A 56,198-nucleotide genomic window follows, 5' to 3' on the forward strand; every position below is an offset into this window, starting at 1 on the left:
TCATCCAGTCCTTCGCCAGCCTCAGCGAAAAGAAGCGGGCGCTGCGCGTCGTCTATGACGTCGAACGCGAAATCTCGCACTATCTGCTCACTGTCACCATCATCAATGCCGGCCTCGGCACGGTCATCGCTCTCGGTCTTTGGGCGCTCGGCGTGCCCAATCCGCTGGTCTGGGGCGTTGCTGCCGCCCTGCTCAATTTCCTGCCCTATGTCGGAGCACTGATCACCATCGTGCTTGTCACGGTCATGGCGTTGATCAGCTTCGATACCATCTTCTACGCGCTTCTGGCGCCCGCCTTCGTGATCTTGTGCGACATCGTCGAAGGCCAGTTCGTGACGCCGATGGTGGTCGGCAGGCGCCTCGAGATCAACGCCGTGGCGATCTTCATCGCCATCGCCTTCTGGTCATGGCTGTGGGGTTTCGTCGGCGCCCTGATGGCGGTGCCGCTGCTGGTCGTCATCAAGGTGTTCTGCGATCATTTCGATGGGCTCAGCCATGTCGGCAATTTTCTCGCCGCGCAGCACGCGGTTGTCGTCGAGGAGGACGACATCGCCGACCCCGAAGCTGTCAAGGGCTGATCAATATTTTTGAATTTGCGGCGCCGCCGGATGCTTCCTACATGCGGTCCTGACACAGGATCCCACCTATGACCGCTCTTTCCGTTCTCGACCTGTCGCCGATCGTCGAAGACAGCGATGCCTCGCAGTCGCTGGCCAACTCGCTCGATCTTGCCCGCCATGCCGAGCGCCTGGGCTACAAGCGTTTCTGGCTGGCCGAGCATCACAACATGCCGGGTATTGCCAGTGCCGCCACAGCCGTCGTCATTGCCCATGTCGCGGGCGGCACCAAGACCATTCGTGTCGGCGCCGGCGGCATCATGCTGCCCAACCATTCGCCGCTGGTGATTGCCGAGCAGTTCGGCACGCTGGCCGCATTGCATCCGGGCCGCATCGATCTCGGCATCGGCCGGGCGCCCGGCACCGACATGGGTACCGCCCGCGCCTTGCGCCGCAATCTCGAGGCCGGGGTCGACAATTTCCCGCAGGATGTCGTCGAGCTGATGGGCTATTTCCAGCCGGCCGAGGAAGGCCAGCGCATCCGTGCCGTGCCCGGCGAAGGCCAGGGCGTGCCGGTCTGGATCCTCGGCTCCAGCCTCTACGGCGCGCAGCTTGCCGCCATGCTCGGCCTGCCCTATGCCTTCGCCTCGCATTTCGCGCCGGCGGATCTGGATCACGCGCTGGATGTCTACCGCTCGCGCTTCCAACCCTCCGAGCAGCTCGACAAGCCGCATGTCATGCTTGGCCTCAACGTCTTTGCCGCGCCCACAGATGCCGAGGCTCGTTTGCTGTTCACCTCGCTGCAACAGGCTTTCGTCAATCTGCGCACCGGCCGGGCCGGACGGCTGCCGCCACCTGTCGAGAACTATGACCGCGATCTCGATCCGATGGCAAAGACCATGCTGGGCCAGGCATTGTCCTGCGCCGTCGTAGGCTCCCCGGAAACGGTGCGGCAAGGCATCGATGCCTTCGTGCGCCGCACCGGCGCCGACGAGCTGATGGTCACCGCGCAGATTTTTGATCATGCGGCGCGGGTACGGTCGTTCGAGATCCTGGCCGAGGCGCACAAATCGCTGTCGCAGGCGGCCTGACAAGTCCTGATAGGACTATACGGGCGAAAGACTACGCGCTCACGCTCTGCGCCTTCACCCCCAGCGGGCGACAGGAATTGCGGATCATCAGCCGGCCCTTGAGCAAAAGCTTGCGCGGCGGCGCGTCCCTGTTGCCGGCGAGACGGTCGAGAAGCAGATTGGCCGCCTGTTCGCCGATCGCCTGCACCGGCTGCGCCACCGTGGTCAGCTGCGGCTGAAACACGTCGGACCATGGAAAGTCGTCGAAGCAGGCAACTGAAATGTCTTCCGGGCAGGACAGGCCGATGTCGCGGATCGCCTTCATGGTGCCGATCACCATCGGGTTGTTGGCCGAGAAGATCGCGCTTGGCCGATCGTGCGAGGACAGCATCTGCATGGTCGCGTTGTAGCCGTCGATCTCGTGGAAATTGCCGAAGCGGATCAGCTCCTCCGCGATCGGCAGGCCGGCGGCGTGAAGCGCCTCGCGATATCCCGCCATGCGGTCATGCATCGGCGAAATGTCCGACGTGCCGGTGATGTAACCGATGCGCCGGTGGCCGAGATTGATCAGATAGGTGATGGCGTCGAACACCGCGCGCTGGTTGTCCAGCACCACGGCATCGGTGTCGACGCCTTTGCAGATACGATCGAGCAGCACCACCGGCACGTTGGCGTCGTCGACGATCCGCTTGAGGATCGCGCCGTCGCCGACGCGCGCCACGATCAGCCCGTCGACCATGCGGTCGAGCAGCAGCTTGATCTGATCGTCCTGGGTGTTCAAATCCTCGTCCGTGCAGCACAGCATGACAGCATAGCCGGCCCGGTCGAAGGCCTGCTGGATGACCGAGACGACATCGGTGAAGAATGGGTTGGTGATGTGCGGCACGGTCAATCCGATCGTGCGGGTCGTGCCCATCTTCAGGCTGCGGGCGATCGCGTTGCGCTTGTAGCCGATATCGCGGATCGCCTGTTCGATGCGCTGGCTAAGCTCCGGACTGACCGTCGCCGTGCCATTGATCAGCGCCGAAACGGTGGCGACAGACACACGTGCCGCTTCAGCCACATGAAGCATGGTGGGCGCGGTGGATTTCCGGTGTTTTTTTTGCCCTGATGCTGTCATTTTCGAAACGTTTCGCCACCCTTGCCGGCCAATACGTACGGAATCCTGTCCTTTTTAGCAAGAATCGAAATGCAGTAAACATGCGGCACCTCATATCAGCTTGACATGATCGAAACGTTTAGATTAGCGTTTGCGGGAAGTTGACGAGGACGGAAGGGAGGCCGCCATTGTCATGCGAGAGAGCAGTTCCCTTTCCCCGCAGCACGGCGCTGCCGATCGGTCGGACACCGTTCTGAGCGCCGAGCATATTTCCAAGAGCTTCGGCGGCATCGCCGCCCTGGTCGATGTCGGCTTCGAGCTGCGGCGCGGCGAGGTTCATGCCTTGATGGGCGAAAACGGCGCCGGCAAGTCGACGCTGATGAAGATCCTCTCCGGCGTCTACACCGGCTATGAAGGCACGGTCAGCGTCGATGGCCACCCTGTCAATTTCGCTGGCGTACGCGACGCCGAGGATGCCGGCATTGCCATCATTCATCAGGAGCTCAACCTGGTGCCCGAACTCAGCGTCGCCGACAACATCTTCCTTGGCCGCGAGAAGCTGATCGCCGGGCTGATTGTCGACCGCAAGGCAAGCAGCCGCGCGGCGGGCGCTTTGTTGCAGCGGCTCGGCATCGAGCTCGATCCGCAAGCCCGCGTCGGTGCCCTGCGTGTCGGCGAGCAGCAGCTGGTCGAGATCGCCAAGGCGCTGTCGATGTCGGCACGCATCCTGATCATGGACGAGCCGACCTCGGCGCTGTCGCCGGCCGAATGCCAGCGGCTGTTCCGCATCATCCGCCAGCTTGCCGAGAGCGGTGTCGCCATCGTCTACATCTCGCACCGCATCGACGAGGTCATGCATCTGGCCAGCCGCGTCACCGTGTTTCGCGACGGCCGCCATGTACTGACCGAGCCGATGGCCAGGCTGGACGAAGATGCGATCATTTCGGCGATGGTCGGACGCAACCTGCTCGCTTCCTCCCAGGAAGAGCGCCACTCCGGCGGCAACATTGTGCTTTCGGTCGAAAACCTGTCGCTCTCGAAGCCTGATGCGCATGGCTGGCGCACGGTGATCGACGGCGTTGGCTTCGATCTTGCCGCCGGAGAGGTCCTCGGCATTGGCGGGCTGCTGGGTTCGGGCCGAACCGAGATCCTGGAAGCGATCTTCGGCTCGAGCGATGGCCGCACCGGTGGCGAAATCCAGGTCGACGGCCGGCCTGTGGATATCCGTTCGCCCCGCGACGCAAGGCGGCTGGGCATTGCACTGGTCACCGAGGACCGCAAGACGCAAGGCCTGCATCTGCAGGCTTCGATCGCAGACAATGTCGCGCTGCCGCTGGTCGGGTCGCTGTCCCGCTTCGGCATCCGCTCGCTGGCCGCCGAGCAGGGGCTGGCGCGGCAGGCGGTCAAGGCGCTCGGCATCCGCTGCCGGGACATCGACCAGCCTGCCGGCACGCTGTCCGGCGGCAACCAGCAGAAGGTCGTCATCGGCAAGTGGCTGGCGACCAGGCCAAGGGTGCTGTTGCTGGACGAGCCGACGCGCGGCATCGATGTCGGCGCCAAACGCGAGATCTACGACCTGATCTTCAAGCTGGCGCGCGATGGACTGGCCATCGCCGTCATCAGCTCCGAACTCCCGGAGCTTTTGCATCTCTCCGACCGCATCCTGGTGATGGCCGATGGCCGCCAGACAGGCATTCTTTCCCGCGATGCGGCCAGCGAGGAGGCCATCATGCGTCTCGCCGCCCCGCGCAGGACCATATCGAGACCAGCCGCATGACTGCCCTGAAACTCCTGTCCCGTACCAAGCTCTATTGGGGCCTGATCGCCATCTTCCTGATCGGCGTGCTGGGCTCGCCGATGAGTTCCAAGGGCAACAACATCTTCCTCTCCTACGGCAACCTGCTCGACGTGCTGCGCCAGGTCTCGACCACCGGGCTGATCGCCACCGGCATGACGGCTGTCATCATCACCGGCGGCATCGATCTCTCCGTCGGCTCGCTGATGGCCATCTGCTCGGTGGTCTGTGCCATGCTGCTGACGGTCCCAGGCGTGACGCCGGGCGTCGTGCTGGGCGTGCCGACCGTCGCGCTGGTGGCGCTTTGCCTCGGTTTCGTCGTCACCCGCTTCATCTTCCAGAACCTGGCAAAGTCCCGTGCCGGCGCCGATCTCGTCCGCGAGATCAGGCTGGACGGGATTCGCGGCCTGATCACGCCCGCCGTCGTCGGCGTGGTCTTGTGCTGCCTGTCGCTGTGGTTTCTGCTGCCGCAGATCGAGCCGAAATTCGGCGTGCTCGGCGTGCTGCTGGTGGCGCCGTGCGTTGGTTTGCTGTTCGGCGCGCTCAACGGCTTCATCATCGTTGCCGGACGGCTGCAGCCCTTCATCGTCACCCTGGCGATGATGGTGACGGCGCTCGGCATCGCACGGCTGACCGCCGGCCAGAACAATGCGGTGCTGCCGGTCTATACCGGCTCCAACGCCACCGCCGATTTCGAGATCCTGCGCTCGCTGGTGTTCGGCATCATCCCGATGCCGGGCCTGTTCTTCCTCGGCGCCATCGTGATCTACGGCGCGGTGCTGCGCTTCACGCCGTTCGGCCGCTATGTCTATGCCATCGGCGGCAACGAGGAGGCGGCGCGCCTCTCCGGCATCGCCGCCGGCCGCGTCAAGATCGCCACCTATGCCGTCTCCGGGCTGCTCGCCGGCATTGCCGCCGTGCTCTATGTCGCGCAGTACCGGCAAGGCAAGCCGGATGCCGGCGCCGGGCTGGAGCTCGACGCCATTGCCGCTGTGGTCATAGGCGGCACCAGCCTGATGGGCGGGCGCGGCAGCCTCATCGGCACGTTCTGCGGCGTGCTGATCTTCGGTCTGCTCTCCAACATCCTGCAGCTCCACAACATCAATTCGAACCTTCAGCTGGTGCTGAAGGGGATGATCATCATCGGCACCGTGCTCGTGCAGGAGCGCAATGCCGGTGATCTCCTGGCCTATCTGCGCCTGCCCGGCGGGCAATCGGCGCACAAGGAAACGGCCGCGGCAAAGCGGCCGTCGCAAGAGACACCGTCTCTCAATCTCGGAGGAAACAAAAAATGAAACGACGTGACATGCTGAAGCTTGCCGCCGTGACCGCGGCACTGCTGACCACCACCGCGCTGCTGACCACTGGCAACGCTTACGCTCAGGACAAGAAGTGGAAGATCGGCTTCTCCCAAGTGACGACCATCGAGCCCTGGCGCGCGCAGTTCAACAAGGACATCCTGGCCGAAGCCGCCAAGCACCCCGAGGTCGAGCTGATCATCACCGACGGCGAGGACAAGACCGAAAAGCAGGTCGCCGATGTCGAGAACCTGATCCGCCAGGAGGTCGATGCGCTGTTGGTGTCACCGAAGGAATCGGCCGGCCTGACCGGCGTCGTGCAGCAGGCGATCGACGCCAAGATCCCGGTCTTCGTGCTCGACCGCAATGTCGACACCAAGGACTACACGCAGTTCGTCGGCGGCGACAACGCGCTGATCGGCCGCGCGGCCGGCGAATATGCCGTCGAACTGCTGGGCGGCAAGGGCAAGGCTGCAGGCAATGTCGTCGAGATCTGGGGCGGCATGGGCACCCAGCCGGCGCATGACCGCCATGACGGCTTTCACGAATTCACCGACAAGGAGCCGGGCATCAAATATCTGCTTGACCAGCAATCGGGCGACTGGAAGCAGGACCAGGCCTACAATCTGATGGCCAACGCGCTGAAGAGCAACGAGAAGATCGATCTCGTCTACGGGCACAACGACCCGATGGCCTATGGCGCCTATCTCGCCGCCAAGGATGTCGGCCGCGAGAAGGACATCAAGTTCATTGGTATCGACGGCCTGCCCAATGAAGGCGTGCAGATGGTGAACAAGGGCGAGCTGACGGCGACCTTCACCTATGTCACTCCCGGTGCCGAAGGCCTGCGCCAGGCGATCAAGTTCCTCAACGGCGAGAAAGTCGAAAAGACCATTACCCTACCAACCGAGAAGATCACCAAGGAAAACGCCGCCCAGGTGCTGAAGGACAACGGCCTCTGAGGCAAACTTCCTGCCGGGTGCTCCTTTGGCGCCCGGCGGGTCTAAGCCAGCTTCACCAGCAGCTTCATGAAGGTGGCGATCTCCTTGGCCGAGAGCGGCGCCAGCGTCTCCTTTGTGATCTCGCGCGCCAGCGGGATCAGGCGCTCGATGGCATCGCGGCCTGCCGCGGTCAGATTGACCAGCAGCCGTCTTTTGTCGACCTCGTGCCTGGAAAGCTCGACCAGGCCGCGCGCCTTCAGCCGGTCGATGACGCCCTTCACCGTCGCCGCATCCATCGCGATCAGCGTGCCGAGCTGGTTCTGCGAGGTCTCGCCGACGTCACGCAGCTTGGCCAACGCCGCGAATTGCGGCGGCGTCAGATCGCCGATATGCGCGGCAAAGATCGCGACATGGCGCTGATGCGCCTTGCGCAGGATGAAGCCGACCTGCTCCTGCAGGAGGTAATCCTGGTCGTCCGGCGCCTCGACCTCGACCAGCTTGAGCAGATTGTCCTCGCCGCTCACCGCAGCCCATCCCAGGCTTTGATGTCATCGGCCGCGAGACCACCCATGCGATCGTGGATGCGCGGGCCACAAGTCATGGCGAGGCAGAACAGAATCTCGTCGGGGCGCGGACCATCGGACATGCCGACTTCCATGGCGTCGAAATGGCTGCGCACATAGGCGGCGTTGATGTGGCCGAGCGGCACGTCGAGCTTCGAACCGAAAGCGCCGACCTTCTTGGCCGACGGCACGATCGCCTTGGCGTCGCCGAGCCGCTCGCGCATGGCGTAGCCGCCGGGCACATGCCAGAGGGCGCCGTGTTCCAGCTCACCTGCGGTGCCGACAATGGCGCCTTTGCCGTAGCCGTCGATCTGCTTGACGTCGCCGCCGAGCGCCGCGATCAGCCGGTCGGCGAGCAGCAGGCCGAGCGGCTTGAGATCGTCCATGGCGCTCTGCAGCTCCTCGACATAGCGCCCGGCGAACGGGTTCTTTACCAGCGCCATGGCGGCGGCACGGCGGCGCGGCACCTTGGCCACCGGCCCGCCCTCGTGAAAGATCTCTTCGGTCAGAACCGCGATCTTGCGGATCGGAAACTCAGGCATGGGCAACTTCCTCCCTCGAAGTTTCGTTGGGCGCGGCAAGCGCAACCGAGCCACTGATGCGGATCTCGCCGCCGAGAAACAGCGCCGACCCGGCAATAAGCCCCCGGCGGCGAAAATCTTCGGCGACGGCAAGGCCATTGTCCAGCGCGCGCGCCACTTCGCCAAGGGCAAGCGTGCCGACGCCTTGCGTCACCAGCCGCGAGCCGAGATCGCTGTCGGGCGACAGTTCGTGTGCGGAAATGCGCTTGATGGCGGGATTGCCGGGCAGGTCCACCGCGTTGGCGATGAGCGTCGCCGCCGCATCGGCTTCGGCGCCGGTCCGCGCCAGAACGGTGACGGCGTCGGCAATGCCAAGCGAGAAGGAGCGGCCACGCCAACCGCTGGTGGCGACGCCGCGAACGCCATCTTCCGCGCGGATCGTGATCCGGTCGGCCATGCCGTTGCCGGTACCGGCTACCGCCAGACCCATCGACTGGCCCTTGCCGATATGGAGCGCGCAGTCGCCGCCATTGTTGACATAGGCGCGCTCGATCTTGCGACCGGCAAGCAATGCGGCGAGCATTTCGTCGGCTACCGATCCCGCGACGGCCGCCATCGGAGTTATAAAGCATTCCGCCAGGGGCATGACGGCTGCCTCCATGCGGCGCGCCGTCGGGCCGGCGAAGGTGCGCGGCGCCAGGAAAAACGCCGGCAGCCGCAATTCGGGGAGTTCCTCGACCAGCTCCACCAGGATTGTCTGGAACCGCGCTATGGCCTGTTCATAGGCTCGGCGGCATTCATCCGCCTCACCAAAAACCTCGACGATCAGGTCGATCGGCCCGTGGTTGAGATGCAGCCGCTTGCCGTCCTGCAGCCAATGCGCTTGCGGGCCTTGCATCACCCGGTCCCGTTCGAGCCGGCACGACGTAGCTGCGCGAGTGGCGGCCATGGATTGTTGGTTTCGGCGCCTGTGCCGCGTCGCGGATTCAGGTACTCACCGCCTTTTGCGACAATATCCTCGACGCTGCGGATCTCCGCCTCGTACCCGCCGAGCCTGACATAGTCGTCGCGGCGCAGCGTGAATTCGATCGGCGCCACCAGCGCCGGTGTAGGCACATAGCCGAAGGCGCCTTCCGGCACCCGTGTGACATCGACCATCAGCGTGATGCCGCCGCCCGGCCAGACATAGACCGGCGCGCCGCCGACTGTGACATAGGTGGTCAGGCCCTGAACCGAGCGGGTGAGATTGACCGGGTTTTCGGTGACACCGGCGCGCAACGAACCGCCGGCGCCGCCGATGAACAGCACCGTGCACAAAGCCGGCTCGCAATTGTCCTCGATCAGGCCGACCGACTTTTGCAGCCGTTCCGGAAACGGTTTTTGCACCGGCTTCAACTCGTCGTCGAGCTCGTAATAGGCGAATTGCTCGCCGGTGGTCGAAACCATCAGCAGCGACAGGCCCGGCCGCGCACCCTTTTTGGCGTTCCACTCGCCAAGGATCGACAGCGGGTCTGAAATGCTGGTGCCGCCCCAGCCGAGGCCTGGCTCGGACACCTTGAAATAGCGGCCTGGCGTCGAACGGCGGCCGATGATCTTTATCCCTGTGTCCTGCCAGCCCAGCACCTTGCCGGCCTGATGCTCGGAAACGACGCCGGTGATGTGGTCGTCGACCACCACCACCTCGTCGACAAGGCCGCGCCATTGCGTGGCGAACATGCCGATGGTCGCCGAGCCGCAGCCGACGCGCATGCGATGTTCCTGCTTGCCGTCGATGACAGGCGCTTTGCCGGCTTCGACTGTTATGGCGGCGCCGCCGTCGATGGCGAGTTCCACCGGCTTGCGGTTGCACAGATTGAGCAGCGCGTCACAGGTGGCGCGGCCCTCCGCCTTGGAGCCGCCGGTCAGATGATGCACGCCGCCCAGCGACAGCATCTGCGAGCCATACTCGCCCGTCGTGACATGGCCGATTGCCTCGCCTTGCGATCGCACAATAGCCGTCTCGGGTCCGATATGCCGGTCGGTGTCGATCTTCACCTTGACGCCGCAGTACGAAAAAATGCCTTCCGTTACGACGGTGACGAGATCGACGCCTTCGACTTCCTGGCTGACGATGAACGGCGCCGGCTTGTAGTCGGGATAGGTGGTGCCGGCGCCGATTGCGGTAACGAAGCGGCGGCCGGTGTTGACCAGTTCGCCGTCCCATTGTTCGCCCTCGGCGACGAACGGCACGATTGCCGCGCCGGTCTCGGCCGCATGGTCGAGGATGGTCAGCGGGTCCATCCGCACGATCCTGCCGCCGACATTGCCGTAGCGGTCGCAGGCGCCGGTGCGCCCATCTGATATGTAGCACATCACCGGGCAGGCATCGCAGCGGATCTTCTCCGCAACCAGCTTCTCGCCGGGATCATGGGTCTCGAAGCGTTCGGCAAGCTCGCTCATCGGCGTGCCTCCTTTTCGCGGATGCCATCTTTTTCGCGGATGCCAGCGCGGATACGCGTCGGCGTCGCCGGAACCTTGGTGATCAGAACGCCGGTGGCGTGGCGGATGGCGTTGAGGATTGCCGGCGCCGTCGGGATCAGCACATGCTCGCCCAAACCCTTGGCCCCAAAGGGTCCTTCCGGATCCGGAACTTCTATCAGGATGGTCTCGATCGGCGGCACGTCGCCAATGGTCGGGATGAGATAATCGTGCAGATTCTCGGTGCGGCCGGGGATGTACTCTTCCATCAGCGCCATGCCGATGCCTTGCGCGATACCGCCTTCGATCTGGCCTTCGGCCAGCAGCGGGTTGATCGCCTTGCCCACATCATGCGCGGCGGTGATCTTGATGAGCTTCACCGTGCCGAGCTTGAGATCGACCTCCAGTTCGGCGATCTGCGCGCCATAGCCGTAAACGGCGTAGGGTTTGCCCTGGCCCTTGGCATCGAGGGGCAGCGTCGGCGGGTCGTAGCTCTCCTCGGCACGGAAGACGAAGCCCTGGGCATCCAGGTCCAACGTCGTGAGGTCGATGCGGCGGGTGGCTTCTCCCTCGCGGATGACGATCGCCGGGCCGTCGAGTTGGAGAGCGGCTTTTTCCGAAACATTGGCGAAACGCAGAATCTTTTCACGCAAGGCGCGGCCGGCCTTTTCGGCCGCCTTGCCGGTGACGAAGGTCTGGCGCGAGGCCGATGTCTTGCCGGCATCGGGAGTAATTGATGTATCGGCGCTCTTCAGCTGGAATCTCTCCAGCGGCAGGCCGAGCGCGTCGGCGCAGATCTGGGCGATGACCGTGTTCGAACCCTGGCCGATATCGACCGCGCCCTGGTGCAGGATGACCGTGCCGTCGGCCGCGATGCCGACCCGAATGGTCGACGGATTGGGCAGCGAGGTGTTGCCGCAGCCATACCAGCACGATGCGACGCCGACGCCGCGCTTCCTATCTGTGTTGGCACTGTTGAATGCCTCCGCATCGGCCGCTGCGCGCGCCCAGTGCGGCCGCAGCGATTCGAGGCATTCGGCAATGCCGACGCCGCAGTCCAGAAGCTGTCTTGTGACCGTTTCGGAGCCGTTCCGAAGGCAGTTCTTCAAGCGAAAATCGAGCCTGTCCATGCCGAGCTTGCCGGCCAGCTCATCATAGAGGGTCTCCTGCATGATCGTCGCTTGCGGCACGCCGAAGCCGCGGAAGGCGCCGGAGATCGGCCCATGCGTATGGATGGCGCGGCCTTCGGCGCGGTAGTTCGGCGTCGCATAAGGTCCGGAGGCGTGCACCGGCACGCGGTTGGCCACGGTAGGGCCCCAGCTTGCATAGGCGCCGGTGTTGAAATCGCCTTCGAAGATCATGCCGGTGACAAGGCCGTCGGCATCGGCGCCGATGGTTGCCTTCATCTCGGCCGGATGGCGCTTGGTGGTCGACATCATCGATTCGGTGCGGGTGTAGGCAAGTGCCGCCGGCCGCCCTGTCTTCATCGCCACAAGGCCGATCAGCGGCTGCAGCGAGACGTCGAGCTTCGAGCCGAAACCGCCGCCGGTCGCGGTCGGCACGATGCGCACCTTGTCGACGGCAAGGCCGAGCACCTTCGCCGTCTCGTCGCGGTCCATATAGGGCGCCTGGGTGCAGGCGACGACGACCAGCGTGTCGCCGTCCACATAGGCATAGCCGGCTTCCGGTTCGATATAGGCGTGCTCGACATAGGAGGTGTCGATGACGCCGGAAACCGTGAACGCTGCACCGGCAAGGGCCCCTTCCGGATCGCCGCGTTCGACGAAGCCGGAGGTCAGCAGGTTTGCCGGTCTGTTCTCATGGATGAGCTTGGCACCGCCGGCGCGCGCTTCGCAGGATTGGAGAACATGCGGCAATTCGGTCCAGCGGATCGGAAAATCCGAGAGGTCGATATCGAGCATCGCCTCGCGCTCGCCAGCGACCAACGCCACCGCCTCACCGCGAAGGCGGGCAAACCCTTCGGCCAGTGCCGGCTGGTCGGCGAACGGGCCGATGACGCCGAAACAGTTTTTTCCCGGAATGTCGGCTGCGGTGAAGACGCCGGCGACGCCAGGGTGCGCTTTCGCCCAGCCATCGAGGTCACCGAAGGCGAAGCTGGCGTGATAATGCGGAGAGCGGACCACCAGTACCGCCAGTGCATCGGCGGGGAAGGAATCGCTGCCGAATTTCTCAGCCCCGGTGACCTTCGGCACGCCGTCGAGCCGGATGGGCGAGGAACCGATCGCGTGGCCTGACCGGGGCAAGCGGAAATCCAGGCTTGCTGCCTGCAGGGAGGCATCCATCACTGCGGCAATGATCTTCCGGTAGCCGGTGCAGCGGCACAGAATTCCGCCGAGCGCGTCCTGTACCTCGACCTCGGTGGGGCTCGCCTTCTTCTCCAGCAGAGCCGTCGCCGCAACCAACAGGGCGGGCGTGCAAATCCCGCACTGCGCAGCGCCATGGGCAAGGAAAGAGGCCTGCAACGTCGACAGCCGGCCGTTGGCAAGCCCTTCAACTGTCGTCACCGATACGCCGGCAGCGGACGCCGCCGACATCAGGCAGGCGCAGACGGGATCGCCGTCGACCAGCACCGTACAGGCGCCGCAATCGCCGGCATCGCAGCCGACCTTGGTGCCGGTCAGCCCCAGTTCGTCGCGCAGCACCAGGGACAGTCGGCGCAGCGGCGGCACATTGACCGATACGGCGCTGCCATTGACCTCGAAGGCGATGTCAACGCGCTCCGGGCCGCGAGCAGGCCGAACGGCGCCCAGGTCGGGCACTGCTTCACGCACGTCAGGTTGAACCTGGCTCATGCCGCCACCTCTTCGCCAGTCGTCCGCCCCACAGCCGCAAGCACGGCGCGGGCAACAATCTCGCGCACTGCATCGAGCCGGTATTCGGCGCTGCCGCGCACATCGGCGATCGGCGACAGTTCGCTCATCGGCGCGGACAGGACCGCATCGGCAAGCTCGCCATCCACCGGCAGCCCGCACAACGCGGCTTCGACGCCGGCCAGCCGCTTGGCCACCACCGAACAGGAGCCGGCCGCGACCGCCGCTTGCCGGACGGTGCCATTGTCGACGGCCAGACGTGCTGCCACCATGGCGATGGAAATGACGAGGTAGCGCCGGGCGCCGAGCTTGACGAAAGCCGACGTGCCGCTGGGCTTCGGCACGCGGATCGCCGTGACCATCTCACCGGGCAGCAGAGCCGTACGGCGGTTGCCGAGAATGAAGTCCTGCAACGGCAGGTGCCGCGTCGCTGCCACCGAGCGCAGCTCGACCTCGGCATCGAGGACGAGCAGGGCCGGCACGCCGTCGGCGGCAGGCGAGGCGTTGCAGAGATTGCCGGCGACCGAGGCGACGTTCTGGATCTGCGCCGAGCCGACCTCTCGCGCCGCCTGCTTCAGAGCCTCGAAGGCCGGCGGCAAGGGATGGCGGACGATGTCGGTCCAGGTCGTGCGCGCGCCGATGACGAAATGGTCGCTCGTCTCGGCAATGCCGCACAGCGCCGCCAGGCCGTTAATGTCGAGAACATTGTCGCGGATCGGTTTGCTGCCCTGTGCCGGATAGAAATCGGTGCCGCCGGCAAGGATGCGCCAAGCGCCCTCGCCAAGCAAAGCGAGCGCTTCGTCGACCGAGGTGGGTTTCGCGTAACGGATCACGCTTTGCCTTCCCGAAAAGAGGCCTTCCAGAGCAGGTACTTCGAAAGATCCTTCCAGCACAGGGGTCGGAAAATTCATTCGTATGCAAATGATATCAAGCTGGCAGGATTTGTCAAAGCCGGAGTTTGCCGCGGCGCCGCCGGCACGCATTTGTTATGGCTCGAGAGGTTGACGCGGCCGGCCATCTGGTCAAGTTTCTGCGTCCGGTCGCGTCAGCGGCATTTTCCACTGGAGCCTGCATACGGAAGAGGAAAGCCCATGGCCGACGAAGCGCTTGTCGTCATCGACCTGCAGAACGATTTTTGTCCCGGCGGCGCGCTGGCGGTTGCTGGCGGCGACGAGATCGTGCCGCTGGTCAACGACCTGATCCGGCGAACCGACCATGTCGTGCTGACGCAGGACTGGCATCCCGCCGGTCACTCCAGCTTTGCTTCCAGCCATCCGGGCGCGCAGCCCTTCACCATGATCGAAATGCCGTACGGCCAGCAGACGCTGTGGCCGGACCACTGCATCCAGGGCAGCCTGGGCTCGGATTTCCATTCCGGCCTCGCCTGGACCAAGGCCGAGCTCGTCATTCGCAAGGGATTTCGGCCTGATATCGACAGCTACTCGGCCTTCTTCGAGAACGACCGCACGACCCAGACCGGCCTTGCCGGCTACCTCCGGGAGCGCGGCATCGACACGCTGACCCTGGTCGGGCTGGCGACCGATTTCTGCGTCGGCTTTTCGGCGCTGGATGCCGTCAGCCAGGGCTTCAAAACCACAGTGCGGCTGGATGCCTGCCGCGGCATCGATCTCAACGGTTCGCTCCATGCCACGCTGCAGCGCATGCGCGACGCCGGCGTGAGGCTCGAAGACCCTTTGTCGGACTGACGGATCGTGAGGCGCAAGAGGGGCTTTTTGTGGGTCGCGACGAAGGCGGCAATCGTTGTGGCCGTGCTGTTTCCGGCACAGGCTTTCGGGGCGGAGGAACACGGCCTGCCCGGCGCTTCGATGTCGCTGTGGTGGGCGGTGCCCTTTGCCGGGCTGCTGTTGTCGATCGCCACTGGTCCGCTGCTGTTTCTTCATGTCTGGGAGCATCACTACGGCAAGATCGCGGCCCTTTGGGGCGCTCTGGTGGTCCTGCCGCTGGCGGTTGCCTTCGGTGTCCCCACAGCGACCGAAGCGGTACTGCATGCGTTGCTCACCGAATACATGTCGTTCATCATCCTGCTGTTTGCGCTGTTCACCATTTCCGGCGGCATTCTCCTTGCCGGCAACATTCACGGCACGCCGCTGGTGAATGCCGGCCTGCTGCTGGTCGGCGCGCTGCTGGCCTCGGTGATCGGCACGACCGGTGCCTCGATGATCCTGATCCGGCCGATCATCCGCGCCAACGATAACAGGCCGTTCAACGCCCATGTCGTTATCTTCTTCATCTTCCTGGTGTCCAACATCGGCGGCTCGCTGACGCCGCTTGGCGATCCGCCGCTGTTCGTCGGCTTCCTGCGCGGCGTCGACTTCTTCTGGACGACGACGAACCTCTGGCGCGAGACGCTGTTCGTCGGCGGTGTCGTCCTGGGCATTTTTCTGGTGATCGACAACATCCTGCACCGGCGCGAGGCTGGCGCGCCGAAGATCAAGGACCCGACACCGGATACCAAGGTGCGCCTGCGCGGCTTGGCCAACCTTCCGCTGCTGGCGGGGGTGATCGGCGCCATCCTGCTATCGGCGGCTTGGAAGCCGGGCGTCAGCTTCTCCGTGTTCGGCGTCAGCCTGGAACTGCAGAATCTGGTGCGCGACGCCATGATCCTGGCGCTCGCCCTCGTTTCACTTGTCATTTCGCGCAAGGAATACCGCGAGGCCAATGGCTTCAACTGGGGTCCGATATCAGAGGTGGCCAAATTGTTTGCCGGCATCTTCATCTGCATCGTGCCGGTCATCGCCATCCTCAGGGCAGGCCATGAGGGTGCGCTGGCGCCGCTGGTGTCGCTTGTGAGTTCTTCCTCCAGCCAGCCCAACGATCTCGCCTATTTCTGGCTGACCGGGGCGCTGTCATCCTTCCTGGACAATGCGCCGACTTATCTGGTGTTCTTCGAGCTTGCCGGCGGTGACCCCCGGCACCTGATGACGGAGTTCGCTTCGACGCTTGCCGCGATCTCGGCCGGCGCGGTGTTCATGGGCGCCAACACCTATATCGGCAATGCGCCGAACTTCATGGTCTACGCCATCGCCCGACATCGCGGCGTGAAGATGCCGGGCTTTTTCGGCTATATGGCATGGTCGGGCCTGGTGCTGATCCCGACGTTTTTGGTAGCGGGTTTTCTGTTCTTCGGCTGATCAACCGACGCCGACATAACGGCGCACCGCCGACGGGTCGGCGCGCAATTCCTCGACATCGACCGTCTCGCGGTTGCGGCCGTTTTCGACGAAAGCAACGCGGTCGGCGACCGAAAGCACCGCATCGACACGCTGCTCGACCAGGATGGTCGAAACGCCCATGTCGCGCAGCGTCGACACCGTCTCGCGGATCTTCGCGATCATCGACGGCATCAGCCCCTCGGTCGGCTCGTCGAGCAATAGCACCTGCGGTTCGAGGCAGAGTGCACGCGCCATCGCCAGCATCTGCTGTTCGCCGCCGGACAGTGTGCCGGAACGCTGCCGGAGCCGCTGGCGCAGCAATGGAAAGAGGTCGAGCACGTTTTCACGCGTCGCCTTGCCTTTGCCGCGCGCCATCAGGCCGATCTCGATGTTTTCCGCCACCGTCATTTCGGCGAACAATCGCCTTCCCTGCGGCACATAGGCGACGCCGGCCTTCGGCACCTCATGCGCCGGCAGGCCGGTCAACTCCTTGCCATCGAGCCTGATCGAGCCGGCGCTCGAGGGAACCAGCCCCATGATGGCCTTGAGTGTCGTCGTCTTGCCGGCTCCATTGCGGCCGAACAGGCACAGCACCTCGCCTTTGTTCAGCACCAGGTCGAGGCCATAGAGCACCTGGACCTCGCCATAGAAGCAGTCGAGCCCCGAAATGGTGAGTGCTTGAGGCGTGGCCTCGGCCTGGTTTGCCTCGGTCATGGGGCAGTCCCCAGATAGGCTTCCTGCACCGCCGCGTTTTCGCGGATCGCTTCGGGCGTGCCTTCGGCGAGGATCTTGCCGGCATTGAAGACCGTGATGCGGTCGGCCAGTTGCATGACGACAGGCATGTTGTGCTCGATCAGAAGCACGGTGGCGTTCTTGGCGATCTCGCGCACCAGGGTGACGAAATTGTCGATCTCGCTGTCGGCCAGCCCTTGCGTCGGCTCGTCGAGGATCAGCAGGCGCGGCTTCAGCGCCAGGCCCATCGCCACTTCCAGCAGGCGCTGATGGCCGTAGGACAACTGCCCGGCCGGCATGTGGGCGCGATCGGCCAGGCCGGTGCGTTCGAGTGCGGTCATGACAGCGGCCTGTATCGCGCTCCTGGAATGGCTGCCATGCCGCAGCGTCAGTTGCGCGGGCAGCGCGACGTTGGCGTAGACGGACAGGTTGGCATAGACGCTGGTGAGCTGGAAGGTGTAGGCGATCCCCCTGCGGACCCTGACATAGGCAGGCAGATTGGTGATGTCGGCGCCGTCGAAGACGATCATGCCGGCAGACGGCTGGATGCGGCCGCTGACCAGGCTGACGAAGGTGGTCTTCCCCGCTCCATTGGGGCCGATCACGGCGCGGATTTCGCCCGGCATCAAGGAGAAATCCACACGGTCGACGGCACGCAGGCCGCCGAAGTCGCGAGAAAGGCCCTTGGTGGTCAAAAGCGGCATCATGGCAGCCACCCGAGCCAGCGCTGCCTAATGCTGCCCAGAATGCCTTTGGGGAAAAACAGCACCAGAAGGATCAGCGCGATGCCGACGATCAGCAGATAGGCGGAGGTGTAGCCGCTGGTGATATCGATGACATAGTACATGAACAGCGTGCCGATCAGCGGCCCGAGCGTTGTTGCAGCACCGCCCAGCAGCACCCACAGCAGCGGCAGGATCGAATATTGCACCGACGCGAAGCTCGATCCGACATAGCCGAACAGCAGCGCATAGGCGGCACCCGAGGCCGCGCAGATGATGCCGGAGATGACGACGGCGGCGAGCTTGTTCGAAAACGTGTCGTATCCGAGCATCTTCGTCCGCTCTTCGTTCTCGCGGATGGCGACCAGCACGCGGCCATACCGGGAGCGGACGATGGCCAATGTGACGAGAAGCACGATCGAAAACAGCGCCAGCGCCGTCATGTAGCGAACGGTCGGATTGGTGAGCTCGAGCGATGTCGCGCCGAAGCTGAGCACCCGCGCCGGCTGCGGCACGACCATGCCCTGGTCGCCGCCGGTCCACGTCGCGAAGTAGAGGATGAGGAGGTAGAACACTTGCGCGAACATCATGGTGACGATCATGAAGGCGACGCCGGTGGTGCGCAGCGCCAGCAGGCCGATCACGAGTGACACAACAACACCACAGGCAAGCCCGGCGGCGAACGCCGCTGGTACGCTCCAGCCGAGCTGGATGACGGCAAGGCCGGCGCCATAGAGCCCGGCGGCAAAGAACATGGCATGGCCGAGGCTGAGCAGGCCGACATAGCCGAACAGCATGTTGTAGCCCATGGCGAACACTGCCAGCACCATGATGCGGGCGAGCAGGCCGTGATAGTATTCCGGCAGAAGGAAGCTCAGCACGAAAAGCAGCGCGACGACGCCGAGATGCATGGCATAGGCTTTTACCGGCGAAGCTTCGCTCATCGCGACCTCGTCCCGAACAAGCCTTGCGGACGGAACACCAGCACCATGGCGACCAGCAGCGTGGCGATGATCTTGGCCAGCGTCGGCGAGAAGAACATCGAGATGATGCCGTCGGAGAGACCGATCAGCACGGCGGCGACGACCGTGCCGCGCAGCGAGCCGAGGCCGCCGATGATGACGACGATGAAGGAGAGCAGCAGCGGGTCCTGCCCCATCAGGTAATGCGCCTGGCTGATCGGCACGATCAGCACTGCGGCAATGGCCGCCAGCATGGCGCCAAGCGCGAAGACGCCGCCATAGACGCGGCCGACGGGGATGCCGAAGGCCTGCGCCGTCTCGCTGTCATACTGCGTGGCGCGCATGACGAGGCCGACCTTGGTGCGCGTCAGCACCAGCCATGTCGCGGTGAGCAGCAGCGCGGAGGCGGCGATGACAGACAGTTTGTAGCCGGAGTAGCCGAACCACGGCAAAAGGATGCGGTAGCTGAACGGCGGCTCCACCGGCCGCGCCTCCGGACCGTAGAAGGTCAGCGCCAGCTGCTGGATGATGTAGAGCATGCCGATGGTGGCGACGATGGTGGCTTCCGGATTGTAGTTGAGCCGTCGCAGCACCAGCCGTTCGGCGACCAGCGCAATGGCGCCGACGATCAGCGGCGCAATCACAAGTGCGGCCAGGAAGCCGAGCGCGGGATGGCCGCCAATGGCTGTGGTGATCGCCCAGGCGAGCACGGCGCCCAGCATGAAGAACTCACCATGCGCGACATTGACCACCCGCATGACGCCGAACACCAAGGACAGGCCGAGCGCGGTCAGCGCCAGCACGGCTGAGGTGACGAGGCCTTCGAGGGCGGCGAGGAGGAGGTGGGGACCGAAGTGCATGCTACACGCCCAGCGATAGCGCAATCGCGCCCCTTGAGGGGGGTGAGGAGTGATCCGCGCAGCGGACGGAAAGCCAATTGCTTGGCTTTCCGAACGACGAACGCCCGGAGCGACAGCGAAGGGCCGGGTCCGGCAGGACAGAGGGGGGCGGCTTGGCGCTCACGCTGATTGGCGCAGCTAAACCTACAGCGCCTGCGTCGTATAATCCCCTTCGGCCTCGTAAAGTCCGTCTTCGATCTTGGTCTTGTGCACGACCTTGAGCTTGCCGCCTTCGATCTTGGAGATGTTCTGGATGCCAAAGCACTGGTGGATCTTGCCGTTGAAGGTCTTCGGTCCCTGCGGATGTTCCGGACCTTCGGCGAATTCGGTCAGCGCCTCGGTCGCCTCGACCAGCTTGGCGCGGTCTTCCGGTCCCTTGTAGCCGGCGTCCTCCATCGCCTTCTTGACGACGTAGAGCGTTTCCCAGCAGCCGAACATGTGGGCTGCGGTGGAGACGTCCTTGGGGTCGCCGACGGCGGCGCCATTGTCGTCGATGCCGACAGCAGCGCGATAGGCCTTCTGCGCCTCGGAATCATCGGCCTGCGCATAGCGCGGCGAGCCTTCCCAGAAATGGCTGCCATCGAGGAATTCGAGGCCGGGGCTGTTGATGTCGGTGGCTTCGAGCGAATCGATGAAGCCGAACAGTTGCGGCCGGTTGGAGCCGTAGAACTCACCAAGCTCCTTGACGAAGGTGAGCACGGCCGGGCCGACCATGACGTGGTAGATCACCTCGGTCTCGGCCGGGATCTGCGGAAAATACTTGGTGAAGGATGATTCCGTCGGCGGGATGGCGATCTGCGCGATGACCTCGCCGCCTTGCGCCTTCAGCGCCGGCGGCAGGTAGTCGCGGTGGTCGTAGCCGAAGGCGAAATCCGGGAAGATCTGCGTCACCTTCTTGCCGGCGTTAGCCGCGATCCACGGCGCCATCGACTGGATCTGGCTCTTCACGTCGGTGATGCCGGGCTGGAAGACATAGCGGTTCAGCTTGGTCGAGGCGACGTGATGGCCTTCGCTGACGACGAAATAGGGCATCTTGTTTTCGCCGGCGGCGGGCGCCGAGCCGATGACGACATGCGAGAACAGCGTGCCGAAGACGATGTCGGTTTTGTGCTGGGTGGCGAACTTGCCGACCACCTCGGCGCCACGGCCGGGATCGGTGCCGTCATCCTCGATGATCACCTCGACCTGGCGGCCATTGATGCCGCCGGCTGCATTGATCGCCTTGACTGCGGCAGCTGTCGTCTTTTCGTACCAGCGGCCATAGGCAGCGCCGATGCCGGTGCGGTGCGACTGGAAGCCGATCTTGATCGGCGCCGAACTCTGCGCCTGGGAATAGCGGACGAAGCCAGGGGCAAGGCCGAGGCCGGCGCCTGCGGCCAGACCTTTCAGTGCGGTGCGGCGGGTGAGCGTGGATCTGGAGAGATCGAAAAACCCATTCTTGTCAGTCACGGCAGTTCCCCTGTTTTTGAGTTTTGACTGGCTGCAACGAGGCAAAAAATCGCATGTGTACAAACTAAATCACCAAAGCCCCGACGTGGCAAGCGGGCTTTCCCCGAAGGCATGCTGGTCGCCTTTTCTCATCCGACAGTCGGCGTGGCAAGCAACCAGAGGCCGAAGACGGTGTAGGCGATCATCAGCAAGGTAAGCGGGAACTGGCTGAGGGCCGCGCGGGAGGGCTGTGGGTGCAGGCGCCAGGCGAAGCCGTGAGCGACGAGGACGGCGAGCACATGGCCCAGGATGATGGCGCCGGCCTGGATATTCCACAGCCACCACGCAGAGTCCGCCCCCGCAACGATGCCGGCCTCAATCTGCATATCGGCGGTGCCGAACAGGTTCCAGCCCATCGCGAACGGATCGGAAAGTGCCGCAAGCGCATATTGGCCGTCGACGAGCAGCGCCGTCAGATAATGCGCAATGTGATAGGCAAGCGCGATCGGCACGATCGACCACACCAGCTGACCGGCCGCCTGGTTAAGAATGTGGTCGCTGCCGGCAAGACGTTGGCCGAGCCAGACGGCAAGCAGGAACACCGCCGCCAGCAGCGCGAATGTCAGGATCAGCCCGAAAGTGCCGCTGCCGATCAGCGCCGTGCGGCCGGGAAATTCGAGCGGGTTGATGCCGAACAGGCCGAGCCAGAAGAAGGTTTTCGACAGGCCGTCGAAGGACACCGACGACAGGGCGAGCAGCAGGAAAGCCATGCCGCTGGCCGGCAAGGGCTCCGCGGCCAGCAGCTTGGCGCCCGGCCAGCACAGGGCAAGCCGGCCATGTTCGTTCCGTACCACAATTGCGAAACGCGCCACCATGGAGAAGAAGACCGTCAGGAATTCGCCGCTGCGGCTCCAGCCGCGATAGCCGAACGCCAGCATGGCGAGGAAAGAGAACAGCCAGTAGAGGCCGGCGGCCAAGGCCAGACGCGCCGGATCGTCGGGCGCCGGATCGATGAGTTCGAACCAGGCAAAGGCGAAGAACAAGATGGCCGCAGGCCAGCAGCCGACCCATCGGGGCAGGCGCCATGTTCCGGTCCCGAACAGGCGCGAGGCGATACGCCATGGTCCATACCAGGGGTTCAGCCATGACCAGAGATCGCCGAAGAGGCCTTGCAACAGCGTGACGCCGGCCCACAAAAGGGTCCAGATCACCAAAGGCAGCGGGTTTGAAAGCGGGTCGCGGCTGCCGAAAAGGCCGGCGGCGATGAGAATTGCAAAGCCGGCAAAGGATATCAGGCTGATGGCGGCGCGGGCGCTGTCGCTGATGGTGAAGAGTTGCAAGCGCCGACGCCAGAATTTGTCGAGAGCCACGGGCGGCAGCAGGGCCAGCACGAGGAAGCTGACGGCCACTGCGAAAGCGCCGCCGGCGAGATAATAGCCGGTCGGCAGCAGCAGGACATGACCACGGTCGGAGGCATGGGCGAAGGCTGGGGTGGGGAGGAGGGCAAACAGCGCCGCAGATAATAACGCCAACAGCTGATGGCAGTGCTCTACGAGGCCCCCCTCTGTCCTGCCGGACATCTCCCCCTCAAGGGGGGAGATCGGCAGAACGGCCTGTTGGCGCCATTCTTCAAGCGTTGGAGATTGGCGAAAGCAGAGACCAAGTCCAATCTCCCCCCTTGAGGGGGAGATGTCCGGCAGGACAGAGGGGGGCGCCAAGGAACTCGGCCTATCCAAGAGCCCCACCACCCCACCCCTCACACCTTGACCAATTGCTCCACGCGGTCCTTCTCGCCAAAAATCCTGAGATACCGCTCGATCTCTTTCACATCGCCGGTCGCCTTGGCCGGATTGTCCGACAGCTTGACCGCTGGCCTGCCATTGGCCTCGGTGACCTTGCAAACCAGCGATATGGCGTCGAGGCTGTTGGTTTCCGTCGGCGCGCAGCCTTCGAAATCATTGGTCAGATTGGTGCCCCAGCCGAAGGACATGCGCACCTTGCCCTTGAAGTGGCGATAGGTCTCCTCGATGGTCTCGACCTCGAGCCCGTCGGAGAAGATCAGCAGTTTCTGCTTGGGGTCCTTGCCCTTGTCGCGCCACCAGGACAGGATTTTTTCGCCGCCTTCGATCGGCGGCGCGCTGTCGGGGCGAAAGCCCGTCCAGTCGGCCACCCAGTCCGGCGCATCGCGCAGGAACGATGCTGTGCCGAAGGCGTCGGGCAGCACGATCAGCAGATTGCCGCCATAGTAGCGCTGCCAGTCCTGCAGCACCTTGTAAGGCGACTGTCTCAGCTCTTTTTCCGAGTCGGCAAGCGCGGCAAACACCATCGGCAGCTCATGTGCGTTGGTGCCGAGCGCTTCGAGGTCGTTGTCCATGGCCAGAAGCACGTTGGAGGTGCCGGTGAACGCCTCGCCGATGCCTTCCTTCAACGCCTCGACACACCAGCGCTGCCATAGGAAGGAATGGCGCCGGCGCGTGCCGAAGTCCGAGATGCGGATGCCGGGCAGCGCCTTCAGCCGCTCGGTCTTGGCCCACATCTTGGATTTGGCGCGGGCATAGAGCACGTCGAGCGCGAAAGGCCCGAACGCCCGCATGGCTGCGCGAGATCGGAGTTCATTGATGATGGCGAGCGCCGGGATTTCCCACAGCGTGGTGTACATCCACGCCCCGCTGAAGGTCAGTTCATACTGCCCGTCGCGCTTCGACAGCTCGTATTCGGGCAGCCGGAAGCCTTCCAGCCAGGCGAGGAATTCCGGTTCGAAGATCTGCTTGCGGCCGTAGAAATTGTTACCGCCGAGCCAGATCATCTCCTTCTTGGAGAAGCGCAAGGTGCGGGCATGGTCGAGTTGTTCGCGCAATTCGCCCTCGTCGATCTCGTCGGCAAGGCGCACCGAGGTCGTGCGGTTGATCAGCGAGAAGGTTGCGTCGACCTTGGGATACATGCCCCAGATCATCTGCAGCATCAAAAGCTTGTAGAAATCCGTGTCGAGCAGGCTGCGCACGATCGGGTCGAGCTTCCAGGTGTGGTTGTAGACGCGCCGCGCAATATCGGTCTTAGCCATGTTTCAACACCGCCTTCGCTGCCTGCCATCCACAATCGCGACAGGCCTCATAGCATCGAATCGGCCGCAACGCTGCCCGCTTTCAGGCTGGCCCGACAAAAAGAGCTGCCTGCATGCGGCGGCGCGCAGCCCGGCATCAGCTTGCGGATTTGCCGCCCATCACCCTGAGCGCCGGACGCTTGCGGCGGCTGACGATGCGGCCGGCCACAGGGGCGTCGGCGCGCCCATCGTCCCCCGCTTTCTCGGCAAACAGCCAGTCGACGAACACCTGCACGATCGGCGTCGTCCGCATCTCGTTGCGGCAGACGACATAAAAATCGTCGACCGCCGGCACCGACAGGCTGAACGGCGCGACCAGCATGCCCCTGGCCAGCAGCGCGCTTGCCGTCACCGAGTCGCCCAGCGCCACGCCATGGCCGTGCACCGCTGCCTCGGTCGCCATACGCGCATCGCCGAGGTGATGGCGGCGGCCCCGCTCCAGGTCCAGCGCATCGGCGGCAGCCAGCCAGGTGTGCCACTCGCGGCCGTCATCGCCATGCAGGAAGACATGATCGGCGAGATCCCTGACGCTGCGGATCGGCCGGTTGTTGATCAAGGTCGGGCTGACCACGGGGAACAGTTCGAGGCCCGACCATTTGCGCATCCAGCAATCGGTCCAGCTGCCGTCGCCATAATGCACGCAGACATCGATATTGGGCGCCCGCAAATCCTTGGGATCGTTGGACGGAATAAGCGTCAGCCTTATGTCGGGATATTGCGCCATGAAACTGCCGAGCCGCGGTGTCATCCACAGCAACAGTAGCGCCGGCACGCAGGAGACCGAAAGTGTGCCGCTGCTCGCCGGCCTTGTCATGCGCTGGGTGGCGGCGGCGATGCCGTCGAACGCGGTCGACACCGCCGGCAGAAGCTCCGCGCCATGCGGTGTCAGCTTGACCCGCTGGCCGACCCGCTCGAACAGCTTGACACCGAGCGACTGCTCGAGCGCCTTGATCTGGTGGCTGACGGCGCCATGAGTGACGTTCAGCTCAGTCGCCGCCTTGGTCAGTGAACCATGGCGAGCCGTTGCCTCGAAGGCGCGCAGCGGATTGAGCGGTGGCAGGCGCTTGGTCATGGTACCACTTTGTTGTGAGATTTTCTCACAGAAAACACCCTAACAATATCAATTGATTTTTCAATGCCACTGCCAGACACTTGAGTTTAGAACAGCATCAAGACATGAAATCTGCAGGCAGCCAGCGGGACAGCGGCCCGGCCGGATGACGGTCGGTTCGCAGGCGTCACCCGCGCCGGCACTGCATCAGCCCAGGAGGAGCGGACATGGGATACGATCGCGGCAAGCTCGATGCGTTGCGTCGCAAATATGGTGAAAGCCATGGCGGCGAGATGTTCGACCCGAAATTCCGCAAGGTCGCCGACAAGATCTTCTCCAAGAGCGGCACGCGGCTGGCGCCCTATTCAGGCATCCCGACCTTTCTTGCCGCGCCCTACCGCGAAATATCGGCCGACAATCCGGATTTCGGCGATTTGCAGGTGGCGATGATCGGCGTGCCGATGGATCTCGGCGTCACCAACCGCCCGGGCTCGCGCTTCGGGCCAAGGGCGTTGCGCGCCATCGAGCGCATCGGGCCCTACAATCACGTGCTGGAATGCGCGCCGACGCATGAGCTCAGGGTCGCCGACATTGGTGACACGCCGTTCCGCAGCCGCTACCGGCTTGAGACCAGCCATGAGGATATCGAGCGCCGCACCAACCAGATCGTCGATGCCGGGGTCATTCCGCTGTCGATCGGCGGCGACCATTCGATCAGCCATCCAATTCTGAAGGCCGTCGGCAAGAAGGCCCCGGTGGGGTTGATCCATATCGACGCCCACTGCGACACCAGTGGCCTGTTCGACATGACCAAGTTCCACCATGGCGGCCCGTTCCGCAACGCTGTGCTTGACGGCGTGCTCGACCCGACGCGCACGATCCAGATCGGCATCCGCGGCTCGGCCGAATATCTGTGGGAGTTCACCTACGAGTCCGGCATGACCGTGGTGCATGCCGAGGAGGTGACCGGCCTCGGCATTCCGGCGATCATCGAGAAGGCGCGCAAGATCGTCGGCGACGGCCCGACCTATGTCTCCTTCGACATCGACAGCGTCGATCCGGCCTTCGCGCCGGGCACCGGCACGCCGGAGGTCGGCGGGCTGACGACGCGCGAAGTGCTCGAACTCTTGCGCGGCCTCAAAGGTCTCAACATCGTCGGCGGCGACGTCGTCGAGGTGGCGCCGCAATATGACGCCACCACCAACACCGCGCATGCCGCCGCACAGGTGCTGTTCGAGATACTGAGCCTGATGGTGTTCAGCCCGGCGATAACAGGCAAGGGCGCCTGACGTCTAGAAAAGCAAAGGCAGCCGCCGCGCTGGAGCCGGCGGCCGACCCGAACAAACAAAGCTTCCAGACAGGGGAATGACAATGACAATCCGTAAGACATTTGCCTCCATCGCCGCCGTGCTGATGCTCGGCACGGCCGGTTTCGGCCTCGCAGTTCAGGCCGCTAGCGCCGATGCGCTGGCGGACATCACCAAGGCCGGCACCATCAATGTCGGCGTCTTCGCCGACTTTCCGCCCTTCTCCTCGGCCAGCGCCGACATGAGCCTCAAGGGCTATGACATGGATGTCGCGCAATACATCGCCGATACGCTCAAGGTGAAGCTCAATCCCATCGCCGTCACCGGCCAGAACCGCATCCCGTATCTGAACGATCATCGCGTCGACCTGCTGATGAGCGTCGGCTATTCGAAGGAACGCGAGCAGGTCATCGACTTCGCCGCTGCCTACGCGCCCTACTACATCGCCGTGATCGGTCCGGCAGCGCTTGCCGTCAAAGGCAAGGAAGACCTCGCCGACAAGTCGATCGCCGTCAATCGCGGCACGCTGGAAGACACCTCGCTCACCGAGGCAGCACCGGCATCGGCCGACATCAAGCGCTTCGACAACTACAATTCGGTGATCCAGGCCTTCATCTCCGGCCAGACGCAGCTGATGGTCGTCGGCAACGATGTCGGCGCGCAGGTGCTGGCCAAGCAGGACGCACTGAAGCCGGAGCAGAAGTTCCAGCTTCTGACCTCGCCTTCGCATATCGGCCTCAACAAGAACGAAGACGGCCTGAAGAAGGCCGTCAACGATGCGGTCGCCAAGATGCTGGCCGACGGCAAGCTGGACGAAAGCTCGAAAGCCTGGCTGAAGACGCCGCTCAATCCCGACAATCTCAAGGATTGAGTTTCCGTGGCTTTTGCCTGGCTCCCGGGTGCCCTGGGCGACATCGCGCATGGCGCGGCCACGACGATCCTGCTGATCGCCGTGACCACGCTGGCCGGAACGCTGCTCAGCATCCTGGGTGCCGCGGGGCGGCGAAACGGCCCGGTGCTGCTCAAGCGGGCAATCGCCTGCTATGTCGAGGTGATGCGCAACACGCCGTTCCTGGTGCAGTTGTTCTTCATCTTCTTCGGGCTGCCCAGCCTGGGCGTCCGGCTCGACCCGCTCCTGGCCGCGATGCTGGCGATGACGCTCAACATGGCGGCCTACACCATCGAGATCGTCGGCGCCGGGCTTGACGCCGTGCCCGGCGGGCAGACGGAAGCAGCGCTGGCCCTTGGGCTGCGGCCACGCCAGGTGTTCGTCAAGATCGTGCTGCCGCAGGCGCTCAAGATCATCTACCCCGCGCTCACCAGCCAGATCGTCATCATGATGCTGGAGTCCGCCGTCGTGTCGCAGATCGCCGTGCGTGAGCTGACCTACGAGGCCGACATGCTGCAGGCACGCACCTTCCGCTCCTTCGAGACCTATTTCGTCGTGACGCTGGTCTATCTCGCTCTGTCGATGGCCTTGCGCCGGCTGCTGGTGTCAGGCGGGCGCCGCGCGCTCGGAGCCGGTGTGTCATGATCGAGTTCACCTTCTGGGACATCGTCCGCAACCTACTGCTCGCCGCCCGGTGGACGGTGCTGCTATCGCTGGCCGCCTTTATCGGCGGCGGCATCGTCGGCATGATCGTGCTGTTCTTCAGGATCGCCAAGAATAAATGGAGCAGGCGTGTCGCCTCCGGCTACATCGCCCTGTTCCAGGGAACGCCGCTCTTGATGCAGCTGTTCCTGATGTTCTTCGGCCTACCGATGCTCGGCCTGCGCATCGAACCTTGGACGGCGGCGGCGCTCGGCCTCACCTTCTTCGCCAGCGCCTATCTTGCCGAAATCTGGCGCTCCGGCGTCGCGGCGCTGCCCCTCGGCCAATGGGACGCCGGCGCCAGCCTCGGCTTGCACTATCTGCAGGAGCTGAGGCTGATCATCCTGCCGCAGGCGTTTTCGATCACCCGCGCACCCACGGTCGGCTTCCTGGTGCAGCTCATCAAATCGACGGCGCTCACCTCGATCATCGGCTTCGAGGAGCTGGTGCGGACCTCCAACGCCATCAACAATGCGACCTTCGAACCGTTCAAGGTATACGGGCTGGTGGCGCTGATCTTCTTCGTCATGTGCTTTCCGCTGACGCAATACGCCCGCAGGCTCGAGAAACAGGCGGCTGCTCGCTGACGCGCCAAGGCAGCGCCCGATTTCAGACCGGCAACCCAAGCTGCTTGCGCAGGCTCTTGTCGAATGCGGATGCGGGGACGAAACGGCGCAGGAAACTGACCTGGCGCGCCATTTTTCCCGCCGCATAGCGTTTCTTCGGCGCGGGATCGGTCGCTGCTGCCAAAATGGTCTTGGCGACCACTTCGGGCGCATCGCCTTTTTCCATCGATTTCCGCACTGACATAGTCATCCCGGCGCGCGCGGAGTCGTAGATTTCGAGCGACCGGTCGGGGGCGGCAAGATTGTCCTCGAATGATGTGCGGGTATAGGCGGGCTCCACCAGCGAAACGCGAATGCCGAAGGGGCGCAATTCGTGATCGAGCGACTCGGAATACCCTTCGATGGCGTGTTTGGTCGACGAGTAAAGCGCGAAATAGGGAGCGGGGATGAACCCCTGTACCGAGCTCAAATTTACGATTCTGCCCTTCCCTTGGCGCCGCATTGCCGGCAGCACCGCGTTGGTCAGGCGCAAGACGCCGAAGACGTTCACGTCGAACAGCGCCTTGGCCTGGGCGGTCGAGGACTCCTCCGCGCCGCCAAACAGCCCCATGCCGGCATTGTTGACAAGCACGTCGATGCGTCCGGCCGCGGCCAGAACGTCATCGACCATTGTCGCGACGGACGCGTCGTCGGTCACGTCGCAGGTCAGCATGGTCACGCCGGCGGATTGCTGTGAGGCCGTGCGACGGCTGGTTCCGAAGACGCGAAAGCCGGCGCCTAGCAAGGCGTCGGCGGTAGCGCGCCCGATGCCGGAGGATGCCCCTGTGACAAGGGCGACGCCGGGATTGGTCTTGTTCATGGATTCATATCCTTCTTTGCGTTGGATCGGATTGGGAAAAGCATTGAGAGAGGCCGGGGCAAAGGGCGTCGGTCATGACTGCGTCTGGCCACCGGTTAGTTCCAGCGTCTGAACAGGGCGCTGGCATTCACGCCGCCAAAGCCGAAGCCATTGGAGATCGCGTACTCCATCTCCATGGGCCGGGGCGCGTTGGCGACGAAGTCGATTCCGTCGCCGGCCGGATCGGCCTCGCCCAGGTTGAGGGTTGGCGGGGCGACCTGATCCCTGAGCGCCAGGATTGCGAAGATCGCACCAAGCCCGCCGGCCGCTCCGAGCAGGTGTCCGGTCGCCGATTTCGTGGCACTGACAGCTATCGCGAAATCGCGCCCGAACACGCTCTTGATCGCTTCGATCTCACCCAGGTCGCCGACTGACGTGGAGGTCGCATGCGCATTGAGATGACGAACGTCGCGTGGCGAAATCCCTGCCTGGGCAATCGCGATCTGCATGGCCCGGCGCGCGCCGTCGCCGTCCTCTGGCCCGGAGGTGACGTGATGGGCATCCGCCGTCGTGCCGTAGCCGACGAGCTCAGCAATCGGTTTTGCGCCGCGCGCCAACGCGTGGCTCAACGCCTCGATGACCAGCACGCCGGCCCCTTCGCCCATGACGAAGCCGTCCCGCGATGTGTCGAAAGGGCGCGAGGCTTGGGCCGGCGCCCAATTGAAGCCGGTTGAAAGAGAACGAGCGGCGGCGAAACCGCCGAGACTGACGGTATTGATGCACGCTTCCGTTCCGCCGCACACGGCGATGTCGGCTTCGTTGGCGCGGATCAGGCGGGCGGCGTCGCCGATCGCCTGGATGCCCGCCGCGCACGCCGTCACCGGTGCGCCGAGTGGACCTTTGAAGCCATGACGGATCGAGATGTGGCCCGCCGCGAGGTTCACCAGGAAGGACGGCACCGTAAAGGGAGACAGGCGGCGGGCGCCACGCAGGTCCACCGTGCGCACCGCCTCGGTGATGGCCGGGAACCCGCCGACACCTGAAGCGATGATCGTGGCCGTGCGCAGGCGATCCGTCTCCAAGGCAGGCTTCCATTGCGCCTGCGCAAGCGCCTCTTCCGCCGCCGCCAGCGCGAAGAGAATGAACCGGTCTACCTTGCGCTGATCCTTCGCGGACAGGACGGCATCGGCATCGAAACCAGCCTCGGGGTCTTCGCCCAGGGAGGGAACCACGCCGCCAATCTTAGCCGGCAGCTCTCCCACCACATCGTCAGGAAGCCTGCGAACGCCAGACCGGCCGGCAAGCAGGCGTGACCAGGACGCTTCGACATTGGCGGCAAGGGGCGTGACCGCACCCATGCCCGTGACGACAATCCGTTCCATCTGCTCTCCTATCCTTGCTGTGCTGGCGGCGCTGCTCGCGCCGTTCAAGTAGCGACTGCTTCGCGAACCTGATCGGCCGCCGCATCCAGAAAAGCCTGCGCAAGGTCGGGGTCGTTGACGACCCGCGAGAGCACGACCGCGCCGACCATCGTCGAGAGAACGGCCATTGCCTTGTTGCCGGTCTTTTCGCTGTCGCCCTCGCCAACCCAACCGCCGAGCATCTCAAGGTACGCCTTGATGCCGGCTTCGAATGATGCCTTCACCTCGGCACCTTGCCTGGCCGCATCCGAGCCCAGCGCAACGACCGGGCAGCCGTCCATCTTTTCTCCGCGATGATCCATGCTGAGGTAGAATGAGATCACCCCGTCGAGCGGGTTCCCGGGATTTGCCGCGGTCGCGGCCGACCATTTGTGGGTGGCGCTTTCCATCGCCCGCCTGGACGCCAGCGCCGCCAGATCGTCCTTCGACTCGAATTGCTTGTAAAAGGCGCCCTGGGTCAGCCCGGCCCCTTTCATCAGATCCTTGAGGCCGATGCCGTCGAACCCGCGCTCCCGAAAAAGCCGGCTTGCCACATTGATCACGGTCTCACGGTTTTCCGCGGCCTGAGTGCGACTTACACGCATCGTCATCTCCTTTTTTAGATTGCATTCGTAATCTATACCCTATATAGAGGGTGAACGCAATCTAAAAAAGGACAAATGAGATGATCCGCAAAACCTTGGGCGCCTCGCTGCTGGCGGCGCTGTTTCTTGCAACCCCGGCTCTTGCCGAGGAAGCCACCATCGGGCGCCCGATCGAAGGCGGTAGCCTGCACCAGGGACACCTGGACATGGTGGTCTACTACGTTCCGGACGGCGACCTGCTTGAGGTCACCGCCACTTTCGCACCGAAGACCGGGGGTGATCCGCTGCGGGTTGTCATGGGCCTCGCCAACAGTGACTCCGTGGCGTTTTCCATACCTGGCCACCCGGGCTCGCTCTACGCGTTCTCAAGGTCCGGTGAGGAAGTGACGGTCTCGACCGAGACGGACACATCCCTGCGAGCCGACGCGACAATGCCCTGACCTGACGCGCAGGCCGCGGCCGAGCGATGCTGGCCGGGGTCTCGCGTCGGAACGGCGCGCCACCGATAAGTTTGGAGAGAGGTCACATGCTTTACAGCTATTTTGTCGAGAAATCGATCCGGCAGAGCTTCGACGACGTCAACAACCATCGCTGGGATGCGGCGGTGAAGGCCATCGCGCCGCATGTCCATCACCGGGTTGGTGGCGCACACGCGCTTGGTGGCGAGCGTCACGACAAGCAGGCCCTGCGCCGGTGGTTCGAGCGCCTCGGCCGTGTCCTGCCCACTCTCCATCTCACGGTCAACCACGTGTGGGTGAAGGGCTGGCCGTGGCATACCACCGTGTTTGCCCAGTGGGATGGCACCGCTACCCTGCTCAACGGCGATACGTCCTACGTCAACCGTGGTCTCCACGTGTTCACGCTGCGGTGGGGCAGGGTTCATGCGCTCGAGGAATTCTACGATTCACAGGCGGCGGCGCGCGCTCTCGCCGCCCAGGCCGCAGCCGGCCTCGAAGAAGCTGTCGCCGAACAGATAACAAGCTAGCACAAGCGCGGTCCGAGGACGCCCAAGGTCTACGGGCCGGTGGCGCCGATCGTCTTCGTCTCGTGCCTTGCGCCCACGCACTATGCGCGCAGGCTCGAGAAGCGAGCGCTGGCGCGCTGGACTGCAGGCCCTGCATCGATGCCGGTGCTGTCGCGGCAACGGTCGAGCCGAGGCAGGCATACAGCTTTCCTCTTGGGAATAGGACTTGACATCTTGCCGTTCGAATTGTCCATTTGAAGCTTGACCGGGCCGAACGGGGCGGCGAGGGACAGGGGCAAACCGGCGGGTGGATAGACAGTCGAGTAGAGTGCTGTTGAGGACGGTCGGGCTGACAAAAGCCTTTCGAGGGCTAGTTGCCCTGCGTGATCATTCCATCGAGCTCCACGAACGTGAAATCATTGGGGTAATCGGGCCGAATGGCTCGGGCAAGAGCACGCTTTTCAACCTGATCACCGGCTTCTCCCAGCCGAATTCCGGTAGCATCGAGATGGAGGGCCGGTCGATCGTCGGCCTGCGCACATCGCAGATCGTCGCGATGGGCATCGCCCGCACCTTCCAGGGCTCTCGCCTGTTCGGCAGCCTCAGCGTCGCGCAGAACGTGCTGACGGCGGCGCAGTTGCGCCATCCTGTCGGCGCCGCCGATACCGTGCTGCGCGGTCGGCGTTATCGCGAGCGGGTGGCCGCGACCCGGCAGAAGGCCGACGAACTCCTCGACCTCATGGGCCTGACAGATCAGGCCGGCAGGGTCGCCGCGGATCTTCCCTACGGCGATCAGCGGCGGCTGGAGATTGCGCGTGCGTTGGCGACCGGCCCGCAACTGCTGTTGCTCGATGAGCCCGCTGCCGGTCTTGATTCCAACGAGACCAAGGTGTTGGCAGCGCTGATCCGGACGATCCGTGACCGCTATGGCGTAACGGTGGTCGTTGTCGAGCACGACATGGACCTGATCATGGCGCTGTGCGAACGCATCCAGGTGCTGGCGACTGGCGAGGTGATCTGCGTCGGAACACCGGAGCAGGTACGCGAACACCCGAAAGTGCGGGAGGCGTATCTTGGCCACGCCTAGCCCCGTTCTGCTCAGTGTCGAGAACCTCGAGGTCAATTTCGGCGCGGTGCGTGCGCTGAAGGGCATTTCGCTCGACGTCCATGCCGGCGAGGTGGTGGCGTTGGTGGGCGCCAACGGCGCCGGCAAGAGCACGACCTTGCGCACCATTTCCGGCCTGTCGCGGCCGAGCGGCGGCAGGATCATCTTCGATGGCAAGCCGATTGGAGGTGTCGCTCCGTCGCGCATCGTAAGTCTGGGCATCGCGCAGAGCCCGGAGGGCAGGCGCCTGTTCGGCGGCCTGACGGTGGCTGACAATCTGCGGCTCGGCGCCTGCACCCGCACCGACAAGGAGGCCGTCGTCAGAGACAGCGAGCGCATGTTCATGCTGTTCCCGATTCTCAAGCAGCGGCTGAAGCAGCTGGCCGGCACGCTGTCGGGCGGCGAACAGCAGCAGCTTGCTTTGGCGCGCGCGCTGATGGCGGCGCCGCGCCTGCTGCTGCTCGACGAGCCTTCGCTCGGCGTTGCGCCGCTGCTGGTCCGCCATATCTTCAGCGCGCTTGCCGAACTGAAGCGCCAGGGCATGACGATGCTGCTGGTGGAACAGAACATCACGCTCGCGCTGGACCTCGCCGACCGTGCCTATGTGCTGCGCACCGGCCAGGTGGCGCTGTCTGGCCGGTCCGCGGAACTGCGCGACAGCGAACGCGTGGCGCAGGCATATCTCGGGGCGGCAACATGACCCAGCTGGACTATATCCTGCAGCAGATCGTCAATGCGGTGAGCCTCGGCAGCCTCTACGCACTGGTGGCGGTCGGTCTGTCGATCGTCTTCGGCGTCCTCAAGCTCACCAATTTCGCGCATGGCGACGTCATGATGGTAGGTGCCTTCGGGGTTGCCTTGCTGGTCGGCATCGGCGTTCCGTTCCCGGTCGCCGTGATCTGCGGCATCGCCGCGGCCGCCGCCGCCGGCTTCCTCATCGAACGCATCGCCTATCGCCCGATCCGCGACGCGCCCGACGTCGCGCGACTGCTGACCAGCCTCGCCGTCACCTACATCATCGAGAATGTCGGCATCCTGGTGTTCACCTCCTCGCCGCGCAATTTTCCACTCCCCGATATTCTCAACACCTCCTGGGAAATGTCGAACGGCGCCATCACCTTCACCAGCATCAATCTCCTGACCATCGCGCTGACCTTCGTGTCGCTGCTGCTCCTCGGCTGGTTTATCACGCGCACCACGACTGGGCTCGGCATGCGCGCCGCAGCCGAGGACATGTCGGCGGCACACCTTGTCGGTCTGAACGTCAACCGGCTGATCATCGTCGCCTTCATCGTCGCATCCGCCTATGCCGGCCTCGCCGGCATTTTGTGGGCGGCGCAGGCCGGCGTGGTGCAGCCGCAGATGGGCTTCACGCCGCTCCTGAAGGCTTTCGTGGCGGCAATCATCGGCGGCTTCGGGTCGATCGCGGGCGCCCTGGTCGGCGGCTACATATTGGGCGCGCTGGAGATATTCATCGTCGCATTCCTGCCGAGCAGCGTCTCGTCCTATCGCGACGCAATCGTCTTCGCCGTGCTGATCGCCTTTCTCCTGGTGCGCCCGGGTGGGCTGCTGCAGCCAAACCGGGAGATAAAGCTGTGAGCCGGGAAGCGCGGATCACACTCCTCGTCCTCGTCGCCGTGGTGGCGGGAGCAGCTGTCGCTTTCGGTGCGCCGCACGTGCTGAGCGACTATTTCGTCCGGATTATCCTGCTGATCGCGCTGAATGCAATCCTGGTGCTGGCGCTGTCGCTGAGCAACGGTTTTACGGGCGTGTTTTCGCTCGGCCATGTCGGCTTCATCGGCGCCGGCGCGTATATTTCGGGGATCCTGTCGATCCCGGTGCAGCAGAAGATGGCATTGCTGCCGCATTTGCCGGCGTTTCTGCATGCTTTCAGTCTCCCCTTCCTGCCGGCGACGCTGGTGGCAGGCGTTCTGACGGCACTGCTTGCGGTGGTCGTCGGTTATCCCTTGATGCGCCTGTCGGGCTATTTCGTTTCGGTGGCGACGATGGGATTCTTGATTATCGTCAACGTGGTGCTGATCAATGCGTCGGATTTCACCCGAGGCGCCCGCACGTTTACCGGCGTGCCGCTGGAGACGACGTTGCCCTGGGTGATGGGTTGGCTCGCCATCACGGTGTTCGTTCTGGCGCGCCTGGTTTATTCGCCTTTCGGGCGCGCCATGAAGGCGGTGCGCGACGACACGATCGCGGCCAGCGCTGTCGGAATCGGCGTGCTGCGGACCAGACTGATCGCCTTCGTCATCGGCGCGTTCTTCTCAGGCGTCGGCGGGTCGCTCTATGCGCACTATCTCGGCTCGTTTTCGCCGAACACTTTCTACTTCGCGCTGACGATGAGTCTGATCACAATGCTGGTGCTGGGCGGCATGGGCTCCCTGACCGGCGCGGTGGTCGGCGTCATCTGCGTTTCGCTGTTGTCGGAGATCCTGCGCTCGGTCGAACGCGGCTTCACGATCGGCGATTTCGCGGTGCCGGCCCTGTTTGGCGCCAGCCAGATCGTGCTCGGCTTCATCTTCATTCTAGTCATGATCTTCCGGCCGAAGGGGATCATGGGGGACCGGGAACTTATGTTCGGATCAACCCAAAGATCGGCAACGGTGAACCAGACAGAGGAACGAAAACGATGATCAAACTCACTCGACGCGGTACCATCGGCCTGGGACTTGGCGCATTCTTCGCGCTTGCCTCGGCCAGCACGGCACTTGCTGCCGACACGATCAAGATCGGCTATCCGGCAAACCTGACCGGCATCCAGGCCTCGCTCGACGGTCCGATGCTGAATGGCGCCAAGCTGGCAGCGAGCGAAATCAACGCCGCCGGCGGCGTGCTCGGCCAGCAGATAGAACTGGTGATCTACGATTCCAAGAGCGATTCGACGACGATCTCGACCGTCGCCAGCCAGTTGATCGACAGCGACAAGGTCGTCGGCATCATCGGCTTCGCCGATTCCGACTCGGTGCTGGCCATCGGACCGCAGGTCCAGACGGCGCAGATACCGTTCATAACGCCAGGCGCGACCTCGCCGAAATTGCCTAGCCAGCTCGGCAACGAGATCTTCCTCGCCGCCTTCGGCGACAACGTTCAGGCTGCGGTTGGCGCGGAATTTGCGCTGAACAAACTGAACGGCAAAACCGCCTACCTGCTGACCGACATCGGCACTGAATACACAACGCTGCTGTCGGACTACTTCGTCACCGCCTACGAGCATGGCGGGGGCAAGATTTTGGAGCGCGACACCTACAAGATCGGCGACAAGACCTTTACCGCGCAGATCGCCAAACTGAAGGCGCTGTCGCCGCAGCCAGACTTCGTCTATGCCTCGTCGAATGCCGAGGAAATCGGCCTGATCTTGAAGCAGATGCGCCAGGCCGGCATCAACCTGCCGGTGGTCGGCGGCGACGGCTACGACACGCCCTTGCTGATCCAGGTCGGCGGCGACGCGGCCAAGGACACCTACTTCACTACACACGCCTACATCGGTGAGGGCGCCACCCCGAAGGTGCAGGCCTTCATCGACGCCTACACCAAGTCGGTCGGCAATGCCCCGGAGAACGCGTTCGCTGCGCTCGGCTACGACTCGGTCAAGCTGATGGCCGACGCGATCAAGCGTGCCGGTGCGCCGGATCCGGCCAAGATCCGTGACGCGCTGGCCGCTACGTCCGGGCTCGACGGCGTGACCGGCACGATCACCTACCGCCCGGGCATTTCGGTGCCGGACAAGTCGGTCTCGGTCATTGGTGTCAAGGACGGCAAGCTTGTCCTGGCAAGTGAAGCGGCACCGACTTTCGTCGCGGAGCCGTGATCTTGTCCACTCCGGGCTCCCTTTGGGACATCTACAGGTCGCGGCTCTCCGCCGCGACCTTCACCGACCTGACGCATGCGTTTCATCCCGGTCAGCCGCATTTCCCGGCCTTCCCGGACGAGGAGCGCAGTGCGTTGCTCGATTTTTCGAAGGGCGATGCCTTCCAGGTCCACCACTACGCCTTCGTCGGACAGTGGGGCACCCATGTCGATCCGCCGGTGCACTTCATCGACGGCGGCCGCTCGATCGACCAACTGCCGGTGGCGGAGATGCTTCTGCCGCTGGTCATCCTCGACATCAGCGACAGGGTCGCCGCCGATCCCGACGCGACGCCGACGCTCGACGATATTTCGGCCTGGGAGACGCGGAACGGCCGTATCCCGGAAAAGTGTTTTGTCGCACTTCGCACCGGCTGGTGGCCGCGCTGGCCGGACCCCGTGGCATTTCGGAACAAGTCGGCCGACGGTATCTCGCATGCGCCGGGTTGGTCGAAGCCGGTGCTGGAGGAACTTTTGGAACGCCGCGGTGTTGCTGCGATCGGGCACGAGGGCATGGACACTGATCCCGGCCGTGCCACTTCCGCAGGTGACGCAAGCCTGGAATACTACGTGCTGTCGCGCGACTGCTGGCAGATCGAGCTCTTGGCCAATCTCGACAAGGTGCCCGAAGCCGGCGCGTTGATAATGGCAAGCTGGCCAAAGCCAAAGGCCGGATCTGGCTTCCCGGCTCGCGCTGTCGCCATCCATGAAGCGGCCGGCTGAACGCGTGAAGCCGCTGCTGGCGACGGTCTAGGGGCCGCCGCACAACGATCATCAGATACGGAATTCAGACATGGATATAGATACAGTCCGCGATGCTTTTCCGGCGATGGCGAGAGGTGCCGAGCTGAAGAAGCGGATTTTCTTCGACAATCCCGCGGGAACCCAGATGGCGAGCCGTTCGATCGAGCGTATGACGCGTGCCATGATCGAAACCAACGCCAATCTTGGTGGCTATTTCGAAACCTCACTCGCGGCCCAGGCGATGGTCGACGACGCGCATCAGGCGATGGCCGATTTCTTCAATGCCGCCGACCGGCGTGAGGTGGTGTTCGGCCAGAACATGACAACTCTGACTTTCGCCGTCTCGCGCGCCATCGGCCGCGATCTGAACGCCGGCGACGCCATCGTGCTGACGCGCATGGATCATGACGCCAACGTCGCACCCTGGCTGATGCTGGCGGAGGATCGGGGGCTTGAAGTACGCTGGATCGACCTCGATCCAAAAACCTTCGAACTCGACCTGTCGACGCTGGAGGCGACTATCGACGAGGACGTCAAGCTGGTCGCTGTCGGCTATGCCAGCAACGTTACCGGCACGATCAACGACGTGAAACGGATCGCGCAGCGCGCCCGCGCGATCGGGGCGCTGAGCTATATCGACGCGGTGCAGTTCGCGCCGCATGGGGTGATCGACGTCCAGGAGATCGGCTGTGATTTCCTGGTTTGCTCGGCCTACAAATTTTTTGGACCGCATCACGGGGTGTTGTGGGGCCGTTTCGATCTGCTGCAGGCGCTGACCGCCTATAAGGTGCGCGCGGCTTCCAATACGCCACCTGGAAAATTCGAGACGGGAACGACAAGCCGCGAGGCGCTTGCCGGGGTGCTTGGCGCCGTCGAGCACTATGCCTGGCTCGGACAGTCCTTCGGCAACGTCCACCCGCAGGCGACGCGGCGGGAGCGAATCGTCGCCGGCATTGAAGTCGCCGACCGTTATGAGCGTGTCCTGACAGCACGGCTGATTGCCGGATTGTCCAGAATTGATGGCGTCTTGATCCAGGGCATATCCGATGTGGCGGCGCTGGCGCGCCGTGTGCCTACCGTGTCGATCACCGTTGACGGAACCGATCCCGCGGACATCGCCAAGGCGATGGCAGAGGAAGGCATCTATCTCTGGCACGGTCACAATTACGGTTTGGAGCCAATCAAGCGGCTGGGGCTTGCGGACCGCAACGGTGTCGTCCGCATCGGGCTGGCTCATTACAACACCGAGGCGGAAGTCGATTTCCTGCTGGCGAAGCTGGCGGACTGGATGAAGACGCGGACCTGACATGCGCGACAGAAACGGAACCCCGAGGATCGGCGTCAAGCTGCGCCATGCCAGACAGGTGCTTGGCCTCAGCCTGGAAGAGCTCGGCGCTCGCATCGGGCTGACCGAGGGCTATCTCTCGAAGATTGAAAACGACCGCGCTACGCCGTCCATGGCGGCTCTGCACCGGCTGGTGCAGGCACTGGGCATCAACATGAACGCGATGTTCGGCACGCTGCAGCACAATGCCTCGGAAGTGTTCGTTTTGCGGCAAAACGAGCGTCCGCACATGGAGACGGGACATCGGCGTTCGGGCAACCATGTCGTGCTCGAGCAATTGGTGCCGTCCGGTCCGGAATATCTGCTGCAGATCAACGTTCATGTGATCGAGGCCGGCGGCGGCAGCCCCGAGTTGATCAGCCACAAGGGACAGGAGTTCGGCTACGTGCTCGAAGGTTCCGTCGAATTGCTGGTCGAGGCGAACGTGGTGGCGCTCGAGGCAGGCGACGCGTTCTATTTCAACTCCGAACTCGGCCACGGCTACCGCAATATCGGTTCGACCACGGTCCGCATCCTCTGGGTCAACACGCCGCCGACATTCTGACCGCCTCAAGCGCGGCGCCGGATTTCGAGGGAGTTCTGAAGACGTCGTTCAATGAGCCAACGTCCACAGGACAACAGCCGCCGAGCCCAACCGTCCTGTTCAATGCCCGAACGCGAGCGGCGGGGCCAGTCGGTCGCGCCGCAGCCAGCGCGCCAGCAGCAGCGCGGCCACCACGGCCAGCCCCGTCGACAGGCCGATCCAGATGCCGACGCCATGCAGGCCGAAATGGAAGGCGAGCAGCACCCCAAGCGGCAGGCCGACGCCCCAATAGCCGATCGCGGCATAGATCATCGGCACCTTGGTGTCGTGCAGGCCGCGCAGCATGCCGGCGGCCACCGCCTGGGCGCCGTCGAAGACCTGGAACAGCGCCGCGAAGACCAGGAACGACACGGCAAGTTCGATCACCCTGGCATTGGCCGGATTGCTCAGATCGATGAAGGCGCTGATCAGCGGATGCGGCCACAGGATCATCACCAGCCCCATCAGTGCCATGAACGAGACGCCGATGACGAAGGCGGTCCAGCCGGCGCGCGACACGCCTTGCGGATTGCCGGCGCCATGCGCAAGGCCGACGCGCACCGTCACCGCCTGGTTGAGGCCAAGCGGCACCATGAAGGAGATCGAGGCGATCTGGATGGCGATCGCGTGCGCGGCCAGCGAATCCGCGTCGATCAGGCCCATCAGCAGGGCGGCCGCATTGAAGATAGTCACCTCGAAGGCGAGAATGCCGGCAATCGGCAGGCCGAGCCGCAACAGGCCCTTGAAGCGTGGCCAGTCCGATCGCCAGAACCGTCCGAACAGACGGTAACGGCGGAACTTCTTCTCCAGCATCACCACGGCAGCCAGGCCGATGAACATCAGCGTTGAGGACAGCGAGGTGGCAAGGCCCGACCCGGCAATGCCCATCGACGGCACGCCGAGATTGCCGAACATGAACACCCAGTTGAAGAAGGCATTGCAGGCGACGGCAACAAAGACGATGACCAGCGCCCAGCCCGGCCGCTCCAGCGCCGAGATGAACGAGCGCAGCACGATATAGCAGTAGAAGGGCAGCACCGCCCATTCGAGCCAGCGCAGATAGATGCCGGCCTGATGCGCCAGCGCCGGTTCCTGGCCCATGGCCAGCAGAATGCCTTCGCCGTGCCAAAGCACGAGCCAGATCGGGATCGAGATCAGGATCGCCAGCCACAGGCCCTGGCGCACGGTGCGGCGCAGGTCGCGCACCGAATAGCGGCGGCGGCCAAGCTCGGTGGCGATCATCGGCGATGTCGCCAGCATCAGGCCGAGGCCGAAGATCAGCGGCATGAAATAGAGGTTGGCGCCAAGCGCGCCACTGGCCAGCGTATCCGGCCCCAGCCGGCCCATCATCATGACGTCGGTGGCCGTCATCGCGGTCTGGCCGAGATTGGTCAGCACCATCGGCCAGGCGAGCGCCAGCGTCGCCCTGATTTCCTGACGCCAAAGATTTTCCGGCGCGCGAGCGCCGGCTTCGATCGCAGACATTGTTCCGCTCTTTCCAGCTACGGCGCGTCGGCATTAAAGCCGGAAGCCGCATGTCAAACGGCAAAACCTTCGGTTTCGCGGCGTTTGCGTCAGCTTCTGGACGAAACGCGACATGAAGGCAAGAGAGGAGGGACGGGAACGGATTGAGCCAGGGACCGGCCCCGGTGCTCTAGCGGATCGCGTCCAGCATCCGCCGCTGGCGGTGCATCTCGAGGAAAACCTTATAGTCGCGGTCGAAACGCCCTGATGATTTCGGGTTCGACGCGCGCGTCCTGCCGCCTTGCTGCATGGCAAGACAGGCCGCGTTGAGGTCGGGAAACAGCCCGGCCGCGGTGGCGGCGATCATGCCGGTGCCGAGCAGCACCGCCTCGTCGGCCAGCGGCTCGATCACCGTGCAGCCGGTGGCGTCGGCATAGAGCTCCATCAACAGCGGGTTCTTGGTGTGGCCGCCGGTGACGTGCAGCGTATCGATCAGATAGCCGTTCTCGTTCAGCGCCTCCAGCACGTGGCGCACGCCGAGCGCGATACCGACGGCGGTGCGCCAGTAGAGCTTGCACAGGCTGTCGAAGGAGGAGTCCAGCGTCAGCCCGCTGACGACGCCGACGGCATGCGGATCGGCGAGCGGTGAGCGGTTACCGTGAAAATCGGGCAGCACATGCAGCCGCGCGGCAAGGTTGTCGCCCTCGGTGGCGCGCAGCTCGGCGACACGCCTGGCGATCTTCGCATGCATGGCGGCATCCGGCTCGCCGCCGGCGCCGTGCCAGCGGATGATGTGGTCGAGCAGGGCGCCGGTCGCCGACTGGCCGCCTTCCGACAGCCACAGCCTGGGCAGCGCCGCGCCGTAATAGGGACCCCAGACGCCGGCGAAGGGCTGCGGATCCGGTGACATCGCCATGACGCAGCTCGACGTGCCGGCGATCAGCGCCAAATGCCGGCCGATGTCCTGTTGGTCGCCGGCAAAGCCGCCGAGCACGCCAAGCGCACCGGCATAGGCATCGATGACGCCGGCGCCGACCCGGCATTTCTCGCTCAGCCCAAGCTCGGCCGCTGCCTGGGCGGTCAGTTGGCCAATATAAGCGCCGACCGGGCTGGCCTTTTCCGGCAAATTGCCGTGCTCGAAAAGATCGCCGAGGCCGACGAGCGCAAAGAAGTCGCGCCGCCAGCCGGCCTCTTCATGCGCCAGATAGGTCCATTTGGCGGTCAACGTGCATTGCGAGCGGGCCAGCGAACCTGTCGCTTGCCAGGTCAGGAAATCGGTGAGATCGAATAAATAGCCGGCTTCATTCCAGGTCTCCAGCAAATTGCGCTTCAGCCACATCAGCTTCGGTGTCGCCATTTCCGGCGACATGACGCCACCGACGTAATTCAGCACGGCATGGCCGCTTGCCGTGCATTCGTCGGCCTCCGCGATGGCGCGGTGGTCGAGCCAGACGATGGTGTCCCAGCGCTTGTCGCCCGTGGTCGAGACGCTGAGCTGGCCGCCTTGCCGGTCGCGCACCACCAGCGAACAGGTGGCATCGAAGGAGATGCCGACGACCTCCTCGGCAGCTATGCCGGCCTTTTCGCGGGCAGCGCGCACGGCGGCGCAGACGGCCGACCAGATATCGCGCGAATCATGTTCGGCGTGATCGGGCTTCGGCTGGTTCATGGCGATCGGCCGCTCGGCGCGGCCGAGCAAGGTGCCGTTGGTGTCGAGAATGCCCGCGCGAGCGCTCCCGGTGCCGACATCGACCGCGCAAACGAACTGTTTCGTCAAGATGCTCTGTCTCTCGCTCCCAGGCCTGCAATCAGATCGGGCAATTGCAGCATGTCAGCGAATATAAAGTCCGGTTCACTCGACGCAAGCCGCGCTTTCAAGGTCGGGTTGCCGGCATGCGAGCCGCCGGTGAAGGCAAACACGCGCATCCCCGCCGCCCGCGCGGCAATGATGCCGGCCGGGCTGTCCTCGATGACGAGGCATTTGCGTGGATGGGCCCGCATGCTGGCGGCAGCATGCAGGAACAGGTCCGGCGCGGGCTTTCCCTTGGCCACCATGGTGGCACTGAACAGGTGCGGTTCCATCAGCCCAAGCAATCCGGTGACGTCGAGCGCGTAGCGGATGCGGTCGAGCGTGCCCGAGGACGCGACACAGAACGGCAGCCCAAGCTTCGGCAGCATCTTCTTGACGCCGGCGATCGGCTTCAGCTCCTCGCGGAATTTGCGCATCAATTCGACGCGCATCTCGGTCAGGTGCAGGTCGGTGATATCGAGCCCGAAGTCGCGGCCGAGGATCTCGCGCACGCTTTTCATGCTCTTGCCGAGGAAATGCTCGTAGGCGGCATCCTCACTGACGCTGCCGCCGGCAAGCCTGACCATGCCGAGCAGCGCCGAGACGGAGAGCGCCTCGCTGTCGACCAGCACGCCATCGCAGTCGAAAATGACCAGTTCAGGCGTCATGGCCGAGAATGGCTCTCAGAGCTTGCCGGCGAGGTAGCGCGTCAGCGTGGCGCGCGCGCCATTCGCCCACAGCACGTTGAGCGCATGGGCAAAGGCCTCGACAAACGCCGTTGCGCGGCCGACATCGCCATAGATGTCCTCCATGGCGAGCCAGGCGGCGGGAGCGTCCTTTGCTGCCTTTGCCGTCGCCTGCAGCCGGTCCCAACTCGGGTCGTTGGGCTCGATGACGGCGCCGCTGTCCGTCGTGCCGAAGCAATAGCGGCACCACAATGCCGATTCCAGCGCCAGGCCGGCGACGCCTTTCCCGACCTTCAGCCGGTCGGCGATGGTCGGGATGATGAACTTCGGCTGGCGGTTGGAGCCGTCGAGGCAGAGCCGGCGCACCGTGTCGCCGATCTTCGGGTTGGAGAAGCGGCTCTCGATGAGCTGGTAATAGTCTTCCAGAACCGTGTCCGGCACCGGCGGCACCGTCGGGATGATTTCGTCCCGTTCGAGCTTGGCCAGAAAACCGCTCACCAGCGGCTCCTGCATCGCCTCATGCACGAAATGGATGTCCATCAGGCCGGCCGGATAGGCGATCGCTGCATGGCCGCCATTGAGGATGCGGATTTTCATCAGTTCATAAGGCGCAACGTCTTTGACGAACTGCACGCCGACCTTTTCCAGCGGCGGCCGGCCATCGGTGAAATGGTCCTCCAGCACCCACTGCCGGAACGGCTCGCAGAACACCGGCCAGTTGTCCTCGAGGCCGAAATCCTTGGCCAGGATGCCGCGCTCGCGGTCGGTGGTGGCCGGCGTGATGCGATCGACCATGCCGTTCGGAAAGGCGACATGCTCGCTGACCCAGTTCGCCAGATCCTCGTCGATCAAACGGGCCAGGCCGATGACGCCATCCGAGGTGACATGGCCGTTGTGGGGAATGTTGTCGCACGACATGACGGTGAACGGCACGGTGCCTTCATCGCGGCGGCGCACCAGCCCGGCAAGAATGATGCCGAACACCGTCTTCGGCGTGGCGCCGGCCTGCGCGTCGGCGACGATGTCGGGATGGGTCGGGTTGAACACGCCGGAAGCCGGATCGATAAAGTAGCCGCCTTCGGTGATGGTCAGCGAAACGATCTTGATCGCCGGGTCGGTAAGCCGTTCGATGATAGCGGCCGCATCGCCGGGCCTCAGGAAGTCGATCATCGCGCCGGTCACACGGGCATTCATATGGCCAGAGTCCTGCTCGACCACCGTGGTCAGCCAGTCCTGCTCTTCCAGCTTGGCGCGGCCGATCTTTTCACCGTCGAACACGCCGGCACCGATCAGCGCCCAGTCATGGCCGATGCCCGCATTGAACAGATCGTCGAGATAGACGGCCTGATGCGAGCGGTGGAAATTGCCGACGCCGAAATGCACGATGCCGGCCTTCAGCGTCGCGCGGTCATACTTCGGACCTGCGACGTTGGCGGGCAGCTTGGAGAGGTTAGAGGACGAGAGTTTCACGGTCATCTGTTTTACCCTTTGGCCGGGTTTCGGCCTTCGTTACGCTCCTCTCCCCGTCGGGGAGAGGATAAGGGGTGGCACTTGCTACGCGCCCGCTGAAGTCGGCCTCTGCTCCCCGCGGAGGGACGAGGAGCAGAGGCCGTCCCCCGCCCTCAACTCATCCACTGGCCGCCATCGACATTGTAGGTCTGGGCGACGATGTATTCGGCGTCGCTGCTGGCGAGAAACACAGCCATGCCGGTGAGGTCCTGTGCCGTGCCCATGCGGCCATACGGCACCGCCTCGCCGACCAGTTTCTTCTTCTCGCCCCTCGGCCGGTTCTCATATTTGGCGAACAGCGAATCGACGTGATCCCAGTGCTCGCCGTCGACGACGCCAGGGGCAATCGCGTTGACGTTGATGCGGTGCTTGATCAGGTCGAGCCCCGCCGACTGGGTCAGCGAGATGACGGCGGCCTTGGTGGCGCAATAGACGCCGACCAGCGCCTCGCCGCGCCGTCCGGCCTGGCTCGCCATGTTGATGATCCTGCCGCCCTTGCCTCGCGCGATCATCGAGCGGGCGGCTGCCTGCAGCATGAACAGCGTGCCGGCGACATTGACGGAAAACAACTTGTCGTAGCTTGCCCTGGTGATTTCGACGATCGGCGCCAGGTCGAACAGGGCGGCGTTGTTGATCAGGATATCGAGGCCACCGGTCTTCGTCTCGACGGCTTTCACCGCCGCCTCGATCGAGGCGAGGTCGGTGACGTCGAGCTTGACCGCATAGGCCTTGCCGCCAATCTCTGCGGCCGTCTTCTGCGCAGCCTCGAGATTGATGTCGGCGATGGCGACGGTTGCGCCTTCGCCGGCATAGGCTTCGGCGAAGGCTCTGCCGATGCCGCGGGCCGAACCCGTGATCAGCGCGGATTTGCCGGCCAGTCGCATGTTCAGATTGCCTTTCCGTCGGCGCCAAAGCGATGCAGCTTGGCCTTGTCTGGTGTCAGGTAAATGGTGTCGCCGTGATGGACGCCGAGTTCGCCGTCGGCGCGCACGGTCAGCGGACCGACGCCGTCGGCCTGGACGTGCAGGAAGGTGTCGGAGCCGAGATGCTCGGCGACGCCGACGAACGCCTTCCATTCGCCCGCCGTGGTCGAGATCTCCAGGTGTTCGGGACGGATGCCGATGGTCTTGGCGCCGTTTTTGGCAGCCGGCGCGCCCTCGATCAGGTTCATCTTCGGCGAGCCGATAAAGCTGGCGACGAACAGGTTCTTCGGCGTCTTGTAGAGCTCCATCGGCGAGCCGACCTGCTCGATGTTGCCGGCGTTCAGCACGACGATCTTGTCGGCCATGGTCATCGCTTCGACCTGATCGTGGGTAACGTAGATCATGGTGGTCTTTAGCTGATGGTGCAGCTCGCTGATCTCCAGCCGCATGGTGCCGCGCAGTGCCGCATCGAGGTTGGACAGCGGTTCGTCGAACAGGAAGGCGGTCGGCTGACGCACGATGGCGCGGCCGATCGCGACGCGCTGGCGCTGGCCGCCTGAAAGCTGGCCGGGCCGGCGTTCGAGATAGTTGGTCAGGTTGAGCACGCGCGCCGCGTCTCCCACCTTCTTGTCGATGGTCGCCTTGTCCTCACCGGCCATCTTCAGCGGGAAGCCGATGTTCTTGGCCACCGTCATGTGCGGATAGAGCGCGTAAGACTGGAACACCATGGCGAGCTTCCGCTTGGCCGGTGCCTCGCCGGTGACGTCGCGGCCGTCGATGTTGATGGAGCCGCCGCTGGTGTCCTCGAGCCCGGCGATCAGGCGCAGCAGCGTTGACTTGCCGCAACCCGACGGGCCGACAAAGACGACGAACTCGCCATTCTCGATCACCAGGTCGAGACCGGGGATGATGGACGTCGCTCCGAAGGATTTAGAGACGTTCTTGAGCGTGATGTTTCCCATGGTTTCCTCCCCGAGGGGTTATTTCTGCCGATTGCTTCGGGCAATTCCGTTATTTCACCGCACCAAATGTCAGGCCGCGCACCAGCTGCTTCTGGCTGAACCAGCCCATGATCAGGATCGGCGCGATGGCCAGCGTCGAGGCGGCCGAAAGCTTGGCCCAGAACAGGCCTTGCGGGCTTGAGAACGAGCTGATGAAGGCGGTCAGGGGTGCGGCTTCCGTCGTCGTCAGCCGGATCGTCCAGAACGCCTCGTTCCAGGCCAGGATGATGTTGAGCAGCATTGTCGAGGCGATGCCCGGCACCGCCATCGGCGTCAGCACATAGACGATCTCGTTCCACAGCGATGCGCCGTCCATGCGCGCCGCTTCCAGGATCTCGCCAGGGATTTCGCGGAAATAGGTGTAGAGCATCCACACCACGATCGGCAGGTTGATCAGCATCAGCATGATCATGAGGCCGATGCGGCTGTCGAGCAGGCCTGTGTCGCGGAAGATCAGGTAGATCGGGAACAGCACCGCGACCGCCGGCATCATCTTGGTGGACAGCATCCACATCAAGATGTCCTTGGTCCGCTTGGTCGGCGAGAAGGCCATCGACCATGCCGCGGGTATGGCGACCAGCAGGGCCAGGATGGTCGAGCCGACCGAGAGCAGCACCGAGTTGAAGAAGAACTTGAAGTAGCCGCTCTGTGCCTGGACCTCGGTATAGCTCTCGAACGTTCCCGACGGGATGATGCTGAAGCCCTGGATGGCTTCCTGCTCCGACTTGAACGAGGTGATGATCGTGTAGAGGATCGGGAAGAAGATCAGCAGGGCGACTATCCAGGCGGCAACCGTCGCGATCGTCTTGTGCCGGGTGGTGACTGAGCGTGCCATCGTAGCCCTCCCTTACTTGTCCAGGTTCTTGCCGACGGCGCGCATGGCGAAGAAGGCAACGATATTGGCGAGAATGACGGCAATCACACCGCCGGCGGATGCCTGGCCGATTTTGAACTCCAGCAACGCCTTCTGGTAGACGAGGAAGGGCAGGTTGGTGGAGGCGTATCCCGGGCCGCCATTGGTGGTGACGAGGATCTCGGCATAGACCGAGAGAAGGAAGATCGTCTGGATCAGGATGACGACCGTGATGGCGCGCGACATGTGCGGCAGCGTCAGATAGATGAAGCGGCTGATGAACCCGGCGCCGTCCATCTCGGCGGCTTCCTTCTGCTCGCCGTCGAGCGACTGCAGCGCGGTCAGAAGAATGAGCGTCGCGAAGGGCAGCCACTGCCAGGCGACGATGATGATGATCGCCAGCATCGGATGTTGCCCGAACCAGTCGATCGGCTGGGCCCCGAAGAAGCGGGCTATGTCGGCGAACACCCCGTATTGCGGGTGCATGATCATGTTCTTCCAGACCAATGCGGCCACCGGCGGCATGACGAAGAACGGAGAGATGACGAGGATGCGCACGATGCCCTGGCCCCACATCGGCTGGTCGATCAGCAGCGCCAGAAGGATACCGCCGATCACCGTGATCAGGAGCACGCTGACCACCAAGGTGAGCGTGTTGAGGATCGACTGCAGGAAGGCCGGGTTGGAATAGAACAGCGCGTAATTCGAGAAGCCGACGAAGCCGTCGCGGATCGGATTGAGCGGGTTGTACTGCTGGAAGGAGAACCAGATGGTGATGACCAGCGGCACGATCATCCAGACGAACAGCAGCACCACGGATGGCGCCATCATGAAACGGGCAAGCGAACGGGTCTGCTGAGTAGCCATGACGGTCACCCTCACTGGTCAGACGGAATTTTCAAAAGGCGTTAAAGGCGGCCGCCCGAACTGGGAACTCGGGCGGCCGTTGCCGGTCAAGGAGGCGACCGGCAGTCGGCACCGGGAGGAGCCTTACTTGATGTATCCGCCCTCGGTCATTGCCGCGGTGGCAGCGTCCTGGGCCTGCTTCAGCGCGTCGTCGACGCTCGACTGGCCGGCAAGCGCCGCCGAGAAGAGCTGGCCGACCGTGGTGCCAAGGCCCTGGAACTCAGGGATGGCGACGAACTGGACGCCGACATAGGGCACCGGCTTGACCGTCGGATGCGTCGGGTCGGCGGCGTTGATGGAGTCCAGCGTCATCTTGGCGAACGGAGCGGCCTTCTGGTACTCGGCATTGGCATAGAGCGAGGAGCGCGTGCCCGGAGGAACGTTGGCCCAGCCTTCCTTCGAAGCGACGAGCTCCGCATAGTGCTTGCTGGTCGCCCAGGAGACGAACTTCTCGGCGGCATCCGCTTTCTGCGTGCCGGCGGGGATGGCCAGCGACCAGGCCCACAGCCAGTTGCCGCGCTTGCCCAGGCCATTGTCGGGCGCCAGCGCATAGCCGACCTTATCGGCGACGGTCGAGTTCTTCGGGTCCGAAACGAAGGACGCGGCGACCGTGGCGTCGATCCACATGCCGCATTTGCCCTGCTGGAACAGCGCCAGGTTTTCGTTGAAGCCGTTGGAGGAAGCCCCCTCGGGGCCGTCGGCCTTCATCAGGTCGACATAGAACTGCAACGTGTTCTTCCATTCCGGCTGATCGAACTGCGGCTTCCAGTTCTCGTCGAACCAGCGGGCGCCAAAGGAGTTCGACATGGCGGTCAGGAAAGCCATGTTCTCGCCCCAGCCGGCCTTGCCGCGCAGGCACACGCCGTTCACGCCATTGGCGCGGTCGGTCATCTTGTCGGCGGCCTGCTTGATGAAGTCCCAGGTCGGCGCGTCGGGCATCTTCAACCCGGCCTTGTCCATCAGGTCCTTGCGGTACATGACGAAGGAGCTTTCGCCGTAGAAGGGCGCGGCATAGAGCTTGCCGTCGACCGAAAGGCCGCCAGCAATGGCCGGGATGATGTCCTTGGCGTCGTAGTCGTCGCCGAGCTTGTCGAGCGGCAAAAGCCAGCTCTGCTTGGCCCAGATCGGAACCTCATAGGTGCCGATGGTCATCACGTCGTACTGGCCGCCCTTGGTGGCGATGTCGGTGGTGACGCGCTCGCGCAGCACATTCTCTTCGAGCGTAACCCAGTTGAGCTGGATGTCGGGGTTCGCCTTGGTGAAGTCCTCGGTCAGCTTTTGCATGCGGACCATATCGCCATTGTTGACGGTGGCGATGGTGATGGATTCGGCATGTGCGGCGAACGCAAGCGTGCTGGCCGACAACAAGCCCAGGGTGAGCGTGCGAAGTTTCATCAAATTCCTCCCTTGAACCAAGATGAGCATTTGCCTTGGCTTTGGGCAATTACTCACTTGGCGTGAATTATGTCAAGTCGGATTCGATGCTGCAGCGCAGCACCCGGGCGACACCGCAGGCCGGGACGAGCGGAAATTGCCAGGACGAAGAGCGTCCCGGCCGGATACAGTGCGGCAACAGCGGATGGATCTGCGAGGCCAGGTGCAGCCCGCAAGCCTGCCGGTCAGCAGGCGATCTCGGCCAGCAGCCAGTCGCGGAAGGCACGGATCTTCGGCACGTTGCGGCGCGCTTCGGGGTAGACCAGCCAAAAGGCATGGCCGTCGTCGCCAACCAGATCGAAAGGCTGGATCAGGCGCCCACCGGCAAGTTCCGCCTTGAACAGCGCCCTGGTCAGGATCGCGACGCCATGACCGGCGATCGCCGCATTGGCCTCATAGGCCTGCGCGCCCATGCTGCTGCCGGGCCGTTTGGCGAGATCGTGCGAGTGCACGCCGGCAGCCTCGAACCATTGCGTCCACCAGATGTCGCCGGGATCGAGGATCGGCAGCCGCAACAGGTCCGCCGGTTCCCTGACGCCGCCGATGCTTGCCGCGAGCTTCGGGCTCAGCATCGGCGTGAAATCGGCATCGAGCAGCTTGTAGGCTTCCAGCCCCGGCCATTTGCCGCCGCCCGACCGGATGGCGAGGTCGACATCCTCGCGGGCGAAATCCGTCAGCCGGCTCGATGTTTCGAGCCGCACGGCAAGGGAGGGATGAGCGATCTGGAATGAGCCCAGATGGTGCGCCAGCCAGTTCGAGGCAAAGGTCAGCACCGTCGTGACGCACAGCAATCCGTCGGCGCCGCCACGCGCCGCCGCATAGGCCTGGCCGAGAATGGCGAAGGCCTCGCTGACCGCTGGCGCAAGGCGCTGTCCAGCCTCGGTGAGTGCGATCTGGCGCGGCCGGCGCAGGAACAGCGGCGCGCCGACCCGTTCCTCCAGCACCTTGATCTGATAGCTGACCGCCGCTTGCGTCATGGCAAGTTCCTCGGCCGCCTTGGTGAAGGAAAGATGCCGCGCCACCGCTTCGAACACCCGGATCGCCTGCAGCGGCGGAAGCTGTGAAACCTGCCGAGAGCTGAGGTCCGGCATAAAGCCTCCTTATGGGTCCTTATCGACGTTCGATTGGCAAAGGCCGCCGTCAAGACCGACATTTCCAGTCAACCCGTCATTCGGGTTCAGGATAGCGAAGGTTGACGATCATGACCATGGCGCAGCAAAAATGCACTTCAGCACCCGATCATCGCTGGTTTTCGTGGCTGACGGATGGATTCGGCTGGTTCGCAGCCAAAAAACGGGCACATCTCGACATCAGGGACCTGTCGCCGCATCTGCAGCGCGATCTCGGTTTTCTCGATGGCAACGACCCTTTCGGGCGGCACAGCTAGCGCGGTTGGTTTTATCGCAAATCAGTTGTGCTTCCGGTCAGATGCTGGCGAGCAGCGCGGCGGCGGTCCGTTCATCGGTGATGAGGCCGTTGATCAGCCGCCGGTTCGCGGCCGCCAGGATGCCCGGCAGCTTTCGTTCTCCCATCGCAAGTGCGATGACCAGCGATTTCTCGCGTGACGGCAGCGACGCCGACGACACCCGATCGTTGGTGATGCCCTCGATCATGCGGCCTTCCCTATCGAACACCCAGCCGACGATCTCGGCGATGCCGCCGGCCTTCTGCAGCGCCTTCAATTCGCTCTCCGAAATGAAGCCGTCCTCGTAGAGCGGCGCCTTGGGGCCGAGGTCGCCGATGCCGATGAAGGTGACGTCGGCCTCGGCGGCAAGCGCAAGCGTCGGCTGGATCATCGGCTGGTTGAGCAGCATTTCACGCTCCTCCGGCGACGAGGCGATGACCGGCAGCGGCATCGGGAAGGAGCGTGCCTTGACCCTGTCGGCCATGGTGAAGATGACATTGTAGAAGGCGGCCGAACCGTCCGGCGAGATGTTGCCGGTCAACGACACCACCTTGTGTTGCGGGCATTCCATCGGCGGCAGCTGCTCGATCGCCGCCTTCAGCGTGCGCCCGGTGCCGATCGCCATGACGATCGGCGTCGGTGAACGCAACCGCCGCTCGATCTCGGCGGCAGCGGCCTCGGCGATGCCGATCGTGGTCGAGGACGAGTTGGGGTCGCTCGGCACCACTTCGACCAGATCGAGCGCAAAGCGCGATCTCAGCCGTGCCGCCAGATCGAGGCAGTTGGCGATCGGATGGTCGACGCGAACCTTGATCAAGCCCTCCGACACCGCCAGCGATACCAGCCGCTGCGCCGTTTGCCGCGAGATGCCAAGCGTCGAAGCGATCTGGTCCTGTGTGTTGCCGGCAACATAATAAAGCCAGCCGGCGCGTGCCGCATCGTCCAGCCTGTTGCTGCCACCATCCTGCCGGCTATTCAAAGTCCTGCCTCCCGAGACCGCCGGTCATGAGAGCGGCCCATGCCCACTTTCGCAGGGAACGGCCTGCTGCGCAATTGTCAAATCTCGGGGGCAATTGCTTGCTGTCCCTCGGCGTAGGCACGGCCCAGTTTCTCGTCTCCCCACGATGTCTGTCTCGCCAAGAGACTTGGCTGCGGTCCCGGCAGGCGGCACGTTCTTGCGCTCCGAAGGTTTATCTCCCGGCTCAAACCCTTTAAGGGATGGCAAAAAGGAGCCTCGCATGACGCCGAAAGCGGTTTTCTGGGACATGGACGGCACGCTGGTCGACAGCGAACCGCTGCACGAAGCTGCCCTGGTGGCGGCGATGCGCAATGTCGGCCTTGTCCCGCCGGACGATCTGCATGAGCGCGTGCTCGGCGTCGCCGCCTGGCCGGTCTACGAGATGATGCGCGACGAGTTCGGCCTGGACCTGCCTTTCGACGACTGGATCTTGCGCAAATACGAACACTACCTGCCGCTGGTGGAGAGCTTGAAGCCGCGCCCCGGCGCGATCGAGATCTTCAACGAGCTGCGTACAAGAGGCATCCAGCAGGCCGTGGTCTCGAATTCGGACCGGATGATCGTCGACGCCAATCTGAGCATGGTCGGCCTGATCTACCCCGGCATGAAGACGATTAGCCGCAACGACGTGCGCGAAGGCAAGCCGCATGCCGAGCCATTCCTGCGCGCCGCGTATCTGGCCGATGTCGACCCCGCGCAGGCGGTAGCGATCGACGATAGCTGGCCGGGTGCCATGGCGGGACTGGCGGCGGGAATGAAGACGATCTTCTGGCCGGAAAAGCCGATGGAAGGCCCGCCCGGCGCCATCGTCATCAACAGCGCCGAGGAATTGGGGAAAGAGCTGGGGCTCTGAGGAAAACCGCCTCCCCGTATAGTGACGGGGAGAAGGGTCCTCAGCTCCGATAAACCGGTTCCTGCTCGTCGAGGATCGCCTTCAACTCGCTGAGATGGCGTTCGGCCTGGCCGGGGTAATCGTCCATCTCGCTCGCCGCCTTTTCGGCGATCGCGTCAGAAAGCGTGCGCAGCGGGCGGCCGGTCCACAGCGCCTTGATGTATGTCTCGGCGGCGCGTTCGAAATAGAACATGCGGTTGAAGGCATCGGCGACCGTGTCGCCGATGACCAGCACGCCGTGATTGCCCATCACCATCACCTTGACCTTGGGATCGACGAGAAGCTGCGAGCAGCGCTCGCCCTCCTCCTCGAAGGCCAGCCCGCCATAGTGCGCGTCGACCACATGGCGGTTGAAGAACATCGCCGAATTCTGGTCGATCGGCGGCAATGTCGAGTCAGCGAGCGATGCCAGCACCGTAGCGTGGATCGAGTGCACATGCATGACGCAGCGCGCGTGACGCACATTGCGATGGATGGCGCCATGCAGCCCCCACGCCGTCGGGTCGGGCGCATTGGGGCCGGAGAGCGTTTCCGGATCGTTGGCATCGATCATCAGAAGGTCGCTCGCCTTGATGCGCGAGAAATGCACCTGGTTGGGGTTCATGAGGAATTGTGTGCCCTCATCGTTGACGGCCAGCGAGAAATGATTGGCCACCGCCTCGTGCATGTTGAGCCGCGCCGTCCAGCGGAAGGCGCAGGCGAGATCGACGCGCTCCTCATAGTAGGGCAGGTTGGTCAGCGTTTCCTTTTGCAGACGGGCAAGGCTCATCGAAAAATTCTCCGGTTTCGGCAAGAATGCCGTGGCCAGCCCATTCCCGCAACCGGTTTTGGTTGGTGCAGGGATGCTCACGCCGCCGTGCTGGCAGCGGCAGCGCCGGCTCGCAGGCCGCCATGCTCGACGATGAAATCGATCACCTCCTGCAGACCCTTGCCGCGCGACAGGTCGGTGAAGCCGAACGGCCGCTTGCCGCGCATGCGGCCGGCGTCGCTCTCCATGACATCGAGATTGACGTTGACGTAAGGAGCCAGATCGCTCTTGTTGATGACCAGGAAATCGGAGCGGGTGATCGCCGGCCCGCCCTTGCGCGGAATCTCCTCGCCCTGGCAGACCGAGATGACATAGAGCGTCAGGTCGGCGAGATCCGGCGAGAAGGTGGCGGCAAGGTTGTCGCCGCCGGATTCGATGAAGACGATGTCGAGGTCCGGGAACTTCCTGTTCATCTGCGCGATCGCCTGCAGATTGATCGAGGCATCCTCGCGGATCGCGGTATGCGGGCAGCCGCCGGTCTCGACACCCATGATGCGGTCCTCGGGCAGCGCCTGCAGCCGCGCCAGCATCATGGCGTCTTCCTTGGTGTAGATGTCGTTGGTGACGACGGCGATGGAAAACTCGTCGCGCAGCGCCTTGCACAGTTTTTCGGTCAGCGTCGTCTTGCCCGAACCGACCGGGCCGCCAATGCCGACGCGCAGCGGACCATTTGTCTGTGTCATGCGGGAAACTCCGTGATGGCGAGGATGGCAAAGCCGAGCCCGATCAACAGGCACAGCGGCGAATAATAGCGGACATCGAGCCGCGCGAAAGGCTGTTCCGGCGTCAGCCGCCGCCACCATGGCGTGAAGCCGGCTATGCCGCGCCCCAGGAACACCAGACCGATGAGCAGCGACGTGGCGGCGAGACCCTCCTTGGGGAAGGGTGAAGCGAAGACTCCCATGAGCGCCAGCGGCCATAGTGTCGCCAGGCACAAGCACGCGGCAACGGCGAAACTGGCAAACGGCGTTGGCATCTCATCGACGCCGCGAAAGCCGACCACGGCGCGAGCGCAGGAGGCTGCGTCCTGGCCCGGCCAGATGCCGCCAAGGCCCCAATAGACATGCAGAACGGTGATCAGCAGCAGGACAAAGGATAGCGAGAAGGCGAGAAAAATCATGAGCGGAACAGTCGCGAATATTGGGTTTCATGCTTCATCGCCATGACATCGGAGACGAAGGCGCAGCCACCGAGATCGTCGAGTGTCGAGCGCGCGGCGCGGCTTGCGGTCGCCAGGGCCAGCGGCTCGAAGCCGGCTAACAACGTGGTCGCGCCGCTCTGGCCGACGATGCCAAGCCGGATCGCTGCCTGCACAAGGTTGGAGAAGAAGGTTTGCAGGAAGGCTGACAGCGCATCCTGAAGCGCGATGCCGTTGCCACCCGCAATGGCGCCGACGGCGACGCAATAGGCGCATTCGGCCGGCAGG

Annotated in this window: 56 protein-coding genes (2 of these 56 cut by a window edge); 23 read left to right on the forward strand and 33 right to left on the reverse strand. The window is 63.9% G+C overall.

Features of this window, described 5'->3' with window-relative positions; all coding sequences use genetic code 11:
• Both A4R29_RS00550 and A4R29_RS00555 read left to right on the forward strand, forming a co-directional pair.
• A protein-coding gene (locus A4R29_RS00550; RefSeq protein WP_013528460.1) for an AI-2E family transporter crosses the window boundary here: on the forward strand, positions 1–578 show its final stretch. 592 nt of this gene lie to the left of the window's left edge; 578 of the gene's 1,170 nt are visible here — the last part of the coding sequence; its start codon lies beyond the left edge, outside the window; the stop codon is at positions 576–578.
• 68 nt (positions 579–646) lie between these two features.
• The gene (locus A4R29_RS00555; RefSeq protein ID WP_063170952.1) at positions 647–1,648 is read left to right on the forward strand and encodes an LLM class flavin-dependent oxidoreductase; all 1,002 of its coding nucleotides are present in this window, start codon (positions 647–649) and stop codon (positions 1,646–1,648) included.
• Between the two features lie 31 nt (positions 1,649–1,679).
• Here the strand turns inward: A4R29_RS00555 and A4R29_RS00560 are convergent, their stop codons facing one another.
• Complete coding sequence (locus A4R29_RS00560; protein WP_063170953.1) at positions 1,680–2,699, reverse strand: LacI family DNA-binding transcriptional regulator; 1,020 nt, start codon at positions 2,697–2,699, stop codon at positions 1,680–1,682.
• A 220-nt stretch (positions 2,700–2,919) separates the two neighbouring features.
• On the opposite strand from A4R29_RS00560, the gene A4R29_RS00565 reads away from it, so the two are divergent.
• Genes A4R29_RS00565 through A4R29_RS00575 form a run of 3 tightly spaced genes read left to right on the forward strand, consistent with a single transcriptional unit; the run spans position 2,920 to position 6,781 of the window.
• A complete protein-coding gene (locus A4R29_RS00565) occupies positions 2,920–4,503 on the forward strand; it encodes a sugar ABC transporter ATP-binding protein (protein WP_063170954.1) in 1,584 nt (527 codons plus the stop codon).
• Positions 4,500–5,816, forward strand: a complete 1,317-nt coding sequence (locus A4R29_RS00570) for an ABC transporter permease (protein WP_013528456.1) — start codon at positions 4,500–4,502, stop codon at positions 5,814–5,816. Before A4R29_RS00565 ends, A4R29_RS00570 begins: the two co-directional genes overlap by 4 nt.
• Positions 5,813–6,781, forward strand: a complete 969-nt coding sequence (locus A4R29_RS00575; RefSeq protein WP_013528455.1) for a substrate-binding domain-containing protein — start codon at positions 5,813–5,815, stop codon at positions 6,779–6,781. The genes A4R29_RS00570 and A4R29_RS00575 overlap by 4 nt, the downstream gene beginning before the upstream one ends.
• A 41-nt stretch (positions 6,782–6,822) precedes the next feature.
• Here the strand turns inward: A4R29_RS00575 and A4R29_RS00580 are convergent, their stop codons facing one another.
• From A4R29_RS00580 to A4R29_RS00605, 6 genes are read right to left on the reverse strand one after another with little or no spacing between them, the layout of a single operon-like run.
• Entirely contained in the window at positions 6,823–7,284 is a 462-nt protein-coding gene (locus A4R29_RS00580; protein WP_013528454.1) for a MarR family winged helix-turn-helix transcriptional regulator, read from the reverse strand.
• Positions 7,281–7,865 carry an amino acid synthesis family protein gene (locus tag A4R29_RS00585; protein WP_024502071.1) on the reverse strand — a complete coding sequence of 195 codons (585 nt, stop codon included), beginning with the start codon at positions 7,863–7,865 and terminating at the stop codon, positions 7,281–7,283. The genes A4R29_RS00580 and A4R29_RS00585 overlap by 4 nt, the downstream gene beginning before the upstream one ends.
• The gene (locus tag A4R29_RS00590) at positions 7,858–8,742 is read right to left on the reverse strand and encodes a UPF0280 family protein (protein ID WP_027161095.1); all 885 of its coding nucleotides are present in this window, start codon (positions 8,740–8,742) and stop codon (positions 7,858–7,860) included. The genes A4R29_RS00585 and A4R29_RS00590 overlap by 8 nt, the downstream gene beginning before the upstream one ends.
• On the reverse strand, positions 8,742–10,283 hold the full coding sequence (locus A4R29_RS00595) for a hypothetical protein (protein WP_063170955.1): 1,542 nt from the start codon (positions 10,281–10,283) through the stop codon (positions 8,742–8,744). Before A4R29_RS00595 ends, A4R29_RS00590 begins: the two co-directional genes overlap by 1 nt.
• Positions 10,280–13,114: a molybdopterin-dependent oxidoreductase gene (locus A4R29_RS00600; RefSeq protein WP_063170956.1), complete on the reverse strand. Its 2,835-nt coding sequence runs from the start codon at positions 13,112–13,114 to the stop codon at positions 10,280–10,282. The genes A4R29_RS00595 and A4R29_RS00600 overlap by 4 nt, the downstream gene beginning before the upstream one ends.
• Positions 13,111–13,965: an FAD binding domain-containing protein gene (locus tag A4R29_RS00605; RefSeq protein WP_027161092.1), complete on the reverse strand. Its 855-nt coding sequence runs from the start codon at positions 13,963–13,965 to the stop codon at positions 13,111–13,113. Before A4R29_RS00605 ends, A4R29_RS00600 begins: the two co-directional genes overlap by 4 nt.
• A 258-nt stretch (positions 13,966–14,223) precedes the next feature.
• On the opposite strand from A4R29_RS00605, the gene pncA reads away from it, so the two are divergent.
• Positions 14,224–14,838 carry a bifunctional nicotinamidase/pyrazinamidase gene (gene pncA, locus A4R29_RS00610; RefSeq protein ID WP_063169737.1) on the forward strand — a complete coding sequence of 205 codons (615 nt, stop codon included), beginning with the start codon at positions 14,224–14,226 and terminating at the stop codon, positions 14,836–14,838.
• 27 nt (positions 14,839–14,865) lie between these two features.
• Positions 14,866–16,284, forward strand: coding sequence for a sodium:proton antiporter (locus A4R29_RS00615; RefSeq protein WP_063170957.1), 1,419 nt, complete (start codon positions 14,866–14,868; stop codon positions 16,282–16,284).
• Here the strand turns inward: A4R29_RS00615 and A4R29_RS00620 are convergent, their stop codons facing one another.
• The 8 genes from A4R29_RS00620 to gcvA (A4R29_RS00655) all read right to left on the reverse strand — a co-directional run bounded on the left by A4R29_RS00620 (position 16,285) and on the right by gcvA (A4R29_RS00655) (position 25,220).
• Positions 16,285–17,019: an ABC transporter ATP-binding protein gene (locus tag A4R29_RS00620; protein WP_063170958.1), complete on the reverse strand. Its 735-nt coding sequence runs from the start codon at positions 17,017–17,019 to the stop codon at positions 16,285–16,287.
• Positions 17,016–17,744, reverse strand: a complete 729-nt coding sequence (locus A4R29_RS00625) for an ABC transporter ATP-binding protein (RefSeq protein ID WP_024502063.1) — start codon at positions 17,742–17,744, stop codon at positions 17,016–17,018. The genes A4R29_RS00620 and A4R29_RS00625 overlap by 4 nt, the downstream gene beginning before the upstream one ends.
• Complete coding sequence (locus A4R29_RS00630; protein WP_063170959.1) at positions 17,741–18,703, reverse strand: branched-chain amino acid ABC transporter permease; 963 nt, start codon at positions 18,701–18,703, stop codon at positions 17,741–17,743. The genes A4R29_RS00625 and A4R29_RS00630 overlap by 4 nt, the downstream gene beginning before the upstream one ends.
• Positions 18,700–19,581 (reverse strand): branched-chain amino acid ABC transporter permease, encoded by an 882-nt coding sequence (locus A4R29_RS00635; protein WP_063170960.1) that lies wholly within the window; start codon positions 19,579–19,581, stop codon positions 18,700–18,702. The genes A4R29_RS00630 and A4R29_RS00635 overlap by 4 nt, the downstream gene beginning before the upstream one ends.
• A gap of 183 nt (positions 19,582–19,764) precedes the next feature.
• Positions 19,765–21,069, reverse strand: a complete 1,305-nt coding sequence (locus A4R29_RS00640) for an ABC transporter substrate-binding protein (protein ID WP_013528442.1) — start codon at positions 21,067–21,069, stop codon at positions 19,765–19,767.
• A gap of 128 nt (positions 21,070–21,197) precedes the next feature.
• A complete protein-coding gene (locus tag A4R29_RS00645) occupies positions 21,198–22,628 on the reverse strand; it encodes a hypothetical protein (RefSeq protein WP_063170961.1) in 1,431 nt (476 codons plus the stop codon).
• Between the two features lie 176 nt (positions 22,629–22,804).
• Positions 22,805–24,109, reverse strand: a complete 1,305-nt coding sequence (pncB, locus tag A4R29_RS00650) for a nicotinate phosphoribosyltransferase (protein ID WP_027161087.1) — start codon at positions 24,107–24,109, stop codon at positions 22,805–22,807.
• A gap of 136 nt (positions 24,110–24,245) precedes the next feature.
• Positions 24,246–25,220, reverse strand: a complete 975-nt coding sequence (gene gcvA / locus A4R29_RS00655; RefSeq protein WP_024502059.1) for a transcriptional regulator GcvA — start codon at positions 25,218–25,220, stop codon at positions 24,246–24,248.
• A 206-nt stretch (positions 25,221–25,426) separates the two neighbouring features.
• Here gcvA (A4R29_RS00655) and speB point away from each other — a divergent pair, with 206 nt between their 5' ends.
• The 4 genes from speB to A4R29_RS00675 all read left to right on the forward strand — a co-directional run bounded on the left by speB (position 25,427) and on the right by A4R29_RS00675 (position 28,684).
• Positions 25,427–26,488 (forward strand): agmatinase, encoded by a 1,062-nt coding sequence (gene speB, locus A4R29_RS00660; RefSeq protein WP_024502058.1) that lies wholly within the window; start codon positions 25,427–25,429, stop codon positions 26,486–26,488.
• A gap of 82 nt (positions 26,489–26,570) precedes the next feature.
• Entirely contained in the window at positions 26,571–27,377 is an 807-nt protein-coding gene (locus A4R29_RS00665) for a transporter substrate-binding domain-containing protein (protein ID WP_013528437.1), read from the forward strand.
• A gap of 6 nt (positions 27,378–27,383) precedes the next feature.
• Complete coding sequence (locus A4R29_RS00670) at positions 27,384–28,040, forward strand: amino acid ABC transporter permease (RefSeq protein ID WP_027161086.1); 657 nt, start codon at positions 27,384–27,386, stop codon at positions 28,038–28,040.
• On the forward strand, positions 28,037–28,684 hold the full coding sequence (locus A4R29_RS00675; RefSeq protein ID WP_013528435.1) for an amino acid ABC transporter permease: 648 nt from the start codon (positions 28,037–28,039) through the stop codon (positions 28,682–28,684). Before A4R29_RS00670 ends, A4R29_RS00675 begins: the two co-directional genes overlap by 4 nt.
• 22 nt (positions 28,685–28,706) lie before the next feature.
• Here A4R29_RS00675 and A4R29_RS00680 read toward each other — a convergent pair whose 3' ends face one another.
• The 3 genes from A4R29_RS00680 to A4R29_RS00690 all read right to left on the reverse strand — a co-directional run bounded on the left by A4R29_RS00680 (position 28,707) and on the right by A4R29_RS00690 (position 31,506).
• A complete protein-coding gene (locus A4R29_RS00680; RefSeq protein ID WP_063170962.1) occupies positions 28,707–29,522 on the reverse strand; it encodes an oxidoreductase in 816 nt (271 codons plus the stop codon).
• 95 nt (positions 29,523–29,617) lie between these two features.
• The gene (fabF, locus tag A4R29_RS00685; protein WP_013528433.1) at positions 29,618–30,883 is read right to left on the reverse strand and encodes a beta-ketoacyl-ACP synthase II; all 1,266 of its coding nucleotides are present in this window, start codon (positions 30,881–30,883) and stop codon (positions 29,618–29,620) included.
• Positions 30,884–30,927: 44 nt separating this feature from the next.
• Positions 30,928–31,506 (reverse strand): TetR/AcrR family transcriptional regulator, encoded by a 579-nt coding sequence (locus tag A4R29_RS00690; protein WP_027161084.1) that lies wholly within the window; start codon positions 31,504–31,506, stop codon positions 30,928–30,930.
• A gap of 80 nt (positions 31,507–31,586) precedes the next feature.
• On the opposite strand from A4R29_RS00690, the gene A4R29_RS00695 reads away from it, so the two are divergent.
• The 10 genes from A4R29_RS00695 (at position 31,587) to A4R29_RS00740 (ending at position 40,066) form a co-directional block, all read left to right on the forward strand.
• On the forward strand, positions 31,587–31,946 hold the full coding sequence (locus tag A4R29_RS00695) for a hypothetical protein (RefSeq protein WP_032808064.1): 360 nt from the start codon (positions 31,587–31,589) through the stop codon (positions 31,944–31,946).
• An 86-nt stretch (positions 31,947–32,032) separates the two neighbouring features.
• A complete protein-coding gene (locus A4R29_RS00700; protein WP_013528430.1) occupies positions 32,033–32,491 on the forward strand; it encodes a nuclear transport factor 2 family protein in 459 nt (152 codons plus the stop codon).
• A gap of 307 nt (positions 32,492–32,798) precedes the next feature.
• Positions 32,799–33,557, forward strand: coding sequence for an ABC transporter ATP-binding protein (locus A4R29_RS00705; RefSeq protein WP_224620866.1), 759 nt, complete (start codon positions 32,799–32,801; stop codon positions 33,555–33,557).
• Positions 33,544–34,275, forward strand: a complete 732-nt coding sequence (locus A4R29_RS00710; RefSeq protein ID WP_082827268.1) for an ABC transporter ATP-binding protein — start codon at positions 33,544–33,546, stop codon at positions 34,273–34,275. The genes A4R29_RS00705 and A4R29_RS00710 overlap by 14 nt, the downstream gene beginning before the upstream one ends.
• Entirely contained in the window at positions 34,272–35,174 is a 903-nt protein-coding gene (locus tag A4R29_RS00715; RefSeq protein ID WP_024502052.1) for a branched-chain amino acid ABC transporter permease, read from the forward strand. Before A4R29_RS00710 ends, A4R29_RS00715 begins: the two co-directional genes overlap by 4 nt.
• A complete protein-coding gene (locus A4R29_RS00720; RefSeq protein WP_082827269.1) occupies positions 35,171–36,220 on the forward strand; it encodes a branched-chain amino acid ABC transporter permease in 1,050 nt (349 codons plus the stop codon). The genes A4R29_RS00715 and A4R29_RS00720 overlap by 4 nt, the downstream gene beginning before the upstream one ends.
• Complete coding sequence (locus tag A4R29_RS00725; RefSeq protein WP_013528425.1) at positions 36,217–37,395, forward strand: ABC transporter substrate-binding protein; 1,179 nt, start codon at positions 36,217–36,219, stop codon at positions 37,393–37,395. The genes A4R29_RS00720 and A4R29_RS00725 overlap by 4 nt, the downstream gene beginning before the upstream one ends.
• On the forward strand, positions 37,392–38,156 hold the full coding sequence (locus A4R29_RS00730) for a cyclase family protein (RefSeq protein WP_395387669.1): 765 nt from the start codon (positions 37,392–37,394) through the stop codon (positions 38,154–38,156). The genes A4R29_RS00725 and A4R29_RS00730 overlap by 4 nt, the downstream gene beginning before the upstream one ends.
• A gap of 70 nt (positions 38,157–38,226) precedes the next feature.
• A complete protein-coding gene (locus A4R29_RS00735; RefSeq protein WP_063170964.1) occupies positions 38,227–39,483 on the forward strand; it encodes a cysteine desulfurase-like protein in 1,257 nt (418 codons plus the stop codon).
• Between the two features lies 1 nt (position 39,484).
• On the forward strand, positions 39,485–40,066 hold the full coding sequence (locus tag A4R29_RS00740) for a cupin domain-containing protein (protein ID WP_013528422.1): 582 nt from the start codon (positions 39,485–39,487) through the stop codon (positions 40,064–40,066).
• A 99-nt stretch (positions 40,067–40,165) separates the two neighbouring features.
• Here the strand turns inward: A4R29_RS00740 and A4R29_RS00745 are convergent, their stop codons facing one another.
• The 10 genes from A4R29_RS00745 to gcvA (A4R29_RS00790) all read right to left on the reverse strand — a co-directional run bounded on the left by A4R29_RS00745 (position 40,166) and on the right by gcvA (A4R29_RS00790) (position 51,740).
• Positions 40,166–41,569, reverse strand: coding sequence for an MATE family efflux transporter (locus A4R29_RS00745; RefSeq protein WP_063170965.1), 1,404 nt, complete (start codon positions 41,567–41,569; stop codon positions 40,166–40,168).
• A gap of 169 nt (positions 41,570–41,738) precedes the next feature.
• Entirely contained in the window at positions 41,739–43,325 is a 1,587-nt protein-coding gene (locus tag A4R29_RS00750; protein WP_063170966.1) for an FGGY-family carbohydrate kinase, read from the reverse strand.
• Positions 43,322–44,005, reverse strand: coding sequence for an HAD family hydrolase (locus A4R29_RS00755; protein WP_024502046.1), 684 nt, complete (start codon positions 44,003–44,005; stop codon positions 43,322–43,324). The genes A4R29_RS00750 and A4R29_RS00755 overlap by 4 nt, the downstream gene beginning before the upstream one ends.
• Positions 44,006–44,020: 15 nt before the next feature.
• Positions 44,021–45,499, reverse strand: a complete 1,479-nt coding sequence (locus A4R29_RS00760; RefSeq protein WP_063170967.1) for a mannitol dehydrogenase family protein — start codon at positions 45,497–45,499, stop codon at positions 44,021–44,023.
• Positions 45,500–45,645: 146 nt separating this feature from the next.
• Complete coding sequence (locus tag A4R29_RS00765) at positions 45,646–46,416, reverse strand: L-iditol 2-dehydrogenase (protein ID WP_013528417.1); 771 nt, start codon at positions 46,414–46,416, stop codon at positions 45,646–45,648.
• A 2-nt stretch (positions 46,417–46,418) separates the two neighbouring features.
• The gene (locus tag A4R29_RS00770) at positions 46,419–47,417 is read right to left on the reverse strand and encodes an ABC transporter ATP-binding protein (protein ID WP_063170968.1); all 999 of its coding nucleotides are present in this window, start codon (positions 47,415–47,417) and stop codon (positions 46,419–46,421) included.
• 49 nt (positions 47,418–47,466) lie between these two features.
• A complete protein-coding gene (locus A4R29_RS00775) occupies positions 47,467–48,291 on the reverse strand; it encodes a carbohydrate ABC transporter permease (RefSeq protein WP_013528415.1) in 825 nt (274 codons plus the stop codon).
• Positions 48,292–48,303: 12 nt separating this feature from the next.
• Positions 48,304–49,176: a carbohydrate ABC transporter permease gene (locus A4R29_RS00780; RefSeq protein WP_013528414.1), complete on the reverse strand. Its 873-nt coding sequence runs from the start codon at positions 49,174–49,176 to the stop codon at positions 48,304–48,306.
• Between the two features lie 123 nt (positions 49,177–49,299).
• Entirely contained in the window at positions 49,300–50,610 is a 1,311-nt protein-coding gene (locus tag A4R29_RS00785) for an ABC transporter substrate-binding protein (RefSeq protein WP_013528413.1), read from the reverse strand.
• A gap of 224 nt (positions 50,611–50,834) precedes the next feature.
• Positions 50,835–51,740 carry a transcriptional regulator GcvA gene (gcvA, locus tag A4R29_RS00790; RefSeq protein WP_013528412.1) on the reverse strand — a complete coding sequence of 302 codons (906 nt, stop codon included), beginning with the start codon at positions 51,738–51,740 and terminating at the stop codon, positions 50,835–50,837.
• 110 nt (positions 51,741–51,850) lie between these two features.
• On the opposite strand from gcvA (A4R29_RS00790), the gene A4R29_RS00795 reads away from it, so the two are divergent.
• Positions 51,851–52,036 carry a hypothetical protein gene (locus A4R29_RS00795; protein ID WP_013528411.1) on the forward strand — a complete coding sequence of 62 codons (186 nt, stop codon included), beginning with the start codon at positions 51,851–51,853 and terminating at the stop codon, positions 52,034–52,036.
• A 37-nt stretch (positions 52,037–52,073) separates the two neighbouring features.
• Here A4R29_RS00795 and A4R29_RS00800 read toward each other — a convergent pair whose 3' ends face one another.
• Positions 52,074–53,033, reverse strand: a complete 960-nt coding sequence (locus tag A4R29_RS00800) for a sugar-binding transcriptional regulator (RefSeq protein WP_013528410.1) — start codon at positions 53,031–53,033, stop codon at positions 52,074–52,076.
• 259 nt (positions 53,034–53,292) lie between these two features.
• Here A4R29_RS00800 and A4R29_RS00805 point away from each other — a divergent pair, with 259 nt between their 5' ends.
• On the forward strand, positions 53,293–53,925 hold the full coding sequence (locus tag A4R29_RS00805; protein WP_063170969.1) for an HAD family hydrolase: 633 nt from the start codon (positions 53,293–53,295) through the stop codon (positions 53,923–53,925).
• A 40-nt stretch (positions 53,926–53,965) separates the two neighbouring features.
• On the opposite strand, the gene A4R29_RS00810 is transcribed toward A4R29_RS00805, so the two are convergent.
• The 4 genes from A4R29_RS00810 to A4R29_RS00825 all read right to left on the reverse strand — a co-directional run.
• Positions 53,966–54,733 (reverse strand): class II aldolase and adducin N-terminal domain-containing protein, encoded by a 768-nt coding sequence (locus tag A4R29_RS00810; RefSeq protein WP_063170970.1) that lies wholly within the window; start codon positions 54,731–54,733, stop codon positions 53,966–53,968.
• 77 nt (positions 54,734–54,810) lie between these two features.
• The gene (ureG, locus tag A4R29_RS00815; RefSeq protein ID WP_027161074.1) at positions 54,811–55,455 is read right to left on the reverse strand and encodes an urease accessory protein UreG; all 645 of its coding nucleotides are present in this window, start codon (positions 55,453–55,455) and stop codon (positions 54,811–54,813) included.
• Complete coding sequence (locus A4R29_RS00820) at positions 55,452–55,892, reverse strand: DUF3995 domain-containing protein (protein ID WP_024502040.1); 441 nt, start codon at positions 55,890–55,892, stop codon at positions 55,452–55,454. Before A4R29_RS00820 ends, ureG begins: the two co-directional genes overlap by 4 nt.
• On the reverse strand, positions 55,889–56,198 hold the final stretch of the coding sequence (locus tag A4R29_RS00825) for an urease accessory protein UreF (protein WP_063173514.1). 362 nt of this gene lie beyond the right edge of the window; only the last 310 of its 672 coding nucleotides appear in the window; its start codon lies off the right edge, out of view; its stop codon occupies positions 55,889–55,891. The genes A4R29_RS00820 and A4R29_RS00825 overlap by 4 nt, the downstream gene beginning before the upstream one ends.

The sequence above is a fragment of the Mesorhizobium ciceri biovar biserrulae genome, assembly GCF_001618845.1.
In the GTDB taxonomy this organism is placed as follows: Bacteria; Pseudomonadota; Alphaproteobacteria; order Rhizobiales; family Rhizobiaceae; genus Mesorhizobium; species Mesorhizobium ciceri.

Coding starts and splice junctions, on each gene's coding strand:
- A4R29_RS00555 (WP_063170952.1), top strand. CDS start 647: ATGACCGCTCTTTCCGTTCTCGACCTGTCGCCGATCGTCGAAGACAGC.
- A4R29_RS00560 (WP_063170953.1), bottom strand. CDS start 2,699: ATGCTTCATGTGGCTGAAGCGGCACGTGTGTCTGTCGCCACCGTTTCG.
- A4R29_RS00565 (WP_063170954.1), top strand. CDS start 2,920: ATGCGAGAGAGCAGTTCCCTTTCCCCGCAGCACGGCGCTGCCGATCGG.
- A4R29_RS00570 (WP_013528456.1), top strand. CDS start 4,500: ATGACTGCCCTGAAACTCCTGTCCCGTACCAAGCTCTATTGGGGCCTG.
- A4R29_RS00575 (WP_013528455.1), top strand. CDS start 5,813: ATGAAACGACGTGACATGCTGAAGCTTGCCGCCGTGACCGCGGCACTG.
- A4R29_RS00585 (WP_024502071.1), bottom strand. CDS start 7,865: ATGCCTGAGTTTCCGATCCGCAAGATCGCGGTTCTGACCGAAGAGATC.
- A4R29_RS00590 (WP_027161095.1), bottom strand. CDS start 8,742: ATGCAAGGCCCGCAAGCGCATTGGCTGCAGGACGGCAAGCGGCTGCAT.
- A4R29_RS00595 (WP_063170955.1), bottom strand. CDS start 10,283: ATGAGCGAGCTTGCCGAACGCTTCGAGACCCATGATCCCGGCGAGAAG.
- A4R29_RS00600 (WP_063170956.1), bottom strand. CDS start 13,114: ATGAGCCAGGTTCAACCTGACGTGCGTGAAGCAGTGCCCGACCTGGGC.
- pncA (WP_063169737.1), top strand. CDS start 14,224: ATGGCCGACGAAGCGCTTGTCGTCATCGACCTGCAGAACGATTTTTGT.
- A4R29_RS00620 (WP_063170958.1), bottom strand. CDS start 17,019: ATGACCGAGGCAAACCAGGCCGAGGCCACGCCTCAAGCACTCACCATT.
- A4R29_RS00625 (WP_024502063.1), bottom strand. CDS start 17,744: ATGATGCCGCTTTTGACCACCAAGGGCCTTTCTCGCGACTTCGGCGGC.
- A4R29_RS00630 (WP_063170959.1), bottom strand. CDS start 18,703: ATGAGCGAAGCTTCGCCGGTAAAAGCCTATGCCATGCATCTCGGCGTC.
- A4R29_RS00635 (WP_063170960.1), bottom strand. CDS start 19,581: ATGCACTTCGGTCCCCACCTCCTCCTCGCCGCCCTCGAAGGCCTCGTC.
- A4R29_RS00645 (WP_063170961.1), bottom strand. CDS start 22,628: ATGTCCGGCAGGACAGAGGGGGGCCTCGTAGAGCACTGCCATCAGCTG.
- pncB (WP_027161087.1), bottom strand. CDS start 24,109: ATGGCTAAGACCGATATTGCGCGGCGCGTCTACAACCACACCTGGAAG.
- gcvA (WP_024502059.1), bottom strand. CDS start 25,220: ATGACCAAGCGCCTGCCACCGCTCAATCCGCTGCGCGCCTTCGAGGCA.
- speB (WP_024502058.1), top strand. CDS start 25,427: ATGGGATACGATCGCGGCAAGCTCGATGCGTTGCGTCGCAAATATGGT.
- A4R29_RS00665 (WP_013528437.1), top strand. CDS start 26,571: ATGACAATCCGTAAGACATTTGCCTCCATCGCCGCCGTGCTGATGCTC.
- A4R29_RS00675 (WP_013528435.1), top strand. CDS start 28,037: ATGATCGAGTTCACCTTCTGGGACATCGTCCGCAACCTACTGCTCGCC.
- A4R29_RS00680 (WP_063170962.1), bottom strand. CDS start 29,522: ATGAACAAGACCAATCCCGGCGTCGCCCTTGTCACAGGGGCATCCTCC.
- fabF (WP_013528433.1), bottom strand. CDS start 30,883: ATGGAACGGATTGTCGTCACGGGCATGGGTGCGGTCACGCCCCTTGCC.
- A4R29_RS00690 (WP_027161084.1), bottom strand. CDS start 31,506: ATGCGTGTAAGTCGCACTCAGGCCGCGGAAAACCGTGAGACCGTGATC.
- A4R29_RS00695 (WP_032808064.1), top strand. CDS start 31,587: ATGATCCGCAAAACCTTGGGCGCCTCGCTGCTGGCGGCGCTGTTTCTT.
- A4R29_RS00700 (WP_013528430.1), top strand. CDS start 32,033: ATGCTTTACAGCTATTTTGTCGAGAAATCGATCCGGCAGAGCTTCGAC.
- A4R29_RS00715 (WP_024502052.1), top strand. CDS start 34,272: ATGACCCAGCTGGACTATATCCTGCAGCAGATCGTCAATGCGGTGAGC.
- A4R29_RS00725 (WP_013528425.1), top strand. CDS start 36,217: ATGATCAAACTCACTCGACGCGGTACCATCGGCCTGGGACTTGGCGCA.
- A4R29_RS00735 (WP_063170964.1), top strand. CDS start 38,227: ATGGATATAGATACAGTCCGCGATGCTTTTCCGGCGATGGCGAGAGGT.
- A4R29_RS00740 (WP_013528422.1), top strand. CDS start 39,485: ATGCGCGACAGAAACGGAACCCCGAGGATCGGCGTCAAGCTGCGCCAT.
- A4R29_RS00745 (WP_063170965.1), bottom strand. CDS start 41,569: ATGTCTGCGATCGAAGCCGGCGCTCGCGCGCCGGAAAATCTTTGGCGT.
- A4R29_RS00755 (WP_024502046.1), bottom strand. CDS start 44,005: ATGACGCCTGAACTGGTCATTTTCGACTGCGATGGCGTGCTGGTCGAC.
- A4R29_RS00760 (WP_063170967.1), bottom strand. CDS start 45,499: ATGACCGTGAAACTCTCGTCCTCTAACCTCTCCAAGCTGCCCGCCAAC.
- A4R29_RS00765 (WP_013528417.1), bottom strand. CDS start 46,416: ATGCGACTGGCCGGCAAATCCGCGCTGATCACGGGTTCGGCCCGCGGC.
- A4R29_RS00770 (WP_063170968.1), bottom strand. CDS start 47,417: ATGGGAAACATCACGCTCAAGAACGTCTCTAAATCCTTCGGAGCGACG.
- A4R29_RS00775 (WP_013528415.1), bottom strand. CDS start 48,291: ATGGCACGCTCAGTCACCACCCGGCACAAGACGATCGCGACGGTTGCC.
- A4R29_RS00780 (WP_013528414.1), bottom strand. CDS start 49,176: ATGGCTACTCAGCAGACCCGTTCGCTTGCCCGTTTCATGATGGCGCCA.
- A4R29_RS00785 (WP_013528413.1), bottom strand. CDS start 50,610: ATGAAACTTCGCACGCTCACCCTGGGCTTGTTGTCGGCCAGCACGCTT.
- gcvA (WP_013528412.1), bottom strand. CDS start 51,740: ATGCCGGACCTCAGCTCTCGGCAGGTTTCACAGCTTCCGCCGCTGCAG.
- A4R29_RS00795 (WP_013528411.1), top strand. CDS start 51,851: ATGACCATGGCGCAGCAAAAATGCACTTCAGCACCCGATCATCGCTGG.
- A4R29_RS00805 (WP_063170969.1), top strand. CDS start 53,293: ATGACGCCGAAAGCGGTTTTCTGGGACATGGACGGCACGCTGGTCGAC.
- A4R29_RS00810 (WP_063170970.1), bottom strand. CDS start 54,733: ATGAGCCTTGCCCGTCTGCAAAAGGAAACGCTGACCAACCTGCCCTAC.
- ureG (WP_027161074.1), bottom strand. CDS start 55,455: ATGACACAGACAAATGGTCCGCTGCGCGTCGGCATTGGCGGCCCGGTC.
- A4R29_RS00820 (WP_024502040.1), bottom strand. CDS start 55,892: ATGATTTTTCTCGCCTTCTCGCTATCCTTTGTCCTGCTGCTGATCACC.